The sequence below is a fragment of the Pedococcus ginsenosidimutans genome (assembly GCF_039544395.1).
GTDB classification, from domain to species: domain Bacteria; phylum Actinomycetota; class Actinomycetes; order Actinomycetales; family Dermatophilaceae; genus Pedococcus; species Pedococcus ginsenosidimutans.
Genome location: NZ_BAABLO010000012.1, coordinates 1 through 56,701, shown reverse-complemented (window position 1 = coordinate 56,701; position 56,701 = coordinate 1). Strand labels below are relative to the sequence as shown.

General features: G+C 71.6%; 53 protein-coding genes (1 of these 53 cut by a window edge). 24 read left to right on the top strand and 29 right to left on the bottom strand.

Annotated elements, in window-relative coordinates; genetic code table 11:
* Positions 1-377 carry the end of a DUF4386 domain-containing protein gene (locus ABEA42_RS14860; protein WP_345504553.1) on the top strand. Its footprint begins 412 nt before the window's first position, so 377 of the gene's 789 nt are visible here — the last part of the coding sequence; the start codon falls outside the window, past its left edge; its stop codon occupies positions 375-377.
* A gap of 107 nt (positions 378-484) precedes the next feature.
* Here the strand turns inward: ABEA42_RS14860 and ABEA42_RS14855 are convergent, their stop codons facing one another.
* The 3 genes from ABEA42_RS14855 to ABEA42_RS14845 all read right to left on the bottom strand — a co-directional run bounded on the left by ABEA42_RS14855 (position 485) and on the right by ABEA42_RS14845 (position 1,733).
* Positions 485-691 (bottom strand): hypothetical protein, encoded by a 207-nt coding sequence (locus tag ABEA42_RS14855; protein WP_345504551.1) that lies wholly within the window; start codon positions 689-691, stop codon positions 485-487.
* 111 nt (positions 692-802) lie between these two features.
* Complete coding sequence (locus tag ABEA42_RS14850; protein WP_345504550.1) at positions 803-1,033, bottom strand: hypothetical protein; 231 nt, start codon at positions 1,031-1,033, stop codon at positions 803-805.
* A 97-nt stretch (positions 1,034-1,130) separates the two neighbouring features.
* Positions 1,131-1,733 carry a GNAT family N-acetyltransferase gene (locus ABEA42_RS14845; protein WP_345504548.1) on the bottom strand — a complete coding sequence of 201 codons (603 nt, stop codon included), beginning with the start codon at positions 1,731-1,733 and terminating at the stop codon, positions 1,131-1,133.
* Between the two features lie 120 nt (positions 1,734-1,853).
* On the opposite strand from ABEA42_RS14845, the gene ABEA42_RS14840 reads away from it, so the two are divergent.
* Together ABEA42_RS14840 and ABEA42_RS14835 are read left to right on the top strand one after the other, a co-directional pair.
* On the top strand, positions 1,854-2,558 hold the full coding sequence (locus ABEA42_RS14840) for a hypothetical protein (RefSeq protein ID WP_345504546.1): 705 nt from the start codon (positions 1,854-1,856) through the stop codon (positions 2,556-2,558).
* A 130-nt stretch (positions 2,559-2,688) separates the two neighbouring features.
* Positions 2,689-3,012 carry a hypothetical protein gene (locus ABEA42_RS14835; protein ID WP_345504544.1) on the top strand — a complete coding sequence of 108 codons (324 nt, stop codon included), beginning with the start codon at positions 2,689-2,691 and terminating at the stop codon, positions 3,010-3,012.
* Between the two features lie 35 nt (positions 3,013-3,047).
* Here the strand turns inward: ABEA42_RS14835 and ABEA42_RS14830 are convergent, their stop codons facing one another.
* Positions 3,048-3,719 (bottom strand): N-acyl homoserine lactonase family protein, encoded by a 672-nt coding sequence (locus ABEA42_RS14830; RefSeq protein WP_345504543.1) that lies wholly within the window; start codon positions 3,717-3,719, stop codon positions 3,048-3,050.
* Between the two features lie 350 nt (positions 3,720-4,069).
* Here ABEA42_RS14830 and ABEA42_RS14825 point away from each other — a divergent pair, with 350 nt between their 5' ends.
* Entirely contained in the window at positions 4,070-5,398 is a 1,329-nt protein-coding gene (locus ABEA42_RS14825; RefSeq protein WP_345504542.1) for a cation:proton antiporter, read from the top strand.
* A gap of 54 nt (positions 5,399-5,452) precedes the next feature.
* On the opposite strand, the gene ABEA42_RS14820 is transcribed toward ABEA42_RS14825, so the two are convergent.
* The 5 genes from ABEA42_RS14820 to ABEA42_RS14800 form a co-directional block, all read right to left on the bottom strand.
* Entirely contained in the window at positions 5,453-5,590 is a 138-nt protein-coding gene (locus ABEA42_RS14820) for a hypothetical protein (RefSeq protein WP_345504541.1), read from the bottom strand.
* Positions 5,591-5,627: 37 nt separating this feature from the next.
* Entirely contained in the window at positions 5,628-5,957 is a 330-nt protein-coding gene (locus ABEA42_RS14815) for an HNH endonuclease (RefSeq protein ID WP_345504539.1), read from the bottom strand.
* A gap of 737 nt (positions 5,958-6,694) precedes the next feature.
* Positions 6,695-7,588: a patatin-like phospholipase family protein gene (locus ABEA42_RS14810; RefSeq protein ID WP_345504538.1), complete on the bottom strand. Its 894-nt coding sequence runs from the start codon at positions 7,586-7,588 to the stop codon at positions 6,695-6,697.
* A gap of 9 nt (positions 7,589-7,597) precedes the next feature.
* Positions 7,598-7,897: a hypothetical protein gene (locus ABEA42_RS14805; RefSeq protein WP_345504537.1), complete on the bottom strand. Its 300-nt coding sequence runs from the start codon at positions 7,895-7,897 to the stop codon at positions 7,598-7,600.
* Positions 7,890-8,810, bottom strand: coding sequence for a slipin family protein (locus ABEA42_RS14800; protein WP_345504536.1), 921 nt, complete (start codon positions 8,808-8,810; stop codon positions 7,890-7,892). The genes ABEA42_RS14805 and ABEA42_RS14800 overlap by 8 nt, the downstream gene beginning before the upstream one ends.
* 153 nt (positions 8,811-8,963) lie before the next feature.
* On the opposite strand from ABEA42_RS14800, the gene ABEA42_RS14795 reads away from it, so the two are divergent.
* On the top strand, positions 8,964-10,259 hold the full coding sequence (locus tag ABEA42_RS14795) for an acetyl-CoA hydrolase/transferase family protein (RefSeq protein ID WP_345504535.1): 1,296 nt from the start codon (positions 8,964-8,966) through the stop codon (positions 10,257-10,259).
* Between the two features lie 34 nt (positions 10,260-10,293).
* On the opposite strand, the gene ABEA42_RS14790 is transcribed toward ABEA42_RS14795, so the two are convergent.
* Positions 10,294-10,698 carry a hypothetical protein gene (locus ABEA42_RS14790; RefSeq protein ID WP_345504534.1) on the bottom strand — a complete coding sequence of 135 codons (405 nt, stop codon included), beginning with the start codon at positions 10,696-10,698 and terminating at the stop codon, positions 10,294-10,296.
* Complete coding sequence (locus ABEA42_RS14785) at positions 10,695-11,132, bottom strand: pyridoxamine 5'-phosphate oxidase family protein (protein WP_345504533.1); 438 nt, start codon at positions 11,130-11,132, stop codon at positions 10,695-10,697. Before ABEA42_RS14785 ends, ABEA42_RS14790 begins: the two co-directional genes overlap by 4 nt.
* A gap of 174 nt (positions 11,133-11,306) precedes the next feature.
* On the opposite strand from ABEA42_RS14785, the gene ABEA42_RS14780 reads away from it, so the two are divergent.
* Positions 11,307-12,179 carry a universal stress protein gene (locus tag ABEA42_RS14780; protein WP_345504532.1) on the top strand — a complete coding sequence of 291 codons (873 nt, stop codon included), beginning with the start codon at positions 11,307-11,309 and terminating at the stop codon, positions 12,177-12,179.
* A 59-nt stretch (positions 12,180-12,238) separates the two neighbouring features.
* Positions 12,239-12,688 carry a pyridoxamine 5'-phosphate oxidase family protein gene (locus tag ABEA42_RS14775; RefSeq protein ID WP_345504531.1) on the top strand — a complete coding sequence of 150 codons (450 nt, stop codon included), beginning with the start codon at positions 12,239-12,241 and terminating at the stop codon, positions 12,686-12,688.
* Between the two features lie 60 nt (positions 12,689-12,748).
* Here the strand turns inward: ABEA42_RS14775 and ABEA42_RS14770 are convergent, their stop codons facing one another.
* Positions 12,749-13,411, bottom strand: a complete 663-nt coding sequence (locus ABEA42_RS14770; RefSeq protein ID WP_345504530.1) for a response regulator transcription factor — start codon at positions 13,409-13,411, stop codon at positions 12,749-12,751.
* Positions 13,412-13,475: 64 nt separating this feature from the next.
* On the bottom strand, positions 13,476-15,212 hold the full coding sequence (locus ABEA42_RS14765) for a GAF domain-containing sensor histidine kinase (RefSeq protein WP_345504529.1): 1,737 nt from the start codon (positions 15,210-15,212) through the stop codon (positions 13,476-13,478).
* Positions 15,213-15,302: 90 nt separating this feature from the next.
* On the opposite strand from ABEA42_RS14765, the gene ABEA42_RS14760 reads away from it, so the two are divergent.
* Together ABEA42_RS14760 and ABEA42_RS14755 are read left to right on the top strand one after the other, a co-directional pair.
* On the top strand, positions 15,303-15,797 hold the full coding sequence (locus tag ABEA42_RS14760; protein WP_345504528.1) for a hypothetical protein: 495 nt from the start codon (positions 15,303-15,305) through the stop codon (positions 15,795-15,797).
* A gap of 129 nt (positions 15,798-15,926) precedes the next feature.
* Entirely contained in the window at positions 15,927-16,523 is a 597-nt protein-coding gene (locus ABEA42_RS14755) for a hypothetical protein (protein ID WP_345504526.1), read from the top strand.
* A gap of 112 nt (positions 16,524-16,635) precedes the next feature.
* Here ABEA42_RS14755 and ABEA42_RS14750 read toward each other — a convergent pair whose 3' ends face one another.
* On the bottom strand, positions 16,636-17,271 hold the full coding sequence (locus ABEA42_RS14750; RefSeq protein ID WP_345504525.1) for a CBS domain-containing protein: 636 nt from the start codon (positions 17,269-17,271) through the stop codon (positions 16,636-16,638).
* A 143-nt stretch (positions 17,272-17,414) separates the two neighbouring features.
* Between ABEA42_RS14750 and ABEA42_RS14745 the strand changes: the two genes are divergently transcribed.
* Positions 17,415-18,395 (top strand): universal stress protein, encoded by a 981-nt coding sequence (locus ABEA42_RS14745; protein ID WP_345504524.1) that lies wholly within the window; start codon positions 17,415-17,417, stop codon positions 18,393-18,395.
* Positions 18,396-18,473: 78 nt separating this feature from the next.
* Here ABEA42_RS14745 and ABEA42_RS14740 read toward each other — a convergent pair whose 3' ends face one another.
* Positions 18,474-20,540, bottom strand: coding sequence for a SpoIIE family protein phosphatase (locus ABEA42_RS14740; protein ID WP_345504522.1), 2,067 nt, complete (start codon positions 20,538-20,540; stop codon positions 18,474-18,476).
* Positions 20,541-20,696: 156 nt separating this feature from the next.
* Positions 20,697-22,391 (bottom strand): glycoside hydrolase family 13 protein, encoded by a 1,695-nt coding sequence (locus ABEA42_RS14735; RefSeq protein ID WP_345504521.1) that lies wholly within the window; start codon positions 22,389-22,391, stop codon positions 20,697-20,699.
* Positions 22,392-22,587: 196 nt separating this feature from the next.
* Between ABEA42_RS14735 and ABEA42_RS14730 the strand changes: the two genes are divergently transcribed.
* Positions 22,588-24,873: an ATP-binding protein gene (locus tag ABEA42_RS14730; RefSeq protein WP_345504520.1), complete on the top strand. Its 2,286-nt coding sequence runs from the start codon at positions 22,588-22,590 to the stop codon at positions 24,871-24,873.
* 9 nt (positions 24,874-24,882) lie between these two features.
* Here the strand turns inward: ABEA42_RS14730 and ABEA42_RS14725 are convergent, their stop codons facing one another.
* Complete coding sequence (locus tag ABEA42_RS14725; protein ID WP_345504519.1) at positions 24,883-26,055, bottom strand: acyl-CoA dehydrogenase family protein; 1,173 nt, start codon at positions 26,053-26,055, stop codon at positions 24,883-24,885.
* Positions 26,056-26,286: 231 nt separating this feature from the next.
* On the opposite strand from ABEA42_RS14725, the gene ABEA42_RS14720 reads away from it, so the two are divergent.
* Entirely contained in the window at positions 26,287-27,675 is a 1,389-nt protein-coding gene (locus tag ABEA42_RS14720) for a hemolysin family protein (RefSeq protein ID WP_345504518.1), read from the top strand.
* The gene (locus ABEA42_RS14715) at positions 27,672-28,697 is read left to right on the top strand and encodes a hemolysin family protein (RefSeq protein WP_345504517.1); all 1,026 of its coding nucleotides are present in this window, start codon (positions 27,672-27,674) and stop codon (positions 28,695-28,697) included. Before ABEA42_RS14720 ends, ABEA42_RS14715 begins: the two co-directional genes overlap by 4 nt.
* A gap of 45 nt (positions 28,698-28,742) precedes the next feature.
* Here ABEA42_RS14715 and ABEA42_RS14710 read toward each other — a convergent pair whose 3' ends face one another.
* Positions 28,743-29,648, bottom strand: a complete 906-nt coding sequence (locus tag ABEA42_RS14710; protein WP_345504516.1) for an NADP-dependent oxidoreductase — start codon at positions 29,646-29,648, stop codon at positions 28,743-28,745.
* A 242-nt stretch (positions 29,649-29,890) separates the two neighbouring features.
* On the opposite strand from ABEA42_RS14710, the gene ABEA42_RS14705 reads away from it, so the two are divergent.
* Positions 29,891-30,775, top strand: a complete 885-nt coding sequence (locus ABEA42_RS14705; RefSeq protein WP_345504514.1) for a hypothetical protein — start codon at positions 29,891-29,893, stop codon at positions 30,773-30,775.
* Positions 30,776-30,892: 117 nt separating this feature from the next.
* Here ABEA42_RS14705 and ABEA42_RS14700 read toward each other — a convergent pair whose 3' ends face one another.
* The 3 genes from ABEA42_RS14700 to ABEA42_RS14690 all read right to left on the bottom strand — a co-directional run bounded on the left by ABEA42_RS14700 (position 30,893) and on the right by ABEA42_RS14690 (position 36,260).
* Positions 30,893-33,301 (bottom strand): excinuclease ABC subunit UvrA, encoded by a 2,409-nt coding sequence (locus ABEA42_RS14700; protein ID WP_345504512.1) that lies wholly within the window; start codon positions 33,299-33,301, stop codon positions 30,893-30,895.
* A gap of 48 nt (positions 33,302-33,349) precedes the next feature.
* On the bottom strand, positions 33,350-35,779 hold the full coding sequence (locus tag ABEA42_RS14695; protein ID WP_345504510.1) for a glycoside hydrolase family 31 protein: 2,430 nt from the start codon (positions 35,777-35,779) through the stop codon (positions 33,350-33,352).
* Between the two features lie 193 nt (positions 35,780-35,972).
* A complete protein-coding gene (locus tag ABEA42_RS14690) occupies positions 35,973-36,260 on the bottom strand; it encodes a DUF1905 domain-containing protein (protein WP_345504509.1) in 288 nt (95 codons plus the stop codon).
* Positions 36,261-36,368: 108 nt separating this feature from the next.
* Here ABEA42_RS14690 and ABEA42_RS14685 point away from each other — a divergent pair, with 108 nt between their 5' ends.
* From ABEA42_RS14685 to ABEA42_RS14665, 5 genes are all read left to right on the top strand, one after another.
* Complete coding sequence (locus ABEA42_RS14685; RefSeq protein ID WP_345504508.1) at positions 36,369-37,328, top strand: acetamidase/formamidase family protein; 960 nt, start codon at positions 36,369-36,371, stop codon at positions 37,326-37,328.
* A gap of 129 nt (positions 37,329-37,457) precedes the next feature.
* Entirely contained in the window at positions 37,458-40,145 is a 2,688-nt protein-coding gene (gene mgtA / locus ABEA42_RS14680; RefSeq protein ID WP_345504507.1) for a magnesium-translocating P-type ATPase, read from the top strand.
* Between the two features lie 86 nt (positions 40,146-40,231).
* A complete protein-coding gene (locus ABEA42_RS14675; RefSeq protein WP_345504506.1) occupies positions 40,232-41,782 on the top strand; it encodes a DUF4389 domain-containing protein in 1,551 nt (516 codons plus the stop codon).
* Positions 41,779-42,129: a hypothetical protein gene (locus tag ABEA42_RS14670; RefSeq protein WP_345504504.1), complete on the top strand. Its 351-nt coding sequence runs from the start codon at positions 41,779-41,781 to the stop codon at positions 42,127-42,129. The genes ABEA42_RS14675 and ABEA42_RS14670 overlap by 4 nt, the downstream gene beginning before the upstream one ends.
* 55 nt (positions 42,130-42,184) lie before the next feature.
* A complete protein-coding gene (locus ABEA42_RS14665; RefSeq protein ID WP_345504503.1) occupies positions 42,185-43,192 on the top strand; it encodes a helix-turn-helix transcriptional regulator in 1,008 nt (335 codons plus the stop codon).
* 75 nt (positions 43,193-43,267) lie between these two features.
* On the opposite strand, the gene ABEA42_RS14660 is transcribed toward ABEA42_RS14665, so the two are convergent.
* A complete protein-coding gene (locus ABEA42_RS14660; protein ID WP_345504502.1) occupies positions 43,268-43,444 on the bottom strand; it encodes a hypothetical protein in 177 nt (58 codons plus the stop codon).
* Between the two features lie 192 nt (positions 43,445-43,636).
* Between ABEA42_RS14660 and ABEA42_RS14655 the strand changes: the two genes are divergently transcribed.
* Positions 43,637-44,317: an alpha/beta hydrolase gene (locus tag ABEA42_RS14655; RefSeq protein WP_345504501.1), complete on the top strand. Its 681-nt coding sequence runs from the start codon at positions 43,637-43,639 to the stop codon at positions 44,315-44,317.
* Positions 44,318-45,373: 1,056 nt separating this feature from the next.
* Here the strand turns inward: ABEA42_RS14655 and ABEA42_RS14650 are convergent.
* The 3 genes from ABEA42_RS14650 to ABEA42_RS14640 form a co-directional block, all read right to left on the bottom strand.
* Positions 45,374-45,736, bottom strand: coding sequence for a hypothetical protein (locus tag ABEA42_RS14650; RefSeq protein ID WP_345504499.1), 363 nt, complete (start codon positions 45,734-45,736; stop codon positions 45,374-45,376).
* Positions 45,737-45,807: 71 nt separating this feature from the next.
* Positions 45,808-46,506, bottom strand: a complete 699-nt coding sequence (locus ABEA42_RS14645; RefSeq protein ID WP_345504498.1) for a hypothetical protein — start codon at positions 46,504-46,506, stop codon at positions 45,808-45,810.
* Complete coding sequence (locus ABEA42_RS14640; RefSeq protein WP_345504497.1) at positions 46,503-47,339, bottom strand: alpha/beta fold hydrolase; 837 nt, start codon at positions 47,337-47,339, stop codon at positions 46,503-46,505. The genes ABEA42_RS14645 and ABEA42_RS14640 overlap by 4 nt, the downstream gene beginning before the upstream one ends.
* Before the next feature lie 49 nt (positions 47,340-47,388).
* On the opposite strand from ABEA42_RS14640, the gene ABEA42_RS14635 reads away from it, so the two are divergent.
* Positions 47,389-48,006 carry a TetR/AcrR family transcriptional regulator gene (locus ABEA42_RS14635; RefSeq protein ID WP_345504496.1) on the top strand — a complete coding sequence of 206 codons (618 nt, stop codon included), beginning with the start codon at positions 47,389-47,391 and terminating at the stop codon, positions 48,004-48,006.
* A gap of 92 nt (positions 48,007-48,098) precedes the next feature.
* Here the strand turns inward: ABEA42_RS14635 and ABEA42_RS14630 are convergent, their stop codons facing one another.
* Positions 48,099-48,677 (bottom strand): cupin domain-containing protein, encoded by a 579-nt coding sequence (locus tag ABEA42_RS14630; protein ID WP_345504494.1) that lies wholly within the window; start codon positions 48,675-48,677, stop codon positions 48,099-48,101.
* A gap of 2,326 nt (positions 48,678-51,003) precedes the next feature.
* Here ABEA42_RS14630 and chrA point away from each other — a divergent pair.
* A complete protein-coding gene (gene chrA, locus ABEA42_RS14625; RefSeq protein WP_345504493.1) occupies positions 51,004-52,419 on the top strand; it encodes a chromate efflux transporter in 1,416 nt (471 codons plus the stop codon).
* Positions 52,420-52,651: 232 nt separating this feature from the next.
* Here chrA and ABEA42_RS14620 read toward each other — a convergent pair whose 3' ends face one another.
* The 3 genes from ABEA42_RS14620 to ABEA42_RS14610 all read right to left on the bottom strand — a co-directional run bounded on the left by ABEA42_RS14620 (position 52,652) and on the right by ABEA42_RS14610 (position 54,136).
* A complete protein-coding gene (locus tag ABEA42_RS14620; protein WP_345504492.1) occupies positions 52,652-52,933 on the bottom strand; it encodes a winged helix-turn-helix transcriptional regulator in 282 nt (93 codons plus the stop codon).
* On the bottom strand, positions 52,930-53,334 hold the full coding sequence (locus tag ABEA42_RS14615) for a VOC family protein (protein ID WP_345504491.1): 405 nt from the start codon (positions 53,332-53,334) through the stop codon (positions 52,930-52,932). Before ABEA42_RS14615 ends, ABEA42_RS14620 begins: the two co-directional genes overlap by 4 nt.
* Before the next feature lie 160 nt (positions 53,335-53,494).
* Positions 53,495-54,136, bottom strand: a complete 642-nt coding sequence (locus ABEA42_RS14610) for a hypothetical protein (protein WP_345504490.1) — start codon at positions 54,134-54,136, stop codon at positions 53,495-53,497.
* Between the two features lie 242 nt (positions 54,137-54,378).
* On the opposite strand from ABEA42_RS14610, the gene ABEA42_RS14605 reads away from it, so the two are divergent.
* Entirely contained in the window at positions 54,379-55,128 is a 750-nt protein-coding gene (locus tag ABEA42_RS14605; protein ID WP_345504489.1) for a dienelactone hydrolase family protein, read from the top strand.
* Positions 55,129-55,261: 133 nt separating this feature from the next.
* A complete protein-coding gene (locus ABEA42_RS14600) occupies positions 55,262-55,984 on the top strand; it encodes a GAF and ANTAR domain-containing protein (protein ID WP_345504488.1) in 723 nt (240 codons plus the stop codon).
* Positions 55,985-56,701 lie beyond the last annotated feature (717 nt).

The window sequence follows — 56,701 nt, the reverse complement described above, 5'->3', positions numbered from 1 at the left end:
GCGGAGCGGCCGCCACCGTCCAGCTGCTGTATGTCATCAGCGGCCACCTCTGGACGGTCGCAGGCTCGTTCTTCGGCCTGTGGCTGATCCCGATGGGCTGGCTCGCGGTCCGCTCCTCGTGGCTGCCACGGCTCCTTGGCCAGGTCCTGATGGTCGGTGGTGTGGGCTACGTGCTCAGCACCGTCGTCAGCTACGTGTTCGCGGACGCCGGTCTCGCGGCCGGGTTGCTGACCGTCCCCGCGACCGTCGGTGAGCTGTGGATCGTCGGCTACCTGATCGTGTTCGGGGTCCGCGACCACTCCCGACCAGATCTCGAGGTCGCCCACGCCGGGGCCACGGAGTCGGCTTCCACGACCGGTGACCAGCACGAGTTGTGATCACAGGCACCCTGCCAGCCCTTGCTGACTGAGACACCGGCGCCGAACCTGGGCCCGGCCCGACAGAGCGCAGAAGCCTCGACAGAGGTCGGAACCCTCGACAGTGCTCAGAAGCCGGGGCCAGGGCCCATCCAGCTGGGCCCACCACGCAGCTTCACCTTCTTCGGGTCCTCGTCCCCGTGTTCGTCGGCCCACCGCTCCTCTGCGGTCCGATGGTCGCGGTGACGCGAGACCACGCCGGCGACCGCCAGCCACACGATGGCCACGACGCCGATCGCGAACGCGACGACGAGGAAGACCTCGAACAGGTTCACCGACTCCCATTTCCCACTGGCTCGACGACGACGTCGGGCTCATCCCCCGACCTCAGCGTAAGCGCGAACGGGCCCGGTGCACCACGGGTAGCGCCCACGAACGTCACCGCACTAGCGAGCGCGCCGGCGACCCCTGCCGAATGCCGCAAGGGCACCCAGCAGAGTGCCTGCGATGAACAACCCGAGTGGCTCCTGGTAACGCTCCCCGAGCGAGAGGAGGAGCGTGATGGCGAGCAGCTGTCCACCGGCCGCGTAGGACGCGATCGTCCGTCCTTGGCTCGCCTGGGCCTGACCGAGCAGGAATGCGGCGATGAAGGCGACGATGCCGATGACGACGGTCACGTGACTCCCCCTTCCCTTGCAGAGGCACAGACTACGGCTCAAACCCAGGGCGGGGGCCGGACAACGGGAAGCACTGCACCACAACGCCGCCCGAGGCTCAGGAGCGCTGGTCCAGGGTTCGACGCACCACCCGCCGCCGCAGGGTGGGTGAGGCCACGACCTCGTACCCAGCCTCGAGGAAGACCTGCAGCAGGCCGACCGAGGCCTCGTCCCAGATCACGGTCTTGCCCGGCGGTGGCTCGATCGGGTAGCCCTCCAGGACCCGGGCTCCGACCTGCTCGCCGTACTCGACGGTGGCGGCGGCGAGCTCGTACGTCAGGCCCGACCGGCGCTGGCCCTTGCGCACGACGAAACAGGTGACCGACCAGACGCCCTCGAGCTCGGGGTCCATCCGCATCCACGGCTGTTTCCGGCTCCACAGCCTGGGGTAGTTCTCCCGCGGCTCCACGGCGACCCAGCCCGCTGCCTCACCGTCGACGTACCCGATCAACCCGGACGTCGGGCCGGTGGTGCCGCAGGCGGTCTGCTCGAGCAGCGCGGCGTCCCTCTGCTCCTGCGTGCTGTCGCGCCAGATCCAGCCGGGCACCTTCAACGCCTGGCAGCGGCACTTGCGGGCGCCCCCCGAGGCGAACACCGCCTCGACGTCCTCGAGCGCTGCCCGGTTGGCCGGCAGCCAGGTGAATTCGGGTGAGCTCTTCATCGGTCGGGTCCCCCAGGCACGCCCACACCCTGCCACAGGGTTCGCGCCGCGTCCTCGAAGTCGCCTTCCGATCTGGACCTCCACCTCGGCCTTCCGAGCCCGATGCGTCATGATCCGGGGATGACGACCCCGCGACGAGTGCAGGACGTCTCCGCAGGCGACTGGGTCGACGAACGGCTGCTGAAGGGCTGGACGACCGAAGTGCCGGCGGGCGCGGTGGTGCCGACCGGCTTCGATCGCGTGGTGCGTGTGCTTCACCCGGCGGGCGACGGCCGCACCTGGGCCCAGGTCGCAGCGGCCCATGACCGAGTCATGCACCCCTTGGCCCAGTGGTGCGGCATCAACCCCACGTTCGATGGGACCGGACGCTCGAGCTGGGTCGACCCGGACGAGGGATCGATGCCGCCTGGGGTCCAGCGGGCGGTCCTCGACCACTGCCCGGCCACCGGCGACCTGTTCTACGCGGTGTGGGTCGGGTGGGGTTCGTGGGAAGCGCCCGAGCGGGGGCCCACGATGCGGGGGCGTGGTGGCTACCGCCTCTTCACGGCCCCGAAGGCGGTCATCACCAGCTGGCCGGGTATGGCGTCACTGTGGGGACAGTCGGCCAGCCTCATCTGGCCAGCGGACCGCTCATGGTGCATAGCCACGGACATCGACTGGGACAGCACCCTCGTCGCCGCCGACTCGACGTTGGCCGACGCCCTGCTGCGGGACGAACGGCTCGAGGCCGTCGAGGTCGCCTACGAGGACGACCTCAGCTGGCTCGGCGACCGCGTCAACCCCAGACCCGTGTGGCTCGCGGAACAGCTGCCGGAGACCGACTGACCGGGGCCATCTGAGGACTGCACGAACACGGCGGTGGCAGAGGCCTCGACCGTCCATCGCTGAAAGCGCGGCTGCACCCATGCGACCTGTGCGACGATTCGTCGATCTTCACGGGGGACGAGGAGCTGGCATGGCGCAACCGGTCGACGGCGTGCTCGCAGCGGAGTCGAGGGGGAAGTGGCGTCCGTTCCTGCTGACCGTCCTCGTGCTGACCGCCACGCTGGCCCTGGTCGCCCTGGCCGCCGTGGAGGGGTTCTGGTACGGGTACCGCGCGAGCATGGACACGGTTTCTCGCGTCGCGATGGACAGCCCGGTCGCCCCTGCCGGCCTCGTCATGGGTGGCTTGGTCGGGGCACTCACGGCGGTCGTCCTCCTTGCCGCCGCCCTCGGACTACTGGGTCTCGTTGCGATGCTGGTCAGGCACAGGAGGGATGCTCGAACCGCCTCACGGTGATGACCACCTGAGTCGATCAGGACCGAGCCGCGGCGTCATCGGGACGGCCGCCACGGCTCGTGCGTGTGCGAGAGCCACACCTCCTGCGGCTCGAGCGCACGGACCAGCCGCTGGCCCTCGGTGCTCGGGTCGTCGAGCTCGGCGAGGAAGACCGCGGTGTCACCGCAGATCACCACGGGCCGCTCACCCGACCCCACGACGACCACCTGCGAGCCGGGCGTGTGCCCCGGCGCCGGGACGAGCCGGATGCCCGGCAGGAGCTCGAACGGGCCGTCGACGGGCACGTACTCCACACCGGGCGCCTCCACCCACTCCCGGACCGTGTAGTCGTCGGGGCCCAGTGCGTCGTCGAGCTCGCGTCGCTGCACATAGGTCGGCTTGCCGGCGAAGAGGTGGTTGCCGCCGCAGTGGTCGAAGTGCAGGTGCGTGTTGACGACGATGTCGATGCTGTCCGGGTCGAGTCCTCCGGGCTCGGTGAAGGGGATGAGCCGTGGGTCCATGTCGGCCACCGCCGGGTGCAGCTCGGTCAGGCCGGTGTCGACGAGCACGCGCCCTTCCGGGTGGTCGATGACATGGACGTAGACCGGCATCCGTTCGTCCCCGGCCAGCAGCTCAGCCACCAGGAACGGGGTGACCGTCAGCCGGGTGAGCTCGCCTCCCGCTCCCCCGCCCGTACCGGGCCCTGAGTCAGGCCCTGAGTCACTCATTGCCATCCTCCCCGCTGCTGCCCCGGCCTCGGCGAGGTCGCGGCGTCCGCTGGTCCTGGACGTGGTCGGGCATGCCTGTCTCCCTGGGTCGGAGGACCGCTGTGTGCGGCTGCGAGAACTATGACCCTGCCGAGGCACAGAAGTCATCGTCGCGGGTGCACCTGCGTACGCCTCGACCTCGGGCGCCGTGTCGGCCCTCACCGTCATCACGTGCGTCGGGACGCTTCCTCCACCAGAAGGACGACTGGTGTCCGCCGCGCGTCCAGCGGGCGCTACGTCGCACGTTCGTCGCCCACGCACACGGTGCCGGGTTCAATCGAGAGCACTCCACCGATCCTCTGGGGGGAACCATGGCTGCCGCCGACCTGGCGCACGTCCTGCTCGCTCTGCTGGTCATCCTCGCGGCAGCGCACAGCGTGGGCGGCTTGTTCGCGCGGTTCCGCCAGCCTCGGGTGATCGGCGAGATCTGTGGCGGGCTGCTGCTCGGACCCACCGTCCTGGGCGCGCTGGCACCCACCGTCGAGGGCTGGCTGTTCCCGAAGGCCGCCACCGCGTCGACCGTTCTGGGGTGGAGCTACCAGCTGGGGCTCCTGCTGCTGATGTACTGCTCGGGGATCGAGGCCCGGTCGGTGGTCACCCGGCGCGAGACCCGGACGGTCTCGGCGGTGCTGGTCTTCGGGACGATCCTGCCCTTCCTGGCGGGGCTGGCCGTGCTGCCGTTCGTCGGCGAGCGGAGCTTCTACGGACCATCGGGCAGCCACACGTCGTTCCTGCTCGTCTTCGCCGTCGCCATGGCCGTGACGAGCATTCCCGTCATCTCCCGCATCATGCTCGACCTGGGGATCATGGGCACGCCGTTCTCGAGGATCGTCCTGGGCACCGCCGTGATCGAGGACGTGCTGCTGTACGTCGTGCTCGCGGTCGCCCTGGGCGCAGCCGCCCGGAGCCCGTCAGCACTGTTCGGGATGCCGGCGCTCCTCGGGTTGGACCCCGGGTCCGCGGCGGACTTCGCCTACCACGCCGGGGCCACCGTCGTCGTCCTCGGTCTCGGCTTCGTCCTGGGGCGGCCCGTCTACCAGTGGGCGACGTCGACCGGCCTCAACGTGATCCACCGGCACAGCCCCGCAGCCTTCCAGCTGATGTTCGTCCTCGCCGCCTGCCTGGTCTGCCTGTACCTGGGAATCCAGCCGTTCTTCGGTGCGTTCATCGCCGGCATCGTCGTCGGGTCGGCGACCGTCGCCCCCAACCCCGTGCACGAAGGTGCCACGGTGGCCATCAAGGACTTCGCGTTCGCGTTCTTCGTGCCGATCTACTTCGCGATCGTCGGGCTGCAGCTGGACCTCCTGCACGGCTTCAACCCGTTGTTCTTCGTCGCCTACCTCGCCCTGGCGTGCGCGGTGAAGGCGCTCAGTGTCTACGCCGGCGCGCGCGTGGGCGGCCAGCCCCACCACGCCTCGGTGAACCTCGCGGTCGCGATGAACGCCCGTGGAGGGCCGGGGATCGTCCTGGCCTCGGTCGCCTTCGGTGCGGGCATCATCAACCAGTCCTTCTACTCGGTGCTGGTGCTCCTGGCCATCGTCACCTCGCTCCTCGCCGGGACCTGGCTCGAGAGGGTCCCTCGGGACCACCTGCTCGGTGCCCCGGCCGCGCAGCCCGCCGCCACACTGCCCGCCCCGTAGGCGCGAGCGGCCCGGCCACCCCCGCGTCGACCCGTTGTCGTCGGCCGCCGCCGGTCAGCGGTCGATCATGCGCTGCATGGCCTCGGGGTAGCGGTCGCCCTGCACCTGGACGCTGGCCGAGGCGCGGTCGAGCTCGACGAGGTCCTCGGGCGACAGCTCGAGCTGCGCCGAGCCCAGGCTCTCGGGTGCCAAGGAAACCAGAGCCGCCCGTCGGAAAACACGACGCGGCTCAGAGGGTCTTCGTTTCCTGCGCCTCCGTTGCAGCATTGGGCACCGCGTGGAACCGGACGAGGAGCGCGCTCTTGATCTCCAGGTGGCGCACCAAGAAGGCGCGCTCGTCCAGCCGCTTGCGACGCAGCCAACCCGTGACCTCGTCGTTGCACTTGCTCGAGTTGCAAGAACCACAGGCCGGAGCGACGTTGTCCAGCGTGTAGCGCCCGCCACGTGAGATGGGCAGAACGCAGTCCCGCTGAAGAGGTCTGTCGGTGGCTCCGCAGTAGGGCGCAGCCACCACCCCAAGCCGCTTGCAGGGCAATCCATTCGGCATCGCTGAGGTCATGGGTGACGCTGTCCATCCGGCGTTTGCGTCGGCGGGCGATCCTCGCCCTGCGACTTCGTTTGACCGCCATTGGCACAGCCTAGGCACCGGAGCGCTTGACGAGATCCATGTGAAGCGCCCTCGGGCCGTGTCGTCGGCGTCCACCACGTTCACGTGAGCACCGTCGCGGCATTCGGAAGGTAGGTCGCTGCTGTTCGAGGCATCGTTGGGCCGGACGGATCGCGGCATTCGTTGAACGTGACCTCTTCCAGCGGGTGCGCCTCACTGTCGAGCACATCGCGCAATCGTCGACGAGCGACTTCGTGTCCGTCCTGCAGCAGAAGATCAAGGAGGACCACACCCCGCTATCGCAGTGGCTGCCGACCTCTCATCGGCCGATCCGCGAGCGTCCGGTCATCGGCAGATCCGGTATGGGCGTCTGACCGACTGGTGACTCGTGGGCGTCAACAGGACACACCCAGTCAGAGGTAGGGCGCCCAGCCCTTGCCACCGCGGCACCGGAACCGAACCTGGCGCTCCCCGACCCGGGTAGGCCAGGGAGGTGCCGTCCATCGCGATCACCCCGACAAGGCGTGCACGGACCGACATCGGCTCCCCCTGCTGGTGACGGTGGGAGGAGCCCAGGGGTGCAGGAGCGCTCGGGGCGGGCGAACCGGACATCCCACCCGCACGCCTGCGTCCTCACGCAAGGTCCGTCACGCTGCACGCTCGGCTCACACCACCGGAGGCCGTCGACGTCAGTGCCAGAAGTCGGCGAGCCGCTCCGCGAGGCGTCGGCCCTGCTCGTGACCCCCGCGCGCGGCCTGCCGGCGCGTCGAGGGGTCCAACGCGTTGGCGTCGAACACGTGACCGGCTCCCGCGTCCGGGAAGACCGTCTCGACCCGGCTGCCCCCCGAGCGCAGCTCCTCGACCTGGGTCGCGAGGTCCATCCCCCACTCGGCCGGCATCCGCGACCTGCCGCCGAACGGTGACAGCACGACGACCCGCCCATGTCCGGCGGCGAGGTCCGCGTTCTCGCTCCGCCGGTAGCCGCCGTTGAGGTAGCGGCGCTCCCCGATGCGGTAGGGCGTCATCGCCGACGTGCTCGCGGCGACGGCGTCCACGAGGTCGACACCACTGTCGCGGTCGAACACGACCGGTTCCCCGGTGAGGGCGTCGACGGCGGTGACGAGCACGAGCCGGTCCGGCCACTGCCGGCTCGGGAGCCGGGCCGCCACCACGTCGCGCCAGCGCCGGGAGTCATCGCCGCCGGACGCGTCGCGTTCGAGCGCAGCGGCACCCATCCTGCGACGCATCTCGGGCGCGCTCGCAGCAGACCTGATGACGGCGTTCGACCACTCGAGGTAGTCCGGCCCGGAGACACCCGGGCCGCCTCGGCGGTCAGACCCGGCGCCGCGCGGTGGCGCCGGTGGCACCTCCGCGAGGATCGCGGCACACAGCTCGGCGGCCGGCACGCCGCTGGTGACCTGCGCGGCCACCGTCGCCCCGGCAGACGTGCCGATGACGACGTCACACTCGGTCAGGTCGACCCCGGCAGCGGCCAGACCCGCGACGAGCCCGAGCTCCCAGGCGTTGCCCGCCGCTCCCCCGCCGGCCAGGACGAGCGCCCGCCCCTGTGGACCGTCGATCACCCCCACCACTCAGCCGGTGGTCCGCTCGGCGGGGACCACCCGGCGGAGCAGCCGAAGGTCGTCGCGCAGCCGCGCCGGCACCGGGAGGCCGTGGTCGGTGAGGGCCTGCACGTAGTCGACCAGCGCCCCCAGGTACGCCCGCCTCGCCGCCAGCAGGGCCGGGCTGGTGTTGGGGAGGGCCCGCGCCACCAGCACGGCCTCGCGCGCGGTCGACGCCGCGTCCCGCAGCGGGACGAGGTGGCCCCGGCCCGCACCGGAGGCGACCAGGTGCAGGACGGCGGGGTCCGGGGCCGCCGGCGACTCAGACACGAGCATGTCCCGTGACGGGGGCACCGTTGGCCGCTGCCGCAGGCGTGGCCGAGAGCGCATCGGGCACCGGGCTCACCGCCGCCACGGGTACGGCGTCCGGCGCGGGCACCACCTCGGGCACCGCCGGGACGGCGCGGACCGCGGCGGCCTTCTCGCGCGCGAGGAAGCTGCCGAGCTCCTCGATGGTGCTCATGAGCGGCGCGGGGAAGACGACGGTCGTGTTCTTGTCGACGCCGATCTCCACGAGGCTCTGCAGGTTGCGCAGCTGCAGGGCCAGCGGGTGCGCCATCATCGTGTCGGAGGCGTCACCGAGGGCGGACGCCGCCAGGGACTCGCCCTCGGCGTTGATGATCTTGGCCCTCTTCTCCCGCTCGGCCTCGGCCTGGCGCGCCATGGCCCGCTTCATGCTGTCGGGCAGCTGGATGTCCTTGAGCTCCACCAGCGTCACCTCGACTCCCCACTCGACCGTGGTCACGTCGAGGATCGCACGGATGTCCATGTTGATGCGGTCCGTCTCGGAAAGAGTCTCGTCGAGCGAGTGCTGGCCGACGACCTTGCGCAGCGTGGTCTGGGCGATCTGGTCGATGGCCGCATACACGTTCTCGATCGCGACCACGGACTTCTCGGCGTCCACCACGCGGAAGTAGGCGACCGCCGACACGTCGACGCTGACGTTGTCACGGGTGATGATCCCCTGCGACTGGATCGGCATCGTCACGATCCGCAGCGACACCCGACGCAGCACGTCGACGAACGGGATGATGAACCGCAGCCCCGGCTGGCGGATGCCGATGACCCTGCCGAGGCGGAACAGGACCCCGAGCTCGTACTGCTTGACGATGCGCAGGGACAGGGCGAGGCCGATCAGGACGACGACGCCGATCACGACCAGGACGGTGTTGGTGGTGGACATGGTGGTCTCCGATGGTGGGTACTGGTGGCTCCAGCATGCGCCGGGGCCCCGCCGACGGACGGGACCTAGGGCCTGCCCGGGGCGACCTGCGCAGCGCCAGCGTGGTGCCCCGGCCACGCGACCGTGCGGGCCGCCGCGCCCCGGAGGCCAGCCATGCCCACCTCGTCCCACGCCGACGTCCGACGGCTCCTCGCCGCGGCACCCACCCCGGGGCGTCCGCTGCGGGTCGTCGCCGCCGGCAACGGAGCCGTGCCCTGGGCCCTCCTGCGCGAGCTGGACGAGGCGACCACGGGCCGCGACGTGGAGCTGTTCATGCTCAACGCGCCCCTCGGCATCCCCGACCGCGCAGGCATCGTGCCGGTCACGCCCTTCGCCGGGCCGGGCATGCGCCGGCACCCGGCCACTCGCTACCTCCCGGCCCGGCTGTCGCACGTCCCCCGCCTGCTCTCGACGACCTTCGTGCCCGACCTGGTGCTCGTGACGACCTCGCCGCCGTGGAAGGGCCGGGTGTCGCTGGGGATGGAGGTCAACATCCTGCCCGCGGCCCTCGAGTCCTGCCGGGCCCACGGGGGTCGCGTCCTCGCCGAGCAGCACGATGACGTCCCCTACACCTTCGGCGACGGCGAGGTCGTGCTCGACCAGCTCGACGCGCTGTGGGAGCCGCCGCCGGACCGCGCGGCGCCGTCGACCGCGGGCGCCGGACCGCGCGGTACGGGCGTCCCACCGGCCCCGGGACGGTCCGCCGGCGGCGACCCGATCGAGGCCATCGGGCGCCGCATCGCCGAACGGGTGCCTTCGGGCGCGACGCTGCAGATGGGTATCGGCGCCGTCCCCGACGCCGTGGTGCCGCGCCTCGCCGCGCGCAGGTCGCTGGCGGTCTGGACCGAGATGGTGTCCGACGGGGTGCTCGACCTCGCCGACGCGGGCGCCCTGGACCCGGACCGTCCCGTGGTGACGTCGTTCGCCATCGGCGGCCCCCGGCTGCGCGGCTGGCTCCACCGCAACCACGCCGTCCGCATGCTGCGCACCGAGGTCGTCAACGACCCCACCCGGATAGCAGCCAACCCCGCCATGACGAGCATCAACAGCGCCCTCACGGTCGACCTCTACGACCAGGCGAACGCCAGCCACCTCGGGTCTCGGCTCCACTCCGGCCTGGGCGGCCAGTGCGACTTCGTCACCGGGGCCATGCAGTCGGCGGGCGGCCAGTCGCTGATCGCGCTGCGCTCCTGGCACCCGAGAGCCGACGCGTCGGCGGTCGTGCCGCTGCTGGAGGGCCCGGTCACGTCGTTCCAGCACACGGCCGTGGTCACCGAGCAGGGCGTCGCGGAGATGTTCGGTGCCGACTCCGCGCGGCAGGCACGGGCACTCATCGAGCAGGCGGCACACCCCCGCGTGCGCCACGAGCTCTGGGACGAGGCGGAGGCGATGGGGCTCGCCGCCCGCTGACGCCGCCCGTTGACGGCGCCCGTTGCCCGGCCGGTCAGCCTGCCCGGTGCAGGAGGACGAGCTCGGCGTCGTCGAGCTCGGCCAGGGGGAAGGCCCTCCGGTACGCCGCCGCGACCACAGGCCACGGCTCCGCGGACCGGGGCACCACCTGTCCGGTCACGCCGTACCGCCGGCCGTCCACGAGCACGACGGCGGGGCGGGACGAGCGGAACGCCCGCCACCACCGCTTGCGCGAGGCGCCCCCGGCGGCGACCACCAGGTCGCTCCCCGTGCGGGCGTACTGCACGGGGAGCCTGACCGTCTGCCCGTCCGAGGCGGTGTACTCGAGCAGGGCCAGCCGCCCGAGGAGCTGGTGCAGCGGCGACGCCAACGACCACGAGATGAGCCGGTGGTGCCGGGGCCGGTGCGCCGGGGTGGTCTGCTGCGCCCGAGCGGTCACGGTGTCTCCACCTCGTCCGCACCCCCCGCGACGACGAAGCGCCGACCGGTCACCTCGCTGGCCTCGATGCGCAGGAAGTGGGGCTTGGAGGAGCTGTGCCAGGGGAACAGGGGCAGCTCCATCGCGTCGAGCACGTCGTCCAGCCTGGTCAGCTCCACGGCCCTGCCCTTGACCACGACGCTCCACGCGCTGCGGTGCTCGACGTCGTAGCCGTCGACCTCGAACGCCACGGGGTGCCCGGCCGCGCCCATCAGCTTTGCGCCCTTCGCGGTGCGGATGACCACGCTGCCGTGGTCGACCACGTGGTTGACGGGGAAGATGTCCGGCTGGCCGTCCAGCACGGTGGCCAGCCGCCCCACCACCGCCTCACGCACCAGGGCCCAGCACTCGTGCCGCGGCATCTCGGTCATGGGGGTCTCGGTCGTCGTCGCCATGGGTCCACGGTGCCGCGTGCTGCCCGCGGAGGGTGGGGTCCAAGGTCCCGGATCGGGCCGTGGCCACGTGGTGCGTGTCACGCACCGGCGCACCCCTCCCGCGGGACCTTCGCCCCTCCCGGAGGCACTCCCGGAGCGCGACCGTGAAGGCGACCACCACCGAGAGGACAGGCCATGACCAGGTTGGACGCACAGCCCCGCGACGCCGTCGTCGTGGGAGTCGACCGTTCCTCTGCAGCCCACCACGCACTCGACGAGGCAGTGGTCCAGGCACAGCGCATGCACCGGCCGCTGCACGTCCTGCACGCGACGGGGATCGGCATCGTGCCGTGGACGATCGAGCGCCTGGAGGCCCAGGACCGCATCACCGACGAGTTCAGCACCCGCGCCCAGGCCCTGGCCCCCGACCTCGCCGTGACCAGGGACACCGTCGTGGCCGACCCCGCGGCGGCCCTCGTCGCCGCCAGCGACACCGCGCACCTGCTCGTCCTCGACGCGGGTGGGCTCGGCCACGCAGCCGGCGTGTTCCTCGGCGCGACCACCCACAAGGTCGCGGCCCACGCCCACTGCCCCGTCCTGGTGACCCCGCACAGCGGGCAGTGGACCCGGACCGGCCCGGTCGTCGTCGGCGTGGACGCGTCCAGGGAGTCCGCTCCCGCGGTCGAGTGGGCCTTCGCCGAGGCCTCGGCGCGCGGCACGAACCTCGTCGCCGTGCACTCGTGGTGGTGGGAGGAGCCGGACCCGTTCCTGTCCGGCTACGAGTGGGAAGGCCACTGGCGTGAGGTGGTCGACTCCCAGCGGCTCGAGGTCGCGGAGATGCTCGCCGGGTGGCGCGAGAAGTACCCCGACGTCGAGGTGTCGACCACCCTCGTCCGCGCCCAGACCGTGGCGGCACTGGCCGAGGAGTCCCTCGGCGCGCAGCTGCTCGTGCTCGGCACCCGCGGACGCGGCGGCTTCACCGGACTCCTCCTGGGATCGGTGAGCACCCACCTCATCTCCCACGCCAGCTGCCCGGTCCTCGTGGTCCCCTCGCCCCGAACCACCTGACACATCCTCGCCGGCGGGCCAGCCCCGCCGACCCCACGACGAGAGCCCGGGAGGCAGCCATGACCGACACCGACAGGACCCCACCGGCGACCGAGCCGACCGACCACACCGGTATGCGGGTCCTCACCCTGCAGGACTGCCTCGCGCGGCTGGGGTCGGCGCCGGTGGGACGCGTCGCGTTCGTCCTGGACGGCGAGATCGCCGTCCTGCCGGTGAACCACACCCTCGACGGGCTCGACATCTGCTTCCGCACCGCAGGCGGCTCCAAGATCCAGGCCGCGGTCGACGGCGACCGGGTCTCCTTCCAGGTCGACGGCTTCGACCCGGCCCGGCGGTGGGGTTGGTCGGTGCTCCTCCACGGCACCGCCGGCATCGTCGACGACGACCAGCAGGTCGCGCGGCTCGTGTCCATCTCGCGCCCGCCGTGGGTCGCGATGGACGCCTCGTCGACACGGTGGGTCCGCATCTCCACCCGCGAGGTCACCGGACGCGAGACGTTCGGGTCCTGAGACGCCTGAAAGGCTCTGCGGCCGACGCCCGGAGGAAGGCGCCTGCTCTACGGCAGACGCCTACCGACGGGCGGTGCGGCCGTTCGACGCGCCCGAGGGCACGTGGGTGGCGGCGTACACGGCGGCCTGGGTGCGGCGCTCCATACCCATCTTGGCGAGCACCGAGGTGACGTAGTTCTTCACCGTCTTCTCGGCGAGCGACATCTCCTCGCCGATCTGGCGGTTGGTGAGGCCGGCCGCGATGTGCGTGAGGATGCGGCGCTCCTGCGGGCTGAGCGACCGCAGCCGGGGGTCGGCGTCACGGTCCTCGCGCCACCCCGACCTGACCCGGCGCGCGCGCTCGGGGTCCAGGAGGTTCTCGCCGCGGGCGACCCTGCGGATCGCCTCGACCAGGCCGTTGCCCTGGATGTCCTTGAGGAGGTACCCGGCCGCGCCGGCGAGGATCGCCGCGCCCAGCGCCGTGTCGTCGTCGAACGACGTGAGGATCAGGCCCGCGATCGAGGGGTCGACCGAGCGCACCTGCCGACAGGCGTCGATCCCCGACCCGTCGGGCAGGCGGGCGTCGAAGATGGCGACGTCGGGGCGCAGCGCCGGGATGCGGCGGGCGGCCTCGAGCGCCGAACCCGACTCCCCCACCACCTCGAACCCCTCGGTGCCCTCGAGCAGCTCGCGCAAGCCACGGCGGACGATCTCGTGGTCGTCGAGAAGGAAGATCGTGGTCATGGGGTGCCTCTCACGCCGTTGCCTGGGCAGGAGCGGTCGCACCCTGCGCCTCCACGGTGCCGCATCATGCGCTGCCCTCGCGGGACCATGGTCCCACTCCCCTGTGGTGCTTCGCACGGCCACCGGCCGGCACGCTCCAGCTGAGCCGGGTGCCGTGTGGCTGCACGGGTTGCGTCTCGCACGTGCCGCCCCGCGCCTTGGCGCGGCCGGCCAGGTTCGCCAGGCCACTACGCCGGTCGCTCTTCCCCAGCCCGGTGCCGTCGTCGGTGACCACGACCTCGATCCGCGGCCCGATGAAGACCTCCACCGAGACCGCGCTGGCGCACGCGTGCCGGGCCGCGTTGGACAGCCCCTCACGGATGACGGCACTCACGTCCATCTCCAGGGCCGGCCCGATACCGGTCGCCTCCCCCGTCAGCGTGAAGTGCGCAGCGAAGCCCAGGACGTCCGCGTAGCCGGCCACGAGCTCGGCCAGCCGGCCCCGCAGTCCGGCCACGGGCTGGCTCGGCGTGAGCTCGTAGATCGCCTGCCGGATGTCCTTGATCGCGAGGTCGAGCTCGCTCACCGCCTCCTCGATGCGGCTCCGGACGACCGGGTGCTGCGCCAGCCGCTCGCCGGCCTGCAACGACAGCCCCGTGGCGAACAGCCGCTGGATGACGTGGTCGTGCATGTCCCGGGCGATCCGCTCGCGGTCCTCGAACATGGCGACGGCCGCGCGGTCGTGCTGTGCGCTCGCGGCGACCAACGCCAGGCCCACGTGCTGGGCGAACTCGTCGAGGGGGCCGAGCAGCTGCGAGGCCGTGTCGGCGTCGGAGCCGTCCCAGGAGACCATGAGGAGCCCGAGGTGGGCGGTTCCCGCGGTGAGCGGGACCAGGGCGGTCGGTCCCGGGCTGTCCAGCCCCGTCATCGCGCACACGTCGTCGACGATCGCGGCCACGGCGGCCTGCTCCTCGCCTGGTATCAGCAGCAGCGCCTGGTGCACATCGCGCACCGTGTCCCAGTGCGGCCCGTCGAGCACCACGAGGCCTGCACCCTGGTGGCTCTCGGTGGAGCCGTCCCCCAGGGCAGGTCCTCCGTCGGCGCGGTGACGCGCCACGACGACCGGGGCGTCACCCTCGCGGTCCCGGGCCACCGCACACGCGCGGGCGCCCGCCACCTCGCATACCTGCTCCGCCGTCACGGCCAGCGCGTCGGCCTCGGTCTCGCTCTCCAGCAGCGCCTGGCTGACGTCGCCGACCGCCTGCGCCCACTGTCGCTGCGACCGGCTCCGCTCGTAGAGGCGGGCGTTCTCGATGGCGACGCCCGCTGCGCCTGCCAGCGCCACCAGCAGCGCTTCGTCCTGGTCGGTGAACTGCTCCGCCCCCTCCTTCTCGGACAGGTACAGGTTGCCGAAGACCTCGTCACGGACCCGGATGGGGGCGCCGATGAAGCTGGCCATCGGCGGGTGGTTGGGCGGGAAGCCGTACGAGTCGGGGTGGGTCCTGATGTCCGCGATGCGCCGCGGCATCGGGTCGCGGATGAGCAGGCCCAGGACGCCGTGGCCACGGGGCAGGTCGCCGATCCTGTCCCGCTGCTCCTCGGACACCCCGTGGGTGATGAACTCCATGAGGTGGTCGTGGTCGGCCGCGAGCACCCCCAGCGCGCCGTACCGCGCCCCGACCAGCTGGCACGCCGAGCGGACGATGCGGCGCAGCACCTCGGACAGCTCCAGCCCGGCGCCCACCGCCAGCACGGCGTCGAGCAGCCCGTCCCCCTGGACAGGGGTCCCGGGTGGTCCGCTGGGCGGCACGGGGGTGGCCATGGCCGAAGGATAGGCCCGCCCACCCCTCCTGGATCCAGACCGGGACCTTCGACCATGTCGGCACCCGCGGCCACGGCACACACTCTCGGCATGACCCTGCGCACGCCCCACACCCAGCACTCCGGTCGCGAGGTCGTGGCCGGCCTCGTCAACGACGGGTCGGCCCCCGCCGTGGCCGCCGAGGCGGTCCGCCTCGCCAACCAGCACGAGTCCTCCATCCGCTTCGTGCAGGTCGTGCCGAACGAGCTCGACTCCCTGGAGCGGGCCGACGCCGAGACCGCCACCTTCGCCGCGGGTCTGCACGCCCTCCGCCACGGGCGTCACCGCGGAGCGACGTTCGAGTCACCGGTCGGCGACCCGGGCCGGCTGCTCGTCGACCGCAGCGCCAGGGCCATCGCCCTGGTGATCGGCGAGGACCGGATGGGGGGCCCCGAGGCCGCGGCGGGCGAGGACGCCACCGTCGGCGCGTACTGCGTGGCCCACGCGCGGTGCCCCGTCCACGTCGTGGCTCGCGCCACCCGCCCCGTCGCGCGCGAGGACGGGGTCGGCTCGGCCAGCCGCCCCTCCGCCGGCGTGACCGGTTAGCGGGACCAAAGCCCATACGTGGCAGCAACTCTCGCGCCTAGCGTCGAAGTGGAGCCTCGGAGGTACGCACACCGCCGAGGAGGGGCAACCGTCCCGGCTCCCTGGCACCACACGACGAAGGAGACGACCATGACCACCACCTCGCGTCCCCGCGGTTCGGCCCATGCGGCCGCGACGACGCACCATGAACTCACCGAGACGACCGGGTCGTCGGCACTGGGTACGGTGCTCGGCATCCTGAGGCTCTCGCTCGGGTGGGTGTTCCTGTGGGCCTTCCTCGACAAGACGTTCGCCCTCGGCTTCTCCACCGGCCGCGACGCGAAGACCGGTGTCGTCGACCGCTTCGGTGACGCCGCTTGGATCCACGGCGGGTCCCCCACCAAGGGCTTCCTGACGTTCGGCACCGCCGGTCCCCTCAAGGACTTCTACGGCAGCTTCGCCGGTGCGGCGTGGGCCGACTGGCTGTTCATGATCGGCCTGCTCGGTATCGGGCTCGCCCTCATGCTGGGCATCGGCATGCGGGTCGCCGTGGTGTCCGGCGTGGCGATGCTGGTCATGATGTGGAGCGCCTACCTGGCACCCGACAACAACCCGTTCATGGACGACCACCTCATCTACGCCCTGACCCTCGTGGTCCTGCTCCTCTCCGGCGCGGGCCACCACCTCGGACTCGGCACGATGTGGAACCGCCTCGACCTCGTCCGACACCACCGCTGGCTCCGGTAGCCCGCAGACCGCCGCCCAGTACCCACGGCCCGTCCAGCCCACGCGAGGACGGGCCGAACTCCGTTGCCGGGCAACGCGTTCCGTCGCCGGGCAGGGCGGAGGTACGCGTCCCTCACGCGGTCTCGGGGGCCTGCGCGGGCGAGGGGCCTGCGGGCGAGGGGCTCGTGACGACCACGCGGCGCACCCCCGGCACGGCAGAGGCCATGCCCTCGGCGAGCTCGGCCTCGCGCCGGCCCCGTGTCCCGGACACGGTGACCTGGCCCTCGGCCACGGACACCGCCCACCGCGCGCGGCCCAGCTCGGCGAACTCGCGGGTGAGGCGCCGCCGTATGGAGCTGTCGGACGTCGTGAGCAGGCGCAGGATGTCGCTGCGGCTCACCATGCCGACCAGGCGGCCGTCGTGGGTCACCGGCACGCTCTTCCACCCGGTGTCAGCCAGCAGCTGGCCCACGTCGGCCACGTCGGCGGACTCGAGCACCGTCACCGGTTCGGGCGTCATCACCTCGTCGAGCGTGGTCGGCCAGGGCTCCTCAGGTCCGGGTACGGGGCGCAGGTGCGCACGCGGGTCGGGCGCGAGGTGCACGCGCAGGATGTCGGCCTCGCTGACGATGCCGACGACGCGGTGGTCCGCGTCGACGACGGGGAGGGCGGACACGTGGGCCCGCGCGAGGAGCTGGATACCCACCTCCATCGAGCTGCCGAGCGGCAGGCTGTGGGCGGGGACGGTCATGATCTCGCGCACCAGCATGACGGGGCTCCCGGAGTCGTCGGACGTTGCGCTGCAAGGCTCCCGCCACGGTGCGAGCCCGGACAGGGACCTAGTGCCCTGTCCCCCGGTATGGGTGTGGCCGACGGTGGAGTCAGCCGGACACCACGACCCAGGAGAACAGCATGCACACCACGGACCGTCCCATCGTCGTCGGCATCGACCTGTCCGGGACGAGCAACCTCGCCCTCGACTGGGCTGCCACCGAGGCGGGCCGGCGCGGCAAGCCGCTCGTCGTGGTCCACACCTACTCCGCCGTCGGCTACCCCGCGGTGCGCGCGGGTGTGCCCGGTGCCCCGCTGCCGCCCGACCTGGACCGCGTGTTCCGGGAGACGGCGGTCGAGGCCTGCTCGGAGGCCGCGGAGAAGGTGCGCGACACCCACCCGGGCCTGGCCGTCAGCACCGTGACCAGCACCGGCTCACCCGGCGAGGCGCTCGTCGACGCGTCGAAGGAAGCCGCCCTCGTGGTCGTGGGCGCTCGTGGTCTCGGGGCGGTCCGGGGCATGGTGCTGGGGTCGGTGTCGACCCACGTGGCCGCCCACGCCCACTGCCCGGTCGTCGTGGTCCACGAGGCACCCACCCACAGCCTCGCCGACGCCCGTGTCGTCGTCGGCGTCGACGGCACCGAGGTCTCCGCCTCGGCCATCAGGTTCGCCTTCGAGGAGGCGGACTCCCGGGGGGTCGGCCTGACCGTCGCCCACACGTGGCAGCTCGACAGCGTCGAGGGCGCGGCGGCGTCGATGGCGTGGAGCATCGACGTCGACGAGATCAACGAGGAGGAGCGGTCCGTCGTCGCCGAGGCGATCGCCGGCTTCGCCGAGCAGTACCCGTCGGTCGACGTGCGCCGCGTGGTCACCCAGGGCCACCCCGTCCACGAGCTGGCCAGGCTCAGCGAGAACGCCGCCCTGCTGGTGGTGGGCACGCGCGGACGGGGCGCGGTCGCCTCCTGGCTCGCCGGTTCCGTGTCGCAGTCCCTGGTCCGTGCCGCGCACTGCCCCGTCGCCGTGGTCCACCCCGACCCCGAGTCGGTCCACCCCGCACACGTGACCGGTGGCGAGGCCGAGGGCTTCCACCTCCCGCTCCCGCCGGTGCGCGAACGCCTCTAGCGGCGCGCGCCACCGGTGCAGCGCCCCCGCCCGTCCGGCCGAGGTGGATCGGGCGGGGGTCCGGTCAGGCCAGGTCGGTCAGGCCGGGGTCGGGCGCGTCCGGGCCGGGTGGTGGTAGGGCAGCGAGACGAGCTCGAGGACCACGGCCGGGGCGCTCCCGGGCTCGGCGATGAGGACGAGGTCCTTGCGGTTGGCCGCCAGCTGCTCACGCACCTCGAACAGCGAGCGGACACCGGCACTGGCCAGCTGCGTCACCGCGGTGAGGTCCACGGTCAGCGACCGCACTCCCCCGCGCGAGGCTCCCAGCAGCGCGGCCCGGGCGCGCTCGGCGGTGTCGAGGTCGACGATGCCGCGCAGGCTGACCACCGGGCCGTCGTCGTCCTCGCGGCCGACGACCTCGAAGTCGGTCGCGGGACGGTCGTCGTCCAGGTCGTCCACCACCAGCCCGCGCCCGGACGCCATGACGGCCTCGCGGTGCGCGTGGTGGCGCAGCACCACGGTCGTGCCACGGCTGCCCTCGGGTGACCCGGCCGACTGGGGCGGGTGGATGACCTCCGCCTCGTCGACGACCTGGGTCATGAGCAGCAGGCCGCGTCCGCCGGTGGTGGACGCGGGATCCGGTGAGCGCCAACGCCCCTCGTCCACGACGCGTACGGAGACACCGCCCGTGGGCAGCACCGCACCGGTGACGGTCAGGGGTCCCGGACGGCCCGGCGGGTAGGCGTGCTCGATGACGTTGGTGACGGCCTCGGTGACCGACAGCTCGAGGGCGAAGCGGTCGGCCGGCGAGGCGCCGAAGCCGGCCAGCCAGGCGCCGAAGGCCGCGTTGACCTGGTGCAGGCTGTCCCGCGTGGCGGTGAGCCGCAGCTCCAGGCCCGGCACGGGCTGGGCGAGCCGCTGCAGGACCAGGACGGTGACGTCGTCCTCGTGCCCGAGCCTGGTCATGAGCTCCATGGTGATCTCGGCGACGCGGTCCACGACCACGGCCGAGGCGCCCACCGGCATGGTGCGGTTGGTGACGGCGTCGGCGGCGACGTGGGCCAGCTCGGCCACCCCTTCGTCGAGGGAGTGGCCGGAACGCTCGACGAGCCCGTCGCTGTACATGAGGACGACCTCGCCGGGTCCGATCGTCGTGTGCGCGAGCTGGCGGGGGGCACCGGTGCCGAGCGGCCCGCCGGAGGCGGCGTCGAGGTGGCGCACCGAGCCGTCCTCGCCGACGACGAGCGGCGCCGGGTGTCCGCAGCGGCCGTAGACGGCCTTCCCGGTCTCGGGGTCGAGGACCACCACGGCCACCGTCGCGGCCCGCATGCTGGGGCTGTGCTCGGCATAGGCGTCGAGGCGCTCCAGCACGGTCTCGAGCTCGGTCTCGGTGCGCAGCAGCTCCTCCAGGACCGCGCGGAGCTGGCCCATGGCGGCCGAGGCCGCGACACCGTGCCCCACGACGTCACCGACGACGAGGGCGAGCTGGCCGTTGTCGAGGACGATGGCGTCGAACCAGTCGCCGCCCGCGGCCTGGTCCTGCGCGGCCACGAGGTAGCGGGCAGCCACGTGGGCGGTCGGCATGACCGGCAGGTCCATCGAGAGCAGCGCCCGCTGCAGCTCGACCACGACGTCGTGGACCGCCTCGTAGCGCTCCTGCGCGTACTCGGTGCGCAGGGCCGCCTCGTGGCGCTCGTGCACGCGGTCGGTGACGTCGGTGACGAAGCAGGTCGACCCGACGATCTGTCCTTCCGGGCCGAGCCGCGGCGAGACGGTGAAGTCGACGAAGATCTCGTGGAGGCGGTCGGTGTCGTCGCGCCTGATCTGGAAGCGCCACTCGGAGCCGACCTGGGTCTGCCCGGTCGTGTAGACCTTGTCGAGGATCTCGAAGAACTGCTGGCCCCGGACCTCGGGCATGACCTCTGACCAGGGAGAGCCGATGAAGCCCGGCCGGCCGACGTACTTGCGGTAGGCCTCGTTGGCGGCGACCGCGACGTGCTCGGGTCCCTCCCAGGCCACCACCATCACCGGCAGCTGGTCGAAGACCTCGCGCACGACCTCTGCGGCCCCGGTCGCCTGGTCGAGCGGAGGCGCCGGCTCGGTGCTCTCGGCGACGGCTGCCCTGAGGTCCTGACCTGCACCAACGGTGCCGTTCCGAGGCTTCACGGACCGAAGATACCCCGGGGTAGCGCCTCCCCGGAAACCCCCGCTGGACACGTCCCGGCAAGGTTCGGCAGAGGTGTTGCAAGGGTGCTTCAGACCTGCGTCAGAGGTGACTCAGAGGTGATGCAACGAGGCTCCGGGAAGACCCGGCGGTGACCGTCAGCCCACGCGGAGCCAGGCCGTCGCGTCCACGGGCAGGGCACCCTGCTCGAGCGGGATGCTCGACAGCAGCACCAGGTCCGGGTCCACCGCGAAGGGCGCGTCCGACAGGTTGACCACGCAGCGCAGCGCCGTACCCCGCTCGAAGTCGAGCACGCCCGCGGGAGCCTCGCGCCACGCGAGGCCGGTCTCGTGCAGGCCGGGCAGCTCACGCCGCAGCCGCAGGGCCGAGCGGTGCAGCTGCAGCATCGACCCCGGGTCGGCCGACTCCGCCTCGACGGTGAGGTCGCCCCACTCCTCCGGCTGCGGGAGCCACGGTTGCACCCCCGGCGGCGAGAACCCGAACGGCGGCTCCTGGCCGCTCCACGGCAAGGGCACCCGGCAGCCGTCGCGCCCGCGCATCTCGCCGCCACTGCGCAGGAACATCGGGTCCTGCAGCACCTCGTCGGGCAGGTCGTCGACGTTGGGCAGCCCGAGCTCCTCGCCCTGGTAGATGTAGGCGCCCCCGGGCAGCGCGAGCATGAGCATCGCGGCAGCCCTGGCACGGCGGGTCCCGAGGGCCAGGTCGGCGACCTCGCCCTCACCGTCGGTGATGAAGTAGGAGCTGGTGGTCGCCCTGCCGTAGCGGGTCACCGGACGGATCTCGTCGTGGCTCGTCAGGACCCAGGTCGACGGGATCCCCCGCGGTGTGAAGGACTCCAGCGTCGCGTCGATGACCTCGCGCAAGGGGCCGGCCTCCCACGGGCCCTTGAGGTAGGGGAAGTTGAACGCCGTGTGCATCTCGTCGGGGCGCAGGTAGTTGCTGAGCCGCTCGGCGGTGCTGACCACGGCCTCGGCGACGAAGACCCGGTCGCCGTCGTAGGTGTCGGCGATCGCCCTCCAGCGACGGAAGATGTCGTGCACGGTGTCGACGTCCCAGTGCGGGTTGTCGTCCCAGTCGACGGTGCGGAACTGCAGGACGCCGCCGTAGTCGGCGTCGGGGAGCCCCGCCTTCTTGGACATCGCCGGGGCCGCGTCGATGCGCAGGCCGTCGACCCCACGGTCGAACCAGAAGCGCAGCACCTCGTCGAAGTCCTGCAGCACCTCCTGGTTGCTCCAGTCGAGGTCGGGCTGCTCCGGGGCGAAGAGGTGCAGGTACCACTGGCCGGGTGACCCGTCCGGCTCCGTGACGCGGGTCCAGGCCGGCCCGCCGAACGCGCTGATCCAGTTGTTCGGCGGCAGCTCGCCGTCCTCGCCGCGCCCGTCCCGGAAGAAGTACCGCGCCCGCTCAGGGGCCTGCGGCCCGCCCGCCAGCGCCGCGAGGAACCAGGGGTGCTGGTCCGAGGTGTGGTTGGGCACCAGGTCGATGATGACGCGAAGGCCCAGGTCGTGGGCCTCGTGCAGCACCGCATCGGCGTCGGCGAGGGTGCCGAACATGGGGTGGATGTCACGGAAGTCGCTCACGTCGTAGCCGCCGTCGGCCATCGGGGAGGGGAACCAGGGCGAGATCCACAGGCCGTCGACCCCGAGGTCGGCGAGGTAGGGCAGCCGCTCTCGCAGGCCGGGCAGGTCTCCCTCGCCGTCGCCGTTCCCGTCGGCGAAGCTGCGCGGGTACACCTGGTACATCACGGCGCTGCGCCACCACGCGCCCTCGTGCGAGGGGCTGCCGGCGACCTCTTCGGCCGCAGGGGAACCGGACCGGGGCTCGCTGCTCATCTCTCCTCCTGCGGCTTGCGCCCGGCACCGACGCCGGGCCCGGACCCGAACCTAGTGGACGGAGCCGCCGAAATGACCGACGAAACGGTGGCGGTGCGGCAGACTGGCCCGCGTCCACGAGGGGTGATCCGAGGAGTCCGGTGCCAGCTGTGTCCTTCCCGTGCGGCCCCCTCGCCCCGAGGTCCGGTCGCCGCCGGTGAGCGCCACCCCTCCGCGCGGTGCCGAGCGCGCCGCCGAGCGCCGTACCGCCCGAGCTCCCGAGCGCAGTACCGCCCGCGCTGTCGAGCCCGCCGCCGACTCCCCCGTAGCCCCGGGCGGTGACGTCCACCTGCCGGCTGCCACGACACCCGCGGGACCGGTCCACGGCGGGGGCCCGCTCGGGTGGTTCGCGGCGCTCCCCGGAGCCACCCGTGACGTCCTGACGTTCGCCTCCCTGCTGGGCGGGGTGTTCGCCCTGATGACCACCTCGGTCGTCCTCGCGCCGGCCGGCTCCCACGTGGCCGCCTGGTGGCCGGCCTCAGGGCTCTCCGTGGTCGCCCTGCTCTGGACCCGGGGAACCCGCCGCTGGCTCATGGCCGCCGGCCTGCTCGCCGTGTCGGTGCTCGCCAACCTGCTCGGCGCCCGGACGCTCGCGGTGTCCGCCGGATATGCCGTGTCCAACCTGCTCGAGACCGTGGTCGTCACGCTGCTCCTGTTGCGTGCCGGAGGCGCCCGCTCGGCCCTGGCCACCATGGCGGGCCTCGGCAAGTTCCTCCAGGCGTGCACCGCGGGTGCCGCCGTCATCGCCGTGGGGGCCGGGGTCACCGCCTCGGTGAGCGAGGGCGCCGACGCCTTCGCCGTGGGCCGGGCCGTCGGAGCCTCGCACGCCGCGGCCCTGCTGCTCGTGCTCCCCTGGTTCCTGGGGTCCTCGCCCGCGCCGGAGCGCCGGCGCACCGAACGCGTCGCGCAGTGGGTCGTCCTGGTCGCGGTGGTCGTGGCCGTGTTCGCCCCCACCCAGAGCCTCCCCCTCGCCTTCGTGCCGTTCGTGCCGCTCATGTGGGGCGCGGTGCGCATGGGCCAGCGCACCGTCTACGGCCAGCTGGTCACGGCCGGCGTCCTGGCGACCCTCCTCAGCGCCCTGGGGGGTGGACCGTTCGCGCACCTCTCGTCGGGCCGTCCGCCCGAGGTCGTCTCCAGCCTGGTCCAGGCCTTCGTCGTGTGCGCCGCCCTGCTGGTGCTCCCGCTGTCGGTCGCCATCCGCCAGCGCCAGGAGACGATGACCGAGCTGCAGCGCAGCGAGGCGTTGTTCCGCCACGGCTTCAACGGTGCCCGGGTCGGCATGCTCCTGCTCGACCGCGACGGGGGCGCCCTGCGCATCGTCGAGATCAACGCCGTCGCGCTGCGACTGCTCACCGGAGACGACGGGCGCACGGAGGACGACCTGCTCGGGCAGAGCTGGTCGCAGCTACTGGACCCGCTGAGTGCCCTGGTCGTGGACGGGGTGCTCACCTCGGCCGGGAGCTCGGTCGTGCCCGACGCCCACGGGTGGCAGGGCGAGGTGCAGGTCGCGCGGCCGTCGCGCGCGTGGCTCGAGGTCACGCTCTCCCCCCTCACCGAGTACTCCGGCACCCTCTACACCGCCCAGCTCGTCGACGTCACCGAGCGCCGCGCCGCCGAGGAGCAGCTGCGCTCGGCCCTCGAGAAGGAGCGCCGCGCGGTCGAACGGCTCACCGAGCTCGACCAGGCCAAGGACGACTTCGTCACCAACATCAGCCACGAGCTGCGGACCCCCATCACCAGCGTCATCGGCTACGCGGAGATGCTCGCCGCGGGCGACGCCGGCGACCTCGACCGCCTCCAGCTCGGCATGGTGGAGAAGGTCCAGCGCAACGCCGGCCGCCTGCTCAGCCTCATCGAGGACGTCCTGGCCGTGTCGAAGGTCGACGCCGGCAGCTTCAGCTTCACCCTGGCGCGGGTCGACGTCCGGTCCTGCGCCTGGCAGGCCTGCGAGTCCCTGGAGAAGCAGGCGCTCGACGCCGACCTGCGGCTCGCCGTGGCCGCGCCCAGCGGCGGCATCCACGTCCTCGGTGATGCCGCCCAGCTCGAGCGCGCCCTGATCAACCTCATCTCCAACGCCATCAAGTTCACCCCGGCCGGCGGCACCGTCACCGTCCGGCTCCGCGTCGGGATCGGCGAGGTGCGCATCGCCGTGGAGGACACCGGTATGGGGGTGCCCGAGGTCGAGGCGCACCGCCTGTTCGAGCGCTTCTTCCGTTCCAGCACGGCGCAGTCCGAGGCGATCCAGGGCACGGGCCTCGGGCTGACGATCGTGAGCTCCATCGCCCACGCCCACCACGGTGAGGTGGGCTACGCGCCCCGTCCCGGGGGCGGCTCCGTCTTCTCGATCACCCTCCCCCTGGCCGACGGGCCGCAGAAGGCCGACCCGGTCGACGCCGTACCCGTCGAGGACGCGACCGGCGCCGACCCGACCTACTCGCGCTGACGGGCCGCCTCAGACGAAGGCGCCGACCCCGGTGATCTCGCGGCCCACGATGAGCGTGTTGATCTCGCGGGTGCCCTCGTACGAGTAGATCGCCTCGGCGTCGGCGACGAAGCGGCCCACCTGGTGGTCGAGCAGGATCCCGTTGCCGCCCAACAGCTCTCGCGCGAACCCGACCGTCTCGCGCATGCGCACCGTGCAGAACGCCTTGGCCAGCGACGCCTGCGCGTCGGTCTCCACACCCGCGTCCTGCAGGCGGCTCAGCTGCACGCACAGGGCCGCTGACGCGGTGGTGTTGCCGAGCATCTGGACGAGCAGGTCCTGGATGAGCTGGAACCCGGCGATCTTCTGCCCGAACTGCTCCCGTTCCTTGGCGTAGGCGAGCGCGTGCTCGTACGCGCCGAGGGCACACCCCACGGCCATCCAGGCCACGCCGGCGCGGGTCTCGCGCAGGACCCGACCGGTGTCGTCGAAGGAGCGAGCCCCTTGGAGCCGGTCGGTCTCGGGCACCCGGACGCCGTCGAGGGTGATGTGGGCGTTCTGCACGACGCGCAGCGCGATCTTGTCGCCGATGGCCTCGGTGGTGAAGCCGGGCGCACCCTTCTCCACGACGAAACCGAGCACCTCGTCGGTGTCGGAGTCACGCGCCCAGATGACGGTGAGGTCGGCGAAGGTGGCGTTGCCGATCCACTTCTTCTCCCCGTCGAGGACCCACTCGTCACCGTCGCGGGTGGCGGTCGTGGTCAGCCCCCCGGCGGCTCCCGAGCCGGCCTCGGGCTCGGTCAGGCCGAACGCGCCGATCTTCTCCCACCGAGCCATCGCAGGCAGCCAGCGCTCCTGCTGCTCCGGCGACCCGCACAGCCGGATCGAACCCATGGCCAGGCCGCTGTGGACGCCGTGGAACGTCGCGATGGACGGGTCGACCCGCGCCATCTCCATCGCGACCATCCCGTCGAGCAGGTGCCGGCGCCTGCCACCTCCCGGCCCGTCGGACGCCAGGCCGGCGGTGCCGAGCGCCGCGAGCCCGGGCACGACCTCGAACGGGAACGTGGCCCGCACCCAGTGGTCGGTGATGACCGGAGCCACCTCGCGGGCCATGAACTCCCTGACCCGGTGCAGGATCTCGCGCTCCTCGCCGTCCAGCAGCTCCTCGAGCCCGTAGAAGTCGGTGGTCTGCACGGCCATGGGATGCCTCCGGGGAGTCGTCGTCGACGCGGCGGCTGCCCACGAGCCGCCCGGTTCGCCCACCCTAGGTGGAACCGCAGCAGCGCGGTCGGCGTTGGTCCGGTCGAGTGAACGCCCAGGACGGGCCCCGTCGGGGACCCCGCCGCGACCACGGAGACGTATGGAGCCCCCCAGTACGCCGGGACAGCCCGGCGCAGCCCCGCCCGGACCCTTCCACCCCGGGGCTGACGCGTGACCGCCGTGCTGTCCCTGCTCCTCGGGGTACTCGTCGTCCTGGCCATCACCGCGCTCACTGGGTGGTTCGTGGCGCAGGAGTTCGCCTACCTCGCGGTCGACCGCAGCCGCCTCGCCGCGCGGGCGGCGTCGGGGGACGCCGCGGCGGCCAGGGCACTGGCCGTGACCAGGCGCACGTCGTTCATGCTCTCCGGCGCGCAGCTCGGCATCACCGTGACCGGGCTGGTGGTCGGCTATGTCGCCGAGCCGCTGATCGGCGAGTCCGTCTCCGGGCTGCTCGGTGGGGTCGACGTGCCCAGCGGCATCGGGCTGGCCGTCGGGGCCGTCGTGGCACTGGGCTTCTCGACGGTCGTGCAGATGGTCCTGGGCGAGCTCTTCCCCAAGAACCTGGCGATCGCCCGCCCCGAGCCGGTCGCCCTGCGGCTGGGTCGCTCGACCACGCTGTACCTGCGCACGTTCGGCTGGCTGGTGCACGTCTTCGACCGTGCGTCGACCGCGCTGCTCAGGGTGCTCGGCATCGCCCAGGTGCACGACGTGGAGCACTCGGCCAGCGCCCGCGACCTCGAGCACATCGTCGCGGAGTCGCGCGAGAGCGGTGACCTGTCACCCGAGCTGTCGCTGCTCCTCGACCGGGTCCTGGACTTCCCCACCCGCAACGCGGGACACGCGATGGTCCCCCGGGTGCACGCCGACGTCGTGGGCGCGGGTGACCGGGTCGCCGAGGTGCGCGCGCTCATGGCGGTCGGCCACTCGCGGTACCCCGTCCTGGACGCCGACGGCGTCACCGTCACCGGCGTCGTGGAGCTGCACGACGTGCTGGCCTCCCCGCCGGGCGACCATCGCCCGGTGACGGTACTGGCGCGTCCACCGGTCGTCGTGCCGGAGTCCATGGCGCTGCCCGCCGTGGTGCGGGCCCTCGTGGACGCGCGTCGCGAGCTGGCCTGCGTCATCGACGAGTACGGCAGCTTCGTCGGCATCATCACGCTCGAGGACCTGGCGGAGGAGCTCGTCGGCGAGCTCGCCGACGAGCACGACGTGGGCGAACCGCCCGCCCACGAGGCGTTGCCGGACGGGTCGTGGGTCGTGGCCGGCGACCTGCCCGTCGACGAGTTCGAGCGGCTCCTCGACCGTGACCTGCCGGAGGGCGACTACGAGACGCTGTCGGGCCTGGTCATCGCCCACCACGGGGCGCTGCCGCAGCCCGGCGAGCACGTCCTCGTGGGGCTGCCCCTGGACGCCGCGCAGCTGGCCGGTGACGGCGAGCCGCTGCGCCACGTCGCCGACGTCGAGGTCCTCACCGTTGAGCGGCACGTCCCCGCGACCGTCCGCGTGAGCATCCGGGAGGCCGTGGAGCCGGCACCCCTGCAACCGGAGGAGCAGCCGTGAGCAACCCCTGGGTCGTCCTCGCCACCACGGCCGCCATCATCGGCCTGTCGGCGTTCTTCGTCGCCGTCGAGTTCGCCCTCATGGCCGCTCGCCGTCACCGCCTCCAGGACGACGCGCACCGCAGCCGCGCCGCCCGTGCAGCCCTGCGGAGCTCCCACGAGCTGACGCTGCTGCTCGCCGGTTCACAGCTCGGCATCACGGTCTGCACGCTCGCTCTGGGGGCGGTCACCAAGCCGGCGGTGCACCACTGGCTGCTGCCTCCGCTGGAGGCGACCGCCCTGCCCGCCTGGGCCGCGGACGTCCTCGCCTTCGTCCTGGCCCTGGTGGTGGTGACGTTCCTGCACCTCGTCGTGGGCGAGATGGCGCCGAAGTCGTGGGCCATCGCACACCCCGAGAGGTCGGCGACCCTGCTCGCCCTGCCGATGCGCGGGTTCATGTGGCTGACCCGGCCGCTGCTGCGGGTCCTCAACGCGGTCGCCAACTGGTGCCTGCGCCGGGTGGGTGTCGAGCCCAGCGACCAGGTGGTGTCGGGGCGCAGCCCCGAGGACCTGCGGCACCTCGTGGAGCACTCGTCGCAGTCCGGCGTGCTCGACCCCGCGTACTCCGCGCAGCTCGCCGGGGCGCTCGAGCTCCAGGTCCTCACCCTCGGCGAGCTCGTCCGGGGCGAGGCTGGCGTGACCGCCGTCGACGGTGCGGCCACGGCGCGCGAGGTCTGGGAGGTGTCCCTGCGGACGGGGCACCTCCGGGTGCTGGTCGAGGAGGACGGCCACGTACGCGGCGTGGTGCACGTGCGCGACGTGCTCACGGCGGCGCCGGACCTGTCGGTGGCGGAGGTGGTGCGCCCGGTCCAGGCGCTGCCCGCCGGCACCCCGGTGCACGAGGCGCTCACCCGGATGCGGCAGACCCGCACCCAGCTGCTCGTCGTCACCGACGACCACGGCAGCACCCTCGGCGTGGTGGGCGTGCCCGACATCCTCGACCGCCTGCTCTCCCGTGACCTGGCCGCCGGCCCGCGCCGCTAGTCCTCCGGCAGGGCCACCTCGCCGTCCTGCTCGGCGACGGTTACCTCAGGGGTGAACCAGGACGAGCTTGCCGCGCACGTGCCCCGACTGGCTGATGCGGTAGGCCTCGGCAGCCTCCTCGAAGGGGAACGTCCGGACCGGGATCTCCAGCCTGCCCTCGGCGAGCAGCGAGGCGGTCAGCTCGAGGGCCTCCACGGGCTTGCTGTCGTCGCCTCCGCCGGTGACCCGCGCGCCCGCGGCCGCCGCCCCGAAGTTGGCGATCGACACGACCTGGGCCGGGTCCCGGACGAGCCGGACCAGATCCTCGGCCGGGGTCTTGCCGGCCACGTCGAAGACGGCATCCACCTGGCCGCCGGCGGCGTCCATGACGCGCTCGACGACCCCGTCGCCGTAGAGGACGGGGGTCGCACCGAGGTCGCGCAGCAGCGGGTGGTTGGCCTCGCTGGCGGAGGCGACCACCGTCGCGCCACGGGTCACCGCCATCTGGACGGCCACGGCGCCCACGCCGCCGGCGCCGCCGTCCACGAAGAGCGTCGTGCCCGACTCCACCCCGAGAAGGCGCAGGCCGCGCTCGGAGGTCTCGCCCGCAACGCCTGCTGCGGCCACCACGGCCCAGTCGACACCCTCGGGTCTGGTGGCCCAGGCGTCGAGCACGGCCAGCTCGGCCTGCGTGCCGCTGCCCCGGCCGAACACCTCGTCCCCGACGGCGACCCCGTCGACCCGGTCGCCCACCTCGTCGACGACCCCTGCCGCGTCGAAGCCGAGCAGGACCGGGCGCTCCGGGCGCTCGTCCTGCGCCATGGCACCCGAGAGCATCTTCCAGTCGATGGGGTTGACGCTCGCCGCCCGCACGGCGACCCGGACCTGACCCGGGCCGGCGTGCGGCTCGGGCGCCTCTGCCCACGCCAGCTGCTCGGGCCCCCCGTACGTCGTGAACTGCAGAGCGCGCATGGGACGTACCTCCTGGTCGGCAGCCGGCTGGCGTGACGGGCGCCCCTCGAAACTACCCGAGGTGCTCGCCCACCGACAGGTCCCGGACGGCGCCCTCGGCGGACGCCCCGACCCGGGCCGGACGGCCACGGCTCACTGGTGGGGTCGGCCCGGACGGGGGATCATGGTGGGGCCCCCGCAATGCTGCCGCGGGCGGGTGGGCAGAGACGACCCGGCCCCGGGTCCGGTCCTCGGAGAGATGAGTGGACAGTCCCGCAGGTGGGCGGCACCGGCGCCCCACGTCCCCCGCGATGCGCGTCGTGTGGGCCGTCGTGGCCTTCCTCGGCGCCGGCGTGCTCGGCCTGTTCATCGTCCTGCCGCGCACCCGCTTCCTGCGGCCGCGTCGCGTCCTGGCGTGCGAGCTCTGCCAGCGCCGCCACCGCCGGCTCCTGGCCGCCATGGTGGTGCTGGCCTGCCTGTCGGTGGTCGGGTTCGGGCTGCGCGTCTCCCAGAAGGCGCGGGAGCTGCCGGCCTGCGTGGCCGACGTCTCCATCGCCGAGGGCCGGCGCGTCATCGACCCCCAGGTGCCGCCACGCGGGTCGGTGCGCTCGACCGTGCGCTCGGTGCTCACCGCCCCCGTCAGCGGGCTGGCCCTGGCCTTCGCCGAGGTCCGGGGTCGCGGACTGTGCAGCGTCGGCGACCCGCCCATCACGCTGGCCTTCGTGCCGCAGTCGGCGGAGCACCCGGGCAGCATGGTGGGCGAGGTCTTTCTGTCCTCCCCCACCCCGCGCATCGACGCCGTACGCGCCGCGAGGTTGGCCAGGCACGAGTCGCGGCACGTGGACCAGTGGGCAGTGTGCAGCGTCCTCGGCGGCATCGGCCTGCTGCCGGTCGCCTACCTCGTCGACAGCACCGTCTACCCCGGCTCGGAGAACCACTTCGAGCAGTCCGCCGGCCTGGACGCAGGCGGCTACTCCCCGCCGCCCGACCCGCCCGTGGGACCACGCCTGTGGGTGGTCGCGATGTGGACCGGCGTCGTCCTGCTCATCGGCCGGCGGCGGGTCCGGTGGGCGGTGCGCACCCTCGTACGCCGCCGGAGCACCCACGTCCCGGGCCGCTGCGCCGTCCACACCCCGGGCTGGACCTGACCCGCCCCACTCCCCCGGCTCCGTACCAGCTGACCCGTTCACGCACGCGCCACGGGGCGCGTTGAGCGGCGCACGGGGTAGGAGGTCGGGAAGGATCGGCAGGTGGCGCGGGACCGCTCAGGCGCCGACGTACGCGGCGAGGTGCTCGCCGGTGAGGGTGGAGCGGTCCGCGACGAGGTCGGCCGGCGTCCCCTCGAACACGACCCGTCCGCCCTCGTGCCCGGCGCCGGGACCGAGGTCGATGATCCAGTCGGCGTGGGCCATGACGGCCTGGTGGTGCTCGATGACGACCACCGACAGGCCGGAGTCGACGAGCCGGTCGAGCAGCGCCAGGAGGTTGGCGACGTCGGCGAGGTGCAGCCCCGTCGTCGGCTCGTCCAGGACGTAGACGTCGCCCTTCTCTGCCATCTGGGCCGCGAGCTTGAGCCGCTGGCGCTCTCCCCCGGACAGCGTGGTCAGCGGTTGGCCGAGGGTGAGGTAGCCGAGCCCGACGTCGGCGAGCCGGCCGAGCACCTTGTGCGCCGCGGGCGTGGCGGCAGCTCCCTCGGGGCCGAAGAGGGCCTCCGCCTCGCCCACCGACATGGCGAGCACCTCGGCGATGTTCTTCCCGCCGAGCGTGTACTCGAGCACCGACGCCTGGAACCGCCGGCCCTCGCACTCCTCGCAGGTCGACTCGACCGTCGCCATGACACCGAGGTCGGTGTAGATGACGCCGGCGCCGTTGCAGGTGGGGCAGGCACCCTCGGAGTTGGAGCTGAACAGTGCCGGCTTCACGCCGTTGGCCTTGGCGAACGCCTTGCGCACCGGCTCGAGCAGGCCGGTGTAGGTGGCCGGGTTGCTGCGGCGCGAACCCTTGATCGCGCCTTGGTCGACGATGACGACGCCGTCGCGCCGGGCCACGGACCCCTGGACCAGCGAGCTCTTCCCCGAGCCGGCGACCCCGGTGAGGACGCACAGGACGCCGAGCGGGATGTCGACGTCGACATCCTTGAGGTTGTGCGTCGACGCGCCCCGTACCTCCATCGCCCCGGTGGCGCTGCGCACCTGTGGCTTGAGCACGGCCCGGTCGTCGAGGTGGTGCCCGGTGGTGGTGTCGCTGGCGCGCAGGCCCTCGACCGTCCCCTCGAAGCACACCGTGCCGCCCCCCGAACCCGCACCGGGACCGAGGTCGACCACGTGGTCGGCGATGGTGATGGTCTCCGGCTTGTGCTCCACGACGAGGACGGTGTTGCCCTTGTCGCGCAGCTGCAGCAGCAGGGTGTTCATCCGCGCGATGTCGTGCGGGTGCAACCCGATCGTCGGTTCGTCGAACACGTAGGTGACGTCGGTGAGCGAGGACCCGAGGTGGCGGATCATCTTGGTGCGCTGCGCCTCCCCGCCGGAGAGCGTGCCCGCCGGCCGGTCGAGCGAGAGGTAGCCGAGACCGATCTCGGTGAACGAGTCCAGCAGGTGCCGCAGCCCGCCGAGCAGCGGCGCGACCGACGGCTCGTCGAGCTCGCGCAGCCAGAGGGCGAGGTCGCTGATCTGCATCGAGCAGAGCTCGGCGATGTTCCTGCCGTTCACCTTGGCCGACAGGGCCTCCTTCGACAGCCGGGTACCCAGGCACTCGGGGCACGTCGTGAAGGTCACCGCTCGCTCGACGAACCGCCGCACGTGCGGCTGCATGGCCTCGACGTCCTTGGACAGCATCGACTTCTGGACCTTGCTGAGGACGCCCTCGTAGGTGAGGTTGACCCCGTCCACCCGGATCTTCTCGGGCGCGCCGTACAGGAGCTTGTCGAGCTGTTTGGCCGTGAACGACCCGACCGGCTTGTCCATCGGCAGCCCGGCGCCGCTGAAGATGCGTCCGTACCAGCCGTCCATGCTGTAGCCCGGGACGAGCAAGGCGCCCTCGGACAGCGCCTTGGTGCCGTCATAGATGGCGGTGAGGTCGAAGTCGTTGACCGCGCCCATCCCCTCGCAGCGCGGGCACATGCCGCCCTGGTAGACCGCGTCGCGGACGACGGTCTTCTCCTCGCGACCACCCTTGTCGGTGCGCATCACCCCGCTGGCCACGCGGGTCGGCACGTTGAACGCGAACGCCGTCGGCGGCCCGATGTGGGGAACCCCGATGCGGCTGAACAGGATCCGCAGCATCGCGTTGGCATCCGTGGCGGTGCCGACGGTGGACCGGGGGTTGGCGCCCATCCGCTCCTGGTCGACGATGATGGCCGTCGTGAGGCCCTCGAGGACGTCGACGTCGGGACGGGCCAGGGTCGGCATGAAGTTCTGCACGAATGCGCTGTAGGTCTCGTTGATCATGCGCTGCGACTCCGCCGCGATGGTCGCGAACACCAGCGAGCTCTTGCCGGAGCCCGAGACGCCGGTGAACACCGTGAGCCGGCGCTTCGGGATCTCGACGCTGATGTCCTTGAGGTTGTTCTCCCGCGCGCCCTGGACGCGGATCAGGTCGTGGCGGTCGGCAGCGGGGGCCCCCGACGCCGCCTGCCCGGTGTGCGCGCTCGCCCCGGTCGTCCTCGTGGCCATGGTGTGTCGTCCTCCCTCGCTCACGCCGCTGCCCGGCGGGCCTCCACGCTAGTCGCCTGCGACTCCGAGGACCGCCGTGAACCGCCGCGCCGCCACCGGCAGCACGAAGGCCCCGTCGGCGTCCGCCGCCACCGGCGCGTCGTCGAGGACGACCCGGTCCGGGGACGCCCCGTGCACGTGCAGGCGGTACGCGGTGCGCCGGAACTCGGGGTAGCCCTCGCCCTCGACCCGCGCCTGCAGCCGCACCGTCGCGCCGTCCCTCGTCAGGGTGAAGGTCGTCCGGTGGCAGGCGCCGCCGGGTGATGCGGTGGTGAGGCCGTCGTCCTCGACGAGCCGCGACACGTGCTCGCCGTCGCGGGTCGGGACGAACAGGTGCAGCTCGATCACCTCGGGGTGGTAGCCGGCCGTCGACGGCGGCGCCTCCGGCCACATCGGGACGACCGCGCCGCCGCGGGCGTAGACGGGGATGCGGTCCATCGGCGTGGGTGCGATGACGAAGCGACGACCCCCGAGGAGCGAGCCGTCGTGCCAGTCGTACCAGTCGCCCTCGGGCAGGTAGACCTGACGCGAGGTCGCCGCCGGCTCGGTCACCGGCGCGACCAGCAGGTCGGTGCCGAAGAGGTACTGGTCGTCGAGGTCGCGGACCGTGCCGTCGTACTGGTGGTCGAAGACCAGCGGCCGTTGCACGGGCTCGCCGGTCTCCGACGACCGGACGAACGCGCTGTAGATGTAGGGCATCAGCCGGTAGCGCAGGCGCAGCGCCTCACGCACGATGTCCTGCACGAGGTCGCCGAACGCCCAGGCGTACTGGTCGACGTTGCCGATCATCGAGTGGTTGCGGCAGAAGGGCGTGAGCACGCCGTACTGCATCCAGCGGGTGAAGAGCTCGGCGTTGGAGCCACCGGCGAAACCGCCGACGTCGGCGCCGACGAACGGCTGCCCCGACACCCCGAAGCCGGACGCCATGGCGATGCTCATGCGCAGGTGGTCCCAGCGGGAGAGGTTGTCCCCCATCCAGTTGGCGGCGTAGCGCTGGATACCGGCGAACCCCGCCCTGGAGAGGATGAAGGTGCGCAGCTCGGGCATCGCCTCCACCAGCCCCTGGCGCGTCCCCATCGCCATGAGCAGCGCGTACTGGTTGTGGTAGCGCTCGTGCGGGTGCTCGCCGTGGCCGAAGCGCATGCCCTCGGGCGGGATCGAGCCGGTGGCCGGCTCGTTCATGTCGTTCCAGATCCCCGCGAGCCCGGACTGCACGTGCCTGGCGTTCAGCCCACCCCACCAGCGTCGCGCCTCCTCGGTGACGAAGTCGGGGAAGGCCGTGTTGCCGGGCCAGACCTGCCCGATGTAGGTGTCGCCGCCTGCCGTGCGGCAGAACACGTCCCGCTCGAGCCCATCGTCGAAGACGGCGTAGCCGGGGTCCCACTTCACGCCGGGGTCGATGATCGTGATGACCTTGAAGCCCTGCTCCGAGAGCCGCTCGAGCATCCCCGGCGCGTCCGGGAACTTCTCGGTGTCCCACGTGAAGACCCGGTAGCCGTCCATGTAGTCGATGTCGAGCCACAGTGCGTCGCAAGGGATCTCGCTGTCACGGTGCTGCTGTCCGAGCGCCTCCACGGCCTCCTGCGTGTAGTCGAACCAGCGGCACTGGTGGTAGCCGAGCGACCACAGCGGTGGCAGCTGCGTGCGACCCGTGAGCGCGGTGTAGCGGGTGAGGATCGTCGGCATGTCGGGTCCGGCGAAGATGTACTCGGTCCACTGCCCACCGCGGAACGTCATGCGGTACTCGTCGTGCGGGGAGAGCTCGTACTCCGCGCGGTAGCCGTTGTCCGTGAACGACGCCGCCATCGTCCCGGTGGGGTAGGTCTGGTGGTAGTAGAAGGGGACCGTCACGTAGAACGGGTCGAAGTCGACGCTCGTGCGGTCGCCGCGGGGGTCGTCCGGCTCCTTGCCCGCGGTGAACTCCCCCGCCGCGTCGGGGTTGAGGACGTCGGTGTTCCACATGGTGAAGTCGCGGCCCTTGCGGTTGTGGCGGCCGCCCTTCTCCCCCAGCCCGAAGAACGCGTCCTCCTGGCGGCACCGCCGGCGCAGCGTGAACGTGTCGTTGAGCGTCGCGTAGGCCCAGTAGCGCCCCTGGTCGTCGCTCGCGGTCTCCACCACCGGCGTGCCGTCGGCGCGGTGCACGTCGAGGCGGAACGGCCTCAGCCACAGCGACACGACCAGCGACGAGGTCACGAGGCACACCCGCTCGTCGTCGCGCTCGACCGTGAACTCGACCGGGTCTGCCAGTGGGTCGACGCAGACCGCGAAGGTGGGCGACTCGTCGAAGACGCCCCCGCGGCTCATCTTCACCCGGACGACGTCGTCGGCGACGAGGTCGACTCGCAGCAGCTCGGTCTCGACCTCGGCCAGCAGGCCGCGCGCGGTGTCGGTGACCGACCCCACCCGTTCGAAGCGGACGAAGTGGTCGGTCTCGATCACGGTGGGGCGCCTTTCGCGACGGTGGCCGGAGGGGACGTGCAGGTCGAGGCTACTGCGCGCGCACCTCCCCACCCCAGCCCCGGGGAGGCCCTCGGAGCGCGGGGCGAAGCGCTGGTACCGCTCTCCATCCGCGTGCCGTGGAGCAGCCTCAGGTGGCGGACGCTGCCGCGGACCTGGCCCCGGACGGGAGTGGTCACGCGTCGACGGTCAGGTGCAGGGAGACGACGTCGCCAACCTCGATCTCCTCGGCGCGCAGCACCGCGAGCTTGAGCGGCACGGCATACCCGCCGCCCTTGGGGAACAGCGAAGTGGTCCACCGCGTGGCCCCGATCCGCGCCCCCACGGGGATCATGCCCCACCCGTAGCTCACCTGGGCGGACACGGCCTCCAGCGCCCCGCACTCCTCGTCGGGGACCGAGAGGAAGTGCCAGGGCGCCGGCCCCTTCCAGAACCACACCGCACCAGCGAACTCGAGCTCCATGGACGCAGGATAGGAGCGCGGGCGGACAGCGGTGGCAGCACCGGCGGCGTCGCCCCGTCCCGGCCCCGGGCGTGCGGCACGTCCGGCCTCGGGCAAGACTGGGGCACCGTGACCCGCCACCACCTCGCGCCCACGCGCGACCACGTCGTCCAGAGCATCTCCCGCGACTCCTCCCCCGCCCTGCGGGTGCAGCCCGGGGACACGGTGGTGGTCGAGTCCCTGGACTCCGGTGGGCACCTCGAGCCGCAGCGGTCCCCGGGCGAGGAGCGGCCGCGGATGTTCTCCCCGCGCGACGGTCACTGCCTCACCGGCCCGGTGGAGGTGGTCGGCGCCCGGCCCGGTGACGTGCTGTCGGTGCACTTCGCGGCCATGGTCCCGGGCCCGTGGGGGTGGACGGCCTCCGGTGGCACCGACACGTGGCTCAACCAGCGCCTCGGTGTCGACACCGCCCGTGGCGACCTGCTCTACGCCATCGACGCCGCGGCCGGCGTGGCCCGCAACCAGCTGGGGCACGAGGTGAGACTCGCGCCGTTCCTCGGGGTCGTGGGGGTCGCCTGCGACGTCCCCGGCGAGCTGTCGACCGTGCCGCCGCGCCCGGAGAGCGGGGGCAACATCGACTGCCGCGACCTCGTGGCCGGGTCCACCCTGTACCTGCCCGTCAACGTGCCCGGCGCCCTCCTCACCGTCGGCGACGGGCACGCCGCGCAGGGCCACGGGGAGGTCGGCGGCACGGCCATCGAGTGCCCCATGACGTCCGAGCTGGTGCTCGACCTCGTCGACGACCCGCCCCTGCGGTCGGTGCACGCGGTGATCCCCGCGGCAAGGCTGACGTTCGGCTTCGACGCCGACCTCAACGCTGCCACCGCCACCGCGCTCGGTGACATGCTGACCTGGGTGGAGCACCTGCTGGCCGTGCCGCGGGCCGAGGCACTCGCCCTGGCCAGTGCAGTCGTCGACCTGCACGTCACCCAGGTCGCCAACCGCACGTGGGGCGTGCACGCGTCCCTCCCCCACGACGCGCTCGACGGCGCCCTCGACGGTCTCGAACGCGCCGTCGACCGCGCCTGAGCAGGCCGCGAGGCGGGACCAAGGGCCCTTCGGCCGGCCCGGCACCGGCAGTGTGCTGGACCCGGATACGGCGCCGACCGGCGTCCCCCGGCGCCCCCGGGCGTCAGTGCACCGTCGTCGAAGGACGCCATGACCCTGACCACCGCCGTCGACCGCGCACCGCGCTCGGCCGTGGGGCGCGCCGCCACCGAGTCCGGCGAGACGGTCCTGGCCGCGCTCGGGGTGGATGTCGGGCACGGACTCTCCGCGACAGAGGCCGCGACGCGGCGTGAGGCATACGGTCCCAACGCGGTCGCCACCCACCGCGCGAGCGCGCTGGCCGTGCTGTCCCACCAGCTCCGCTCGCCCCTGCTCCTGCTGCTCGTGCTCGCCGCCGCGGCCTCGGCGCTCGTCGGCGAGGGCCGGGACGCGCTCATCATCGGCGTCATCGTCACCCTCTCGGTTGGGCTGGGCTTCGGCAACGAGTACCGCGCGGAACGGGCTGCGGCGGCGCTGCACAGCCAGGTGCGCCACCGGGCCCTGGTCGTCCGCGACGGGGTGTCGGCGCTGGTCGACGTCGAGGAGGTCGTCCCCGGAGACCTGGTGCGGCTGCGCGTCGGCGACGTCGTGCCGGCCGACCTTCGCCTCGTCGAGGCCGAGGAGCTCGAGTGCGACGAGTCCGTCCTCACCGGTGAGTCCCTGCCGGTGGCGAAGTCCACCGACCCCGTCGGCCGCGGAACCCCGCTCGCCGAGCTGACCGGTGTCGCCCTGATGGGCACCGTCGTGCACGCCGGCGCCGCCCTGGGCGCGGTCGTCGCGACGGGCACCGCCACCGAGCTCGGCGCCATCGCCACGGGCCTGAGCACCCACCAGCTCGACACGACGTTCCAGACCGGGCTGCGCAGGTTCTCGCTCCTGCTGGTCCGTGTCGCCGGCACGCTGACGACCTCGATCTTCGTGGTCAACCTCGTGCTCCACCGGCCGGTCATGGACTCGCTGCTGTTCTCGCTGGCCATCGCCGTCGGCATCACGCCCCAGCTGTTGCCGGCCGTGGTCGCGACCAGCCTGGCCGCCGGGTCGCGGCGGATGAGCAGGCGCAAGGTCCTCGTCAAGCGACTGGTGTGCATCGAGGACCTCGGCGACGTCGACGTCCTCTTCACCGACAAGACCGGGACGCTCACGGACGGGAGGGTCAGCTTCGCGCGGGCCGTCCCCGCGGAGGGCTCACAGGCGCCCGACGTCATACGCCTCGGGCTGCTGTGCACCGAGGAGGGCTCCGCCGCGGGCGCCGCCCTGGGCGCCAACCCGCTCGACCAGGCCCTCTGGGCCGCCCCGGCCGTGGACACGATGGCCGGCTGGCTCGAGGGCCACACCCGGCTGCACAGCGTCCCGTTCAGCCACCACACGCGCACCATGTCGGTCGTCGTCCGCGACGCCGCCGGGGTGGTGACCACCGTGACCAAGGGCGCACCCGAGGCCGTCCTCGAGCGCTGCCGCGACGTGCCCCCGTCCGCGCGGGCGCGGCTCGCGGCGGAGTTCGACGCCGGCAGCCGCGTGGTGGCGGTGGCCACGGCGCCCGGTCGCGCCGTGGACCCCCCTGCCACGGACATGCACCTGGTGGGCCTGCTCGTCTTCCTCGACCCGCCCAAGCGCGGCGTCGAGCGCTCGCTCGCCCGCCTCCGCGGGCTGGGCGTGACCGTCAAGCTCGTCACCGGGGACAACGTCGCCGTGGCCGCCAAGGTGTGCCGCGACCTCGGACTGTCGGACGGGCCGGAGGACGTCCCCCTGCAGGGAGGCGACCTCGACGCGCTCGACGACGCCGCCCTCGCCCGCGCCATCGGCCGGACGTCGGTGTTCGCCCGCGTGAGCCCCGAGCAGAAGGCCCGCATCGTCCGGGTGCAGCGGCTGAGCACCGGCGGGGTCGCCTTCCTCGGTGACGGGGCCAACGACGCCCTGGCCCTGCACGCCGCCGACGTCGGGATCTCGGTCGACTCGGCCACGGACGTCGCCAAGGACGCCGCCGACGTCATCCTGCTGGAGAAGGACCTCGACGTCCTCGCCGACGGGGTCGCCGAGGGCCGGCGCATCTTCGCCAACACCATCAAGTACGTCCTCATGGGGACGTCGAGCAACTTCGGCAACATGTTCTCGGCAGCGGGCGCCTCGCTGTTCCTCGCCTTCCTGCCGATGCTGCCGTCGCAGATCCTGCTCAACAACCTGCTCTACGACACCAGCCAGCTCGCCATCCCCACGGACGGCGTCGACGAGGAGCAGCTGCGTCGGCCGTCCCACTGGGACATCGGGTTCATCCGCCGGTTCATGCTCGTCTTCGGGCCGCTCAGCTCGGTCTTCGACTTCGCGACGTTCTGGGTGATGCTCCACGTCTTCCACGCCGGCCCGGCGCTCTTCAGGTCGGGGTGGTTCGTGGAGTCCCTCGCGACGCAGACCCTGATCATCATCTCCATCCGCACCCGGCGCGTGCCGTTCTTCCGCAGCCGGCCGAGCGTGCCGCTGGTGGTCGCCGTCCTCGGGGCACTCGGGGTGGGCGCCGTGCTGCCCTCGAGCCCCCTCGGGCCGGCCCTGGGCTTCCGTCCCCTGCCCATGGGCTTCTTCCTCACCCTCGCGGGCATGGTGGCCACCTACCTCGTGCTCGTCGAGGCGGGCAAGACCTGGTTCTACCGCGCGGCCCCCGTGGTGCCGGTCGTGCCCGCTCGGACCACCCGCCACCTGCGCAGCCGGGTGTGGCGCTTCACCACGGGGCACCACCTGCCACCCACAGCGAACTCCGCGCCCTCCGGGGCCTCCGCGCCTGCGAAGAACGCGCGCGGCCCCTCCTGACCGGAGAACGCCGAGGTCACGGGGCGAAGGTCCCTCCCCGGCACCGGCCCGGGACGCGACGGTGGAGGTGACCCGAGGAGCCAGCCATGACGACCGCAACCCTGAGTCCCGCCGCCCAGCCCCGCCACCCCGTCCACGTCGACGGGGCGACCACGCCCACCAGCTCACGCTGGCTGTGGCTCGTGAAGTGGCTGCTGGTGATCCCCCACCTCGTCGTCCTGACCGTGCTGTGGATCGCGTTCACCGTGATCAGCATCGTCGCGTTCGTGGCCATCCTCGTGACCGGCCACTACCCCCGCTCGCTGTTCGAGTTCAACGCCGGTGTGCTGCGCTGGAGCTGGCGGGTCTCCTACTACGCGTACGGCGCCCTCGGCACCGACCGCTACCCGCCGTTCACCCTCGCCGAGGTGCCGGACTACCCGGCGCACTTCGAGGTCGACTACCCCGAGCACCTCTCGCGCGGTCTGGTGCTGGTGAAGTGGTGGCTGCTCGCTCTCCCCCACTACGTCGTCGTCGGCCTGCTCGTGGGCACCGGGTCGTGGATCGCCACCGACGACCAGCGCTGGCGCACCTCGTGGGGAGAGGGCGGCCTGATCGGGCTGCTCGTGCTGGTGGCCGCCGTCGTGCTGGCCGTCACCGGCACCTACCCCCGGCCGCTCTACGACCTCGTGCTGGGCCTCAACCGCTGGGTGCTGCGGGTGGCCGCGTACGCCGCCCTGATGACCGACGCCTACCCGCCGTTCCGCCTCGACCTCGGCCCGCACGAGCCCGACCTCCTGCCGCCGCCCGCCGCACCCGGATCGCCCACCGAACCCGGACCGCCCACCGCCACCTTCGCAGCGGCCCCCGCGTCCGGGCCGGCCGTGGTGGACACGCCCACCGGTCCGGCAGCCTCCGCGACCGCCGGGCCCACCGCGACCGGTGGACCGACTGCGCCTCCGGGTGCCGTGCACCGTCCGGGCTGGACGCCGGGGCGCACCATCTCGGTCGTGCTCGGTGCCCTCCTGGCCCTCGTCGCCCTTGGGGTGACCGTGGGTGGGGGCGCGCTGCTCGTCGCGGACCGGACCATGCGGCACGACGGCTACGTCACTGTCCTCGAACGACCGGTCGGCACCGCCGGGTACGCCGTGGCCGCGACCGCCCTCGACATCCAGACCATGGCGGGTGGCAACGACATCGCCGACCGCGTGCTGGGCCGGATGCGCGTCCAGGTCACCCGCCAGGGCAGCGGGCCGGACCTGTTCGTCGGCATAGCACCCAGTGCTGACGTCGAGCGCTATCTGTCCGGCGTCGCCCGCACCGTGCCGGGGCGCACCGCCTCCCTCGACCGTGACATCGCCGGTGCCGCGCCGAGCACGCCCCCGACCGCCGTCGACACGTGGGTCGCCAGCGCCTCCGGCTTCCCCGGGACCGAGCTGACGTGGTCGCCCCGCAACGGTGACTGGGGGATGGTCCTCATGAACGCGGACGGCTCGGCAGCGCTGCGCGCGAACGTCGTCGCCGGCGCGGAGCTCCCCTGGCTGGGCACCGCAGGCGCCGTCCTGCTGGTCGTGGGCCTGCTCGTCCTCGCGGCCGGTGTCGTGACGGTGTCGGTGGCCGTGCACCGCGCCTCGACCCGTCCGCCGTACCAACCGTGACCTCCCGCGCGCTGGGGAGGACGGGGGCCCTGGTCGCCCTGACCGTGCTGCTGGCCTCGTGCGCTGCCGCGAGCAACGACCTGGCCGGCGCCGGGACCGACCTCCCGGGGTTCTGGCTGGGCCTGTGGCACGGGCTCATCAGCCCGGTGACCTTCATCGTGTCGCTGTTCCGCGACGACGTGGGCATCTACGCCGTGCGCAACTCCGGGGGCTGGTACGACTTCGGCTTCCTGTTCGGTGCCTCCGTGGTGTTCTCCAGCGTCGGGCGGACGGGCAGCAACGCCGTACCCCGTCGTGCCCGGCCGCCCGCGCGGGGCACCGCGCGCGGCACCTCCGGCGGGCACTGAACCACCGCGGCCCGACCGGACGGATCGCGTCCGGGACCTGTGGGAACCTTCGCGGGTGGAGGCCACCAACCCGACAGCCCGCGCCCTGCTCTGCCTGGAGCTCCTGCAGGAGTCGCCGGGCACGACGGCGGAGCGGCTCGGCGAGCGGCTCGGCGTCTCCTCGCGCGCCGCGCGGCGCTACGTGGGGATCCTGCGCGAGGCCGGCATCCCGGTGGAGTCGGTCCGCGGGCCGTACGGCGGCTACCGGGTGGGCCGGGGGCTGCGGCTGCCGCCGTTGACGTTCAGCGCGTCCGAGGCGCTCGGGCTCGTGATGGCAGTGCTCGACGGGCACCACGACGCCGGTGACACCACCGACCCGGTGGGCAGCGCCCTGGCCAAGATCATCCGTGCACTTCCGGAAGACGTTGCGGCACAAGCAGAAGCGGTCCGACGCGCCACGTCGCCGGCACCCGACCGGGCAGCCGCCCGCCCCGACCCGGCGACGGCCGCCAGCCTCGTGCGGGCCAGCTCCGACCACCACCGGGTGCGGGTGACGTACCAGTCGGAGTCCGGTCGTGAGTGGACCGTCCAGGTCGATCCCTGGGCGGTGGTGGTGCGCCACGGCCGCTGGTACCTGCTGTGCCTGGCGCGCCCCACGGAGGAGGACGCGGGCATCCGCACCTACCGCGTCGACCGCATCCGGGACGTCGAGGTGCAGGCCGAGGTGTTCGAGCCGCCGGGCGGTATCGACGCCGTCGCGCTCCTCGAGGAGCACCTGGCCACCGGGTGGGAGCACCGGACCGAGGTCGTGGTCGACGCGCCCCGCGACGAGGTCGCCCGGTCCCTGCCCGGCGGCCTGGGCCGCCTCGAGGCGCTGGACGACGGCACGTCACGGCTCGTCGGCAGCACGAGCGACCCCTGGTGGTACGCCGCGCAGCTCGTGCGCCTCCACGCTGCCTACCGCGTCGTCGGGGGCCCCGAGCTGCAGGAGGCGGCGCGGACGCTCGGGGCCCGCCTCCTCGCCGCCGGGACCGTGCCCGGGCACGACGAAGGGGCGTCGCGGCCCGGCCCCGACGCCACGTGAGGGGCGCGGGCAGCGGCGGGGACCGGCACCCACCCGTGGCGGTCGGCCGCGCGGTCGACGGTCAGGGGTCGACGGTCAGCGGCGGTGGGAACCGTCGGGACCGAGGCCCCCATGGGCGCCAGCGTGCCGGTGCCGCCGCGAGCGGTCCTTGGGTGGGGTCGCGACACCCCCACGGCTGAGGTAGAAGAACAGGGCCATCAGGAGCACGATCACCCCCAGGCCGACGAGCACGAACCACGGGTCGATGGGCACGGTGTCCTCCACGGGTCGTCGGGACGGTCACCAGTCCCTTCCCCGACCGCGCTGGTGGCAAACGCGGGGCCGTGCCCCGGGTCCCTCCGCGCGTCCACGTGCGGTGACCCGTGCACTCCCCCGGCTCGCGACCACCCGCGGCGTGGGCGAGGCTGACAGCCAAGAGCGTACTCGTCTCCGCGAGAGGAACCCATGGTCGAGCTGCGTCCCCGACTGGTCACCACGACCGCGCCCGCGTCGCCGGACGGGGCGGTCCTGCTGCTGCACGGCGGGGCGGCCCGGCGCGGGACGATGCGCGTGAGCCCGACCCAGCTGTCCGTACTGCGCATGGTGCCCATCGCCGCCCGCGTCGCCCTGGCGGCCCGCGGTCGGCTCGTGGTCCAGCGCCTGCTCAACTCGCGGCGGGGCTGGGACGCCCACCACACCCCGGTGCGGGACGTCGAGTGGGCCCTGGCCCAGCTGGCCGACCGGTACGGCGCGGACCTGCCCGTGTGCCTCGTCGGCCACTCCCTCGGTGGGCGCGCGGCCCTGCTGGCGGGACGGGCGCCGGCGGTGCGCAGCGTCGTGGCCCTCGCGCCCTGGCTGTACCCCCGCGAGGAGCAGGTCGGCCTGCGTGACAAGCAGGTGCTCTTCGTGCACGGGGACGGCGACCGCGTGGCCAGCCCGTCGAGGTCGGCCGGCCTCGCCCGTGACCTCGAGCGCACCGCCGACGTCGGTTACGTCACCGTCTGCGGGGGCAGCCACGCGATGCTGCGCCGGCACTCCGTCTTCGACGGGGCCGCTGCCGACTACACCACCGCCACCCTGTTGGGGACCGAGGTGGGCGGACCCGTCGCGCGGGTGCTGTCCGGCGACCGCTGGTTCGAGGTCTGACTGGGTGTGTCCCTGGTGCTGTGGGGTCATCCCACAACTCATGCGGCACGGCTACTTCGACCACTAAAGGCAGGGCACGCCCACAGAGCGGCGGGGGTGGTTCGGCAGGACCATCAAGGACATAGAGCAAGGCGCGCCGCGCCGCTACGAGTTCGCCTGGCTGCCTGCTGACGAGGCTGCCGAGAAGTGGGTCGAACTAGGCCTCACGGACACCGATTTCTGAAATATCCCTGCCGTCTCAGAAGGCTTCCCTCCGCCCCCGATACGCGGCATGAGCGTGCGTCGGGCCGGGAGTCGAGACCATTGAGTCGTCCCGCGCTACCGTCGATACATGGACGCAGTCGCGGCCTCCGTTGTAAGTGGCTTCGGTGGGGCCGTGCTTGGTGCCCTCGTTGGCGGTGGCGCATCGTGGCTGACCATGCGACACCAGGCCGCTCTCGATGCTCACCAACGTCAGATGGACAGGCTAGACGGGATCGTCGTGGATGCGTGGCAGGCCGCCGACAGGGTGATGAGAGATCCCATCGGGGAAAGTGTCACCCAGCTGCAGAATCTCCTCCTCCTTGTGATGGGCCGGGCTAACGTTCCGAGCCCGGCCCTGGCCAGGAACCTTGCGACACTCGTACCTCTCATTGGTCGCGGGCGAAACACGGATGAGGTGCGCACCGGCGCCCTGCGAATCACCCTCGAACTGAGCGCTTGGCTCGGGGACCCCGCACGGTATGAACGCGCCGGCGGTACGACCACCGAGAATGAGCCCTCCACCGGCTGACGGCCTCTCTTGGCGGGCGCCCAGTCGGCTACTCAAGTAGAACGTCGGCGGCGGTCACTTGACCGCGCTTCAGTCGCAGGCATCCGCGTCCCCAGCCGAAGGAGTCAGCGCGTCTCGTGGTCCACGCCGATATCAAGGCCGCGGCCCAGCTACCACTCGTGTAAGTGCGCTCAGCGGCACGAGCGGATCGCAGCATGGGAGGAAGGTTCGTCGACTAGATGATCAGTCCCGAATGAGCGATTCGGCGGTGCCCGCCCCATTGCGGGGAGGAAGGTGAATCGCTGCTAGGTGTCGTGCGACGGTCCGGCCCGCTGGCCGGCGATGAGCGGGTAGCACGCCACAAGCAGAGGGATCTGGGTAGCGGCGTACAGCAGATGGAACGAGTAGTGGCGAAGGGTTTGCTCCGGCTCGAAGGGCAGCAGCGGCAGTGGCAGGACGCTGAGGGCGCCGCCTACGAGGTTTAGCAGGGCCCAGCCGAACAGACCGATTCCGGTCAGGCGGACCCTGCGCGTCGCGTGGAGGGTGAGCAGCGCGGCGGTGACCAGGCTGGGCCCGAGGGTCTCAGGGCTGAGCAGCGTCTGGTTCGGTAGCTCGGCGACGTTGTGGACGAGCAGTCCGAGCCAGGCGCCGGTGGCGGCGGCGACCACCAACGCGATGTGCGGCTGTCGACTGGTGTCCCGCCGATCGTGCCTCCGCGTGCTGGTAGCTCGGACGTGCTTCATCGCCTTCGCTCTGAACTGAGGGTGCCGGACGCGGCTGGCGACTCCGAAATCTGCTGAGCGTGTTGGGCAGGGTTGTACATGCGGTAGCTGACGTCGAGGATCCAGGCCAGCCACAGCACAAAGCCGACGAGACTGACCGTGTTGGAGATCGCATCGGCTGTCAGGGCGCCGAGGACGGCGGAGATGAGGAAGGCCGCCGCCGAGACGAGTCCGGTGGCGACCAGCCACCGGGGGAGCATCCGGCTTCGGGCGGCGAGGACGTTAGTGGCGATCAGGTGCGCCGCTAGACCGAACCCTGCAGCGGACAAAGACATGGCCGCGAACGCGTACAGGGCGAGCGCACCGCCAGTGTTCGGGGGCAGGAGCGCAAGGGTGGCCATCGCAGCCGCCGAGCCCAGCGACATGGTCCCACCAAGGAGCAGCCCGGCCAGTGAGACCACGGCAAGCCTCGGTGCGCCTTCCTCGGCCCGGATCATGAGGTCCCACAGGGAGCCGAACCACCACAGCAAGGGAAGTGTGGCCAGGCCGAACAGCCACAGCCCGGCCGCGAGGCCGGCGCGATGGTCGGCGAGGTAGGTCACGATCTCGCCCTCCGGCGCCGCCGGCGGGGGTGGTGCACCTGCCGTCACGCCGACCACGATGTCCAGGGCGACGTAGAGGGCGCCGGCGAGTGCGGCGGTGCGTGCCTGGCTCATTCCAGAACCTTCGAAGTCTCGGCTAGGGCCGTTGCCCAGAAGGCACGGAGCAACTCGAGGACGGCCTCGGGCCGCTCAAGCGGTACCAGGTAGGCCGCGTCCGCGACGGCCGCCGCACGTCCGTCGGGCATGGTCGCGACCGCGCCGGCACTCTGGGTGGGGGTCCAGCCGCTGTGCTGCTCGCCGGTGATCATCAGGGTCGGGATGGTGATGCCCGGCAGGAGCGCGGTCAGGTCTTCGCGGTGCAGAGAGATCGAGGCCACGGCGTTGCGCAGCTGGCCCGGGGCGGCCTCAACGAACGAGCGGCGAACGAGTTGAACGGCGTCCGTGTCGCTGGCGCGTGTCTGCGGCGAAAGCAGCGTCTCGACCACCGCGTCGACCAGGAAGCCGGCCGGCCCCAGCAGCTGGTGGACCAGGAGCAGGGTGCGGGTTCGCACCCGCTCGGAAGTGGTGAGTGCCTGCACAGGAGTCCCGATGGTGACCAGAGACCTGACGCGGCTGGGATAGGCGGTCGCGAAGCGGATGCCGACGTGGCCACCCCAGGCGTTGCCCACCCAGTCCACCGGCTCTGCGACACCCAGTGCATCGAGTACCTCCACAGTGGCCCGGGCACACTGAAGAAGGTCGTAGCGGCGGCCGAGGTCGCCACTCTCGCCGTGACCGGGGCCGGTGACCAAGACCAGTTGGCGGTCCTTGGCCAACTCCGCTGCCAGTCGCTGCCAACTGCGCTCGTCGACGAACAGGCTGTGCCATAGGACGGCAGGCGCACCCCTACCCGCGGTCGTGACCTTGAGGCGGCCCACTGCCGTTTTGATGAACCTGCTTCCTGACATGCGAATCAACTCCTAGGTTGACAGTGTCAATCCCCGTATAGTCGCCGACATGGTTGACACTGTCAATGCCGCCGCGGCGGTCGCTGATGACCCGCTGGAGATGCGGCTGGTCCAAGCGACGCTGCAGATCCTGCGCACCACCCCAGTTGACAAGCTCAGCCTCCGCCGGGTCGCCGAACAGGTCGGGGTTAGCCACCAAGCGCCTTACGTGCACTTCGGCTCCAAGCGGCGATTCCTCGCCGCGGTCGCCGGAGTCGGCCTGGATCGCGCCGCCGACGCGGCTGAGATCAAGGTGGCGGCCGCCGGCAGCTCGCCCATCTCGAGGCTTCGGGCCTTGGCCCGTGCCTACACCGAGTGGGTCACTCACGAGCCGCACGTCCACGACCTCGACCTGGCGCTGCACATCGCCAAGAGCGAACACCCATGGCTGCAGACGGCCGCGATCCGATACTGGAACCTGCTCCACGACACCGTCGAGGCATGCCAGCCCCCCGGCGTCAGTGAGGCCGACGTGCTGCGGCGATGCACCATCGTCTGGGGAGCTGTCTATGGCATCTCCCGCCTGGCCGCACTCGGCCAAGTCCCGGCCTCCGTTCCAGGCGACGCCAGCGAACACATCAGCTTCGCACTGGACGCCCTCTTCGCTGGCTGGCACGCCGCACCCTGACCACCACCTCGGTGTCTCGCCAACCCCGCATCGACAGGCAGCCAGCAAGCGGCGGAAGGACGCGCGTTCTTCGCTCGGCAGCGATGGCCCACTCAGCGAGGGTGGGCCTTGGGGATCGGGTCGGCGCTGTACCTCGGGTACCAGCCGCGGAAGCCGAACGCACGACCCAGGACTGCGAGGGGGGCGAAGACTGCGGTCTGGACGCTCGCCGGCGGTGCGGCAAGCCGTATCTCGTCGCGGTACTCGCGCAGGATGACGGCCATGCTGAGAGGGTTCGGTAGACCCTTGGCGTTCGTCTTTCCGTCCTTGGCCAGGCCGAAGAAAGTCTCGAAGAACATCTCGGTGCGCAACGCGGGCGAGACCTGCACGAGAACGTGGGCGTCCTCGCTGCCGTCATTCCACCAGGTGTGCGGCTTCCCGACCGGCACCTCGGCCCAGTCGCCGACCTCGAGCGTGGACTCGTCGCCGTCCACACGCAGCTTGACGCTGCCGGCCAGAACACCGAAACGTTCCTGCTGGTTGGGGTGCACGTGTGCTGCTGCAGGATGGCCGCCGGGAAGCGCGAACAGGTCACACTCGACCAGGTCGCCGTCGGTGTCTCGAGCGACGCGTCGCCACACAAGGCGCTCACCTGTGACTGGATGTTCCAGCTCTTCACCCGACCTTGCCACGGGCTGCCTCCTTGGGCCACCGACGATCCATCGAAAGTACTCGCCCGTCACTCCGGACGGCCAGAGCAGGAGTCGCGCGTGCGGCGGCAGGACGCATCTGCTCATCGGCAAGACCGCGCTGACAGGGGCATGTCAGCGCATCTGTCTCAAAGGAAGAGTCCTGACCTGTTCACCTGGGGGTGCAGACTGTCGGCCCATGGTGAGGTTCCTGCTTCTACCGGACGACGAGCGTGAGTTCATGGAGTGGGCACAACACAAGCACGGGCTAGAACTCAGTTGCGCAGTCGAGACCGCGAGCGGACTGGCCCAACTCGAGCGCTGCTCAGGACTTCCCACAAGACTTCCGGGGCCACCCGGCGAGCGGTCGTCCGCCCCGCGAGAGTTCGTGCTGCGCCACCCGGATTGGGGCATCAACGACCTCGATCGTTGGCACGTCGATAGCGCGGCCGACCGTGTCATGCGTTCGCTCAACTCCAGCGCTGCAGGGCAGGCAGGGGTATCCCCCGACGGCATGATCGACTTTGAGCGAACGCCAGTACTCCGATTCCGGCGATGCGGTTGGATCAACGCGGGTGAGCTCCACGTGGCCTCTCTCCGAGGCAGCGCCCGCCCTGCTCGGCTTCAGGATCCGACGGTTACTGCCATGTTGAAGAGCGCGGAGCGTTGGTTGGCACGCGGCTCAGTAGGTGTCGAGCTGCCTGACGAGGTTCGCTATCGACCGCGCATCCTGGCGCGCCCCCGAGCCAACGAATGGGTTCACGCGGGCGGCGTGGTCTACCCATGGGACGCGTGACCGCTCATCGGCACGATCGCTCGACCAGCGGCATGAGCGGACGCATCGTGCGGGATGCTAGACCGCGTGAGTGGCTACCTCGCGCGCCGTAGGGAGCGCCGGCAGCGAGCTCGGCGCATAGGTGAGCTGGGTGCCTGCCCTGAATGTCGTCATCTCTGGTCTGAGCACCCAGGGTCCGGGAACGACTTCGAGGGGATGTGCGGGGAGTGCGCCTATGAGTTCGAGCACGGCCAGCGGGAGTCAGCCGCCCCCGGATGCCGGCTGCCAGTTCCAGCCATCGAATGACTGACCTCACTGCGACATGGCGGACGTTCGATTTGCGGCATCGAGCCGAGATTGCTCGGCGGCTGAGGGATACTTCAGTCAACGGGAGGGAGGCGAGATGCCCGACAACGGATTTGGTTCAAGCCTGTGGAAGAACGTGCAGGCGGTGAAGCTCGGCAGGGACGGGGGCCTTGAGGTCCCTGTTCGTGCCAACTCTCGCGAAGGGATCGTTATCGGCGCCGACGCGGTAGCGGCGAGCGAAGTGTCGACGCCAGCCGCCACCCCTGCGAGGGGTGACCGGTCACCGGGCTTCTGGCGGCGCTTGTTCCGCCGGTAGCCGGACACTCAACGCGGCATGAGCGGACGTTGGTCGGCTACTCGCCCTGCTGGCGCATGGCGGGTAGCGCTAGATCCGGCCTCAGGGGTGCACGGCGGCTTGGATGAAGGTCCGCGTCGCAACGTCCTGATGACCATTGGCATCGCGGCGACCAGGTGGGACAGTGTGGGGAGGGTGGTCGCATCAGCGGCCGGCGGGCGCGGCCGGAAAGGCCATCGCTATGTGGTTCGGGATCATCGCAGGCACATTTGTGATCCTGCTTGTGATTGGCGCTTGGTTGTGGGACCGGGCACGCGGTACGAGCGGAACCAGAATAGAGATAGCTGACCGCCGCCCGGACTCAGACCGTCCCGGCGTCGGTTGAACGGCCAGAAGCCCGCATCACCCGGAAGTGAGGCCGCCACGTTTTGGATCTTGGCCGGGGCACTATTCCTGCTGCTGCTCGTAGGCGTCTGGCTATGGGACCGGCACGCACTGAATTCGGACAAGACGGCCGGGCACGCCCCCGACGGGATCGCTCGGCAGGACGCCGGACGTCCCGGGATTGGCTAACGAAGCGGAACGCATTAGCGGCTGGAAGGACCACCGTCATGTGGTTTTGGATCATCGCGAGCATCTTTGTGGTTCTCCTGGTGGTTGCCGCTCTGGTGTGGGATCGGAGCCACGGTACGAGCGGAACCGAGATAGAAATCCGTGAGCGCCGGCTGGACGACGGAAGGCCCTACAACTTCGGAGATGGCGGCGGCTTCTAGCACTCCATCATCGGCAATGCCGTGCGCATCGCGGCATGAGCGGACGGTTCCCAGAGCTGGGTGGCCCTGTCGAGGGCCTCGCTGGGCTCGCAGGGGTGACGCATTGGTGGCCGGAGTGGAGTCGCGGCTACTGCGGATGGTGGTCGTCTGCTAGTCCTGTCTGGTCGTAGGGTCCCGGCCGTGAGGCGTGGACGGATCGCATGGCCAGGGAGGTCGGCCACCGGGCAGTCAGGAGCGGCGCGCGCGGATGTCATCCCGTTCGCGACTGCGGCCCGGGCCTGGTTCGCGATCTCCTTGCAGACCTTCGGAGGACCCGCTGGTCAGATCGCGGTGATGCAACGCACCTTGGTGGACGAGAAGCGCTGGATCGGGCAGCGACGGTTCCTGCACGCGCTGTCGTACTGCACCCTGCTGCCGGGACCAGAGGCCCAGCAGCTGGCCATCTACGTCGGATGGCTCCTCAACGGCGTCCGCGGCGGCCTGGTCGCCGGCATCCTGTTCGTCCTGCCCGGTGTGGTCGCCCTGCTCGGGCTGTCCGCCCTCTACGTCGCCGCCGGGGACACCGTTGTCGTCACGGCCCTGTTCTCCGGTCTGGCCCCCGCCGTGCTGGCCATCGTCGCCCAAGCCGTGATTCGGGTCGGCGGCCGCGCCCTGGGCCACCCCGCCCTAACCGCCCTGGCAGTGGCCGCGTTCGCCGCCCTTGCCGTCTTCGCCGTGCCCTTCCCCCTGGTCATCGCGGCTGCCGCCCTCATCGGCTGGGCGCTCGGCAGGTGGGCGCCCACCACCATGCATCGGGCCTCCGCCCACGCCCACGACGCGGACGGTACTGCACCGCTCATCCCCGACGACGCCCTGCACACGGAGCTACCGAGCCGGGCCCACGCCGTGAAGGTCATCGCCGTCGGCGTGGTCGCGTGGGCCGTCCCGGTGGTGGCCGTCGCGGCGTGGACCGGGACGGGAAGCATCTTCACCGACCAAGCGCTGTTCTTTTCTGGCGCCGCCCTGGTCACCTTCGGTGGCGCGTACGCGGTGCTCGCCTACGTCGCCCATAAGGCGGTCGAGGTGTACGGGTGGCTTGCACCCGGGGAGATGGTCCGCGGGCTGGCCCTGGCCGAGACCACCCCGGGCCCGCTCATCATGGTCGTGCAGTTCGTCGCCTTCGTCGGCGCCTACCGGCACCCAGGCACCCTCGAGCCGTGGGTGGCAGCCGTCCTCGCGGCACTGCTGACCACGTGGGTGACGTTCGTCCCCTGCTTCGTCCTAGTCTTTGTCGGCGCCCCCTGGGTCGAGCGGCTACGAGGCAACCACCCCCTGTCCTCCGCCTTGACCGGCATCACCGCTGCCGTCGTGGGTGTCATCGCGAACCTTGCAGTGTTCTTCGCCGTGCACACCCTGTTCGGCGCGACAACGCGGCTCCTTCTCGGCCCGGCCCACCTGGACGTGCCCGACTGGGTCACCCTGCGGCCGGTCGCCGTGGCCATCGCCGTCGTTGCCGCCGTGCTGCTCTTCCGTCTCAAGTGGCCGGTGCTGCGCACTCTCGCGGTGTGCGCCGCTCTGGGCCTGACCGCGGGCCTAGTAGCGGTCGGCCTCAGCTGACCAAGTTGCAGTCTTGGGTCCGCCTCTCCAAGAAGTCCTTTGATTTAGCGGATCGCGGCAGATGAGTGCGTTGCTGCTGGGCCGACTTGGCTGGTGGCCCACATGCCCTGGGCTTCCGTGCCGCGGCCCGCGAACCGAACACGGCAGTCACGGGGAGTCACATGGCAGCCGTTCACGTCCTGGTTCAGCCACAAGCGCCAACCGTTGGACCCTGGGTCCTGCGATGTTGGGGCTAGGGCTTCGCGGCCCCCCAACGTCCGAGAGCGACGATCGCCGCGCGCAACGCCAGGCCCCGATCGGTGAGCGCGTAGGCCCGCGTGTTGTGCCGAAGCGGTAGGCGGTACAGCACACCGGCCTCTTCAAGCTCGCGCAGCCGGGTGGCGAGCATGTTCGTCGGCGCCCCGAGGTCGCGCTGCAGGTCGCCGTAGCGCTGCGGCCCTTCGAGCAGTCGCTCCACGATGAGCAGGGCCCAGCGGCTTCCGACGATCTCGAGAGCTGCTGCGAGGTCGCTCACTCAGTGGTGTCGGTGTTCGGCTTCATCCAGAACGGTGAGTAGTGGTAGCCATCTGGGTCGTCGAACTGGCGTTGGTACATGAAGTCGTAGTCGTCGGTGTCGCCGACCCGTCCGCCCGCGGCGCCGGCGCGCTCGACAAGCTTGTCAACCGCCTCGCGGCTGCCCAGGTCGAACGAGACGGTGACCTTCGATGGAGTTCCCGCTTCACCGATCAACTCGGCCACGCCGCCGACGCTTGCATACATCTCGCGGCTGCCGAGCATGACGTACTGCTCGGGTGCGATCGCGAAGCACGACACGTTGTGGTCGGACATCTCGGCGTTGAGAGTCCAACCGAGTGCGGCGTAGAAGGTGGTCGCGCGCTCGACGCTTTCGACGGGGCAGGTGATGAAGAGGCTCATGCGGGCATACTTGCAAAATGCAAGTGGACTGACAAGGGCCGCCAACAGGCCGAGGGCCTGACTTGACCGTTTCATCCACGAGGCGCCAGCGTGTGCTGCCTTGGGTCCGCGAACGACGGTGGAGGGAAGGTGTTCGGCCGCCTGGCTTTGCGATCGCACGCTAGACGGGAGCAGATGACCGCCGTTGCGGATGCACGTGGGTCCTCTGCCTCAGCAGACAGATACTCAGCGCTGTCACCAGCAGCAGGAACGAGACCGGGGCGACGACCGTGAGGACCGTGCCCGCGACAAGGATCTCCAGTGCTCGAAGGGTGCAGAGCACTGCCACCCCGAGCGCGGCCCATCGAAGCCACAGGGGTCCCAGCCATTCGCGGGCGCACACTCCAGCGAAGGCGGCGATCGTCAGGAACAGCACGACGTCGACGAGGTCGGAGAGAAGAGCGAGGGCGTCGACGAGGTCTGCGGCGCCCGACGAGGCCACGACACAGAGCCACAGCGGCGGGACCACCGTCATCACCGCAGCCCCGGCCATCGCGAGGCCGGTAAGAGCCAGCGGTCCGGGACGAGCCACGAGCAGCGAGCGCGCCGAGCCGAGGACGAAGACGACGAGGGGCAACGTGGCGAGGAGCTCGATGACCTGGGCCGCCACGACGACACCGGTGTGCGCCTCGTAGAACGCCCTGACGGCGGCCGTGGTGTCGTCCGCGCCCGGCACGCTCGGCATACCTGCGCCCACGAGCAGGAGCAGGACGAAGACCAGTCCCGAGACGCCGGCGACCCTCGTGGGACGGACAGGGCGCAAGGGTCGACCTTGAGAGGTGGCCATTCACCCAGCATCGCCAGCTTGTAACGCGTGTACACCGGCGATTGGGTGAGCCCCGCTACCCAAGTGGCGTAGCGGGTTGATGACAGATGGCCTGCGCCAACAAAGCACCTGGCAGCGAGGATCGAGTCATGGCCGACTCGGCTCGTCACCCCGACCTCAGCCTTGGTCGCGGGGCTGCCCTCTAGTCGGCGCACACCCTGACCGCCCGACACTGAGCCATGAACACTGAGCCGCTGGTCGAGCTCGAGACTCCACACGGCCTGATGCCGGCGTACGCAGCGGTGCCCGCGACGCCGCCGCCATGGCCAGGCATTGTCGTCATCCACGACTTCACCGGCATGAGCCAGGACCTGCGGCAGCACGCGGACTGGCTTGCAGGCGTGGGCTTCCTGGCGATCGCACCCAACCTGTACTGGTGGGGCAGTCGGTTGCGTTGCCTTCGAACGATCATGCATGAGCTCGGTCCCCGTCGTGGTCGCACCTTCGACGACATAGAGGCGGCACGGCAATGGCTGCGAGACCAGGACGGCTGCACCGGGGTTGTAGGCGTGGTTGGCTTCTGCATGGGCGGTGGGTACGCCATCGCGCTGGCCGAGGGCCACGGGTTCGACGCCTCGGCGGTGAACTATGGGGGTTGCCCCTCTGACGCCGAGGACTGGCTGCCGCGGGCGTGCCCGGTCGTCGGAAGCTTCGGCGGGGCCGACAAGTCCCCGCTCGGAGCCCGGGCCGGTGAGCGGCTGGAGAACCTGCTGACCCAGTTCGACGTGCCTCACGACGTGAAGATCTACCCAGGCACCGGCCATGGGTTCATGAACAATCACGCACCCCAAGACCAGACCATGTTCCTGCGCTTCCTCGCCCGAATCTCGGGCACCCAGTACGACCACGAGGCCACCCTGGATGCTCGTCGACGTATCGCGGCGTTCTTCAGGGAGCACCTCCGCTCGGATGCACCCTCGTCTTCTTGACCCGCGTATCGCGGCATGTCAGGGCGATTCGCCTAGCCCAATCGTCGTCAGTGCCCCGGGACCCAAACGGCGCTGGGACAGCACCGCCCTGCGTCCCTTTCGCGATCGGGATCCAGGGTTGCAGAATGCGGACATGAGCGAGTCTTCTGTGCAGGACCCGGAGGAGCTTGGGAGGGTAGCGCGGGACCTGGTGGAGACCCGAGGGGTCGCGCCAACCCTCCGGGCGGTCGTTGGGAAGGCCGCCGCGTTGTTGTCGTGTCCTTGGGCCGTTGTTGCGGTCACGCAGACCTTGACGGACAAGCCTGCCCGTCTGACTGCCTCGACCGACGAGGATCTCGCCGCGAAGATCGCAGGCATCGCGGGTGCGAGTGGTGCCAGCCCGGGGATCACTGCGTTCGAAGCGGGCAAGGTCGTCGTCTGCGCGGACCTGGCCATCAGTGACGAGTACCCGGACTACTGCAAGGGCATGCTGGCCCAGACGCCGGTGAAGTCCGTTCTCAGTGTTCCGCTGCAGAGCGCCGACGGGCCCCTCGGTGTGCTGACCTGCTACGCCGACCGACGCGACGCGTTCGACGAGTCAGCCGTCGAGGTGGCCCGGACCTTGGGCGACCTGGCAGTGCTGGCCATCGAGGCGGCGCTCGGAGAAGACGAGGCGGACAACCTTCAAATGGCCCTCCTGCGATCACGGACCATCGGCGCGGCCATCGGCATCCTGATGGAGCGAAGACAGCTCAACGCAGACGATGCCTTCACGCTGTTGGGCAGGGTCAGCCAGCGCACCAACACCAAGCTCGCCGAGGTGGCTGCGGAACTGGTGGAGACGGGCAACCTGCCCGATCGGCCTTGGTGTGCCTGAAGTCCCAGGCCGGCACCCAAAGCGCGATTCAGTCGATGAATGTTCGCTTGCACCCCCAACGTGACCAGAGGAGCGAAGCTGACATCCCAAGAAGGCACGCCTTCGTCGTCCGCGGGCGCAGATGAAGACCACACGTCGGGATGCAATAGGTGGCGCCCACGACTGACACCACCGTGTCCGGAGAGGCCGGAGCACGCAGGCCGACGGAGTCGCGAAACGAATCACCGTGGACGAGAAGCGTCGGGGGCGGGTAGCCGCGCCGACGGACTTCTTCAGTCCGGGGCTTCGGGCGCGACGCTGCTTGCGGGTTCCTCTGGGCGCGCCTCGCAGTCCGAAACCACGGGTTCCACATAGCCAGGGGGAACTGGCGGGTTGAGGAGTTCCGGGGCGGGCAAGGTCGGAGGTGGAGGTGGTCAACGATGACCAGCAACACCACGCATTTGCGTCCGGATGGAACGACGTTTCCGCCGGTCACACCGGGTGCTCCACGGCCGAATGCCGGGAGTGGGTCATACGTTGTGCCTAGCGCGGATGCGGTGCGTCGAGGGCTCAGCCAGTGCCGCCCATGCTGAGTCCTGTCGGGGATGACTCGGTGCGGCCGTCGCCGCGTTCCTTGAGGCACCGCGCGCAGCGGATGAAGCGGTGGACGTCCGGGGTGTGCGCTGTCTCCCACGAGTGGTGCAGGTTGTTGCGGCACAGGAGGGGCCTTCGGGGAGT

Coding starts and splice junctions, on each gene's coding strand:
- ABEA42_RS14760 (WP_345504528.1), top strand. CDS start 15,303: ATGACCCTGCGCACGCCCCACACCCAGCACTCCGGTCGCGAGGTCGTG.
- ABEA42_RS14750 (WP_345504525.1), bottom strand. CDS start 17,271: ATGCTGGTGCGCGAGATCATGACCGTCCCCGCCCACAGCCTGCCGCTC.
- ABEA42_RS14755 (WP_345504526.1), top strand. CDS start 15,927: ATGACCACCACCTCGCGTCCCCGCGGTTCGGCCCATGCGGCCGCGACG.
- ABEA42_RS14700 (WP_345504512.1), bottom strand. CDS start 33,301: ATGGCCACGAGGACGACCGGGGCGAGCGCGCACACCGGGCAGGCGGCG.
- ABEA42_RS14675 (WP_345504506.1), top strand. CDS start 40,232: ATGACGACCGCAACCCTGAGTCCCGCCGCCCAGCCCCGCCACCCCGTC.
- ABEA42_RS14640 (WP_345504497.1), bottom strand. CDS start 47,339: ATGTCAGGAAGCAGGTTCATCAAAACGGCAGTGGGCCGCCTCAAGGTC.
- ABEA42_RS14840 (WP_345504546.1), top strand. CDS start 1,854: ATGACGACCCCGCGACGAGTGCAGGACGTCTCCGCAGGCGACTGGGTC.
- mgtA (WP_345504507.1), top strand. CDS start 37,458: ATGACCCTGACCACCGCCGTCGACCGCGCACCGCGCTCGGCCGTGGGG.
- ABEA42_RS14645 (WP_345504498.1), bottom strand. CDS start 46,506: ATGAGCCAGGCACGCACCGCCGCACTCGCCGGCGCCCTCTACGTCGCC.
- ABEA42_RS14690 (WP_345504509.1), bottom strand. CDS start 36,260: ATGGAGCTCGAGTTCGCTGGTGCGGTGTGGTTCTGGAAGGGGCCGGCG.
- ABEA42_RS14745 (WP_345504524.1), top strand. CDS start 17,415: ATGCACACCACGGACCGTCCCATCGTCGTCGGCATCGACCTGTCCGGG.
- ABEA42_RS14710 (WP_345504516.1), bottom strand. CDS start 29,648: ATGCGCGCTCTGCAGTTCACGACGTACGGGGGGCCCGAGCAGCTGGCG.
- ABEA42_RS14825 (WP_345504542.1), top strand. CDS start 4,070: ATGGCTGCCGCCGACCTGGCGCACGTCCTGCTCGCTCTGCTGGTCATC.
- ABEA42_RS14765 (WP_345504529.1), bottom strand. CDS start 15,212: ATGGCCACCCCCGTGCCGCCCAGCGGACCACCCGGGACCCCTGTCCAG.
- ABEA42_RS14770 (WP_345504530.1), bottom strand. CDS start 13,411: ATGACCACGATCTTCCTTCTCGACGACCACGAGATCGTCCGCCGTGGC.
- ABEA42_RS14785 (WP_345504533.1), bottom strand. CDS start 11,132: ATGGCGACGACGACCGAGACCCCCATGACCGAGATGCCGCGGCACGAG.
- ABEA42_RS14635 (WP_345504496.1), top strand. CDS start 47,389: ATGGTTGACACTGTCAATGCCGCCGCGGCGGTCGCTGATGACCCGCTG.
- ABEA42_RS14655 (WP_345504501.1), top strand. CDS start 43,637: ATGGTCGAGCTGCGTCCCCGACTGGTCACCACGACCGCGCCCGCGTCG.
- ABEA42_RS14775 (WP_345504531.1), top strand. CDS start 12,239: ATGACCGACACCGACAGGACCCCACCGGCGACCGAGCCGACCGACCAC.
- ABEA42_RS14795 (WP_345504535.1), top strand. CDS start 8,964: ATGCCCACCTCGTCCCACGCCGACGTCCGACGGCTCCTCGCCGCGGCA.
- ABEA42_RS14780 (WP_345504532.1), top strand. CDS start 11,307: ATGACCAGGTTGGACGCACAGCCCCGCGACGCCGTCGTCGTGGGAGTC.
- ABEA42_RS14725 (WP_345504519.1), bottom strand. CDS start 26,055: ATGGCCGTGCAGACCACCGACTTCTACGGGCTCGAGGAGCTGCTGGAC.
- ABEA42_RS14830 (WP_345504543.1), bottom strand. CDS start 3,719: ATGAGTGACTCAGGGCCTGACTCAGGGCCCGGTACGGGCGGGGGAGCG.
- ABEA42_RS14615 (WP_345504491.1), bottom strand. CDS start 53,334: ATGAGCCTCTTCATCACCTGCCCCGTCGAAAGCGTCGAGCGCGCGACC.
- ABEA42_RS14600 (WP_345504488.1), top strand. CDS start 55,262: ATGAGCGAGTCTTCTGTGCAGGACCCGGAGGAGCTTGGGAGGGTAGCG.
- ABEA42_RS14835 (WP_345504544.1), top strand. CDS start 2,689: ATGGCGCAACCGGTCGACGGCGTGCTCGCAGCGGAGTCGAGGGGGAAG.
- ABEA42_RS14800 (WP_345504536.1), bottom strand. CDS start 8,810: ATGTCCACCACCAACACCGTCCTGGTCGTGATCGGCGTCGTCGTCCTG.
- ABEA42_RS14735 (WP_345504521.1), bottom strand. CDS start 22,391: ATGAGCAGCGAGCCCCGGTCCGGTTCCCCTGCGGCCGAAGAGGTCGCC.
- ABEA42_RS14605 (WP_345504489.1), top strand. CDS start 54,379: ATGAACACTGAGCCGCTGGTCGAGCTCGAGACTCCACACGGCCTGATG.
- ABEA42_RS14845 (WP_345504548.1), bottom strand. CDS start 1,733: ATGAAGAGCTCACCCGAATTCACCTGGCTGCCGGCCAACCGGGCAGCG.
- ABEA42_RS14815 (WP_345504539.1), bottom strand. CDS start 5,957: ATGACCTCAGCGATGCCGAATGGATTGCCCTGCAAGCGGCTTGGGGTG.